We start from the raw sequence: 44653 nt of genomic DNA, 5'->3' as shown, positions 1-44653 counted from the left end.
AACTTCTTTGCTGTTGCGACTCCGGTATGTCCTTGCCGATAGTATGCGATGACTTCTCTCTTAAAGTCCAGATCGTAACGCATAAAAATACCCCATAAGTTGTGTCCAACTTATGGGGGTCAGTTCACGGTTGGGGCTTTTTGACGAAAGCGACTATAGAGGCTTTCTAGGTAGTAAGACCGCCTGACTAAGCTTTTTGCCGTCTTTTTAGCCACCGTGGTACGCGAGTTGTGCTGCCATTTAGTACCGCATTTAATAACGCGGCTAACAAAATTAACACCACGCCCAAATATTGAATCAACGACAGGGATTGATGTAGTAGTAGGATGGCAAGGGCAATCGCGGTCAACGGCTCAAATATAGTAAACACCGATGCGCGAGTGGCAGGGAGCTTTTCTAACGCTTTCATATAGAGTGCAAAGGGCACGACGGTGCCAACCAAAGACAGTCCCAAGGCGTAGCCCCACGTGTGCAATGGTAAAGTTAATAACTGCCCATAAGTATGATAGGTTTCTGGTAGTAATAACAACACGCTGGCACTGATGATAATAGAGGTAAAAAACACCAAAGGTGCGGGGTGTGCGTAGTGCATGGCGCGCTTGCCCAGAACCCCGTATAAGGAGTAGCACATACCGGATAGTAGCCCCAATATAATCCCCCAGTTTATCTGCGCCTCATCGCCTAACATCGTCAAGCCGACACCAGAGACTGCCATGAGTGCCAATAATGCTGACTGCCGCGTAATGGTTTCATTGAGTAAAAAGGCTGAAAACAATAAGCTAAAAACTGGGGCAGTATACAGCAAGGCAACGGCAGGGCCAGCGCCGACGTAGATCACGGCAAAGAAATAGCATACCGACATACTCAGGACACCTATCAAAGATTGAAGCGCCAGCCCAAGCCATTGTTTTGGTCGGAGTTTGACAAGATGTGGCCACAGCTTGGGTAGCATAACTAAAACAAGCAACGCTGCAGTGATGATGCGTAAGATGGTGATTTGCCAGCCACTAAAGCCGATCTGGTTGAGGTAAGTCGAAAAGATACCTAAAGTACCCCAGCAGATTGCTGCTGTAATGATCTGAATGGTGCCTATCCATGACTGCCGCGCTGCCGTTGCGCTGTGGGAGTTTGCCATATCCTGTCTCTTGTTTTTATCTGAGTGTCGCAATGCTCCACGATCTTATAAACGGTTCAGTCCTCTAAGACACGACTGAAGACCACACTAAAATAAGAAAAAAGACAACCCGGTTGAGGGCTGCCTTTTACACGTTTTTTCAGTGTCTCATTAAAGCGTTAATCAATTCCTAACGCAAGTCCGTTTGGTCTAAAATCTGCGTATCATGTTTTGAATGGCAGTCTGCTCTTTATTGCCCTTTAACATCACGTTTTAAAATTTGAATGTCTCGCTTTATACCTGCAATAAAAAATTACTTAGCAAACGCTTAGCGCCTTCGGTGGCAAAAGACTCTGGGTGAAACTGTACGCCTTGAATCGGGTAGTCTTTGTGCGCCAGTCCCATTATTTCATCACCAGCCAATGCCGACTCAGCCAAGCTTAGCTCTGTATGCGCATCATTGGCGACGACGGCAGTGACGGTTAGGCAGTCCGGTAGCGTGTCCGCTTGTACCATTAAAGAATGATAGCGCATGATTTCAACCTCTTGTGGCAATCCTTGATAGATGCCTTCACCATTATGGCGAATCGCTGAAACCTTGCCATGCATCGGCACACTGGCACGTACCACGTCGCCGCCAAACACGTGCGCAATACCCTGCATACCTAAGCAAACGCCCAATATGGGTGTCGTTTTACCCAGTGTTTCAATCACGTCTGCACAAATACCAAAATAAGCGGGATCATCAGGTGCGCCAGGGCCAGGTGAGATGATGATACGATCAAGATTCATCGCCTGTACCTCTGCTAAAGTCACCTCGTTATTGCGTTTAACGATGACGTTGGCAGCTTTACTCCCGTCCATTGTCTGTAAAATCTCACCGATATATTGGTAAAGATTAAAGGTAAACGAGTCGTAGTTATCGATAATTAAAACATTCATGGGTTATAAACTCTTTAATAAAATATAGTCAATTTACGGATGCATAAAACTGTCTAATACCACTTTCATCGCCGACAGTTTACGCTGAATCTCTACATATTCATCCGCTGGATTGGAGTCATAAACATTGCCACCGCAGGTTTGCGCGTAAGCTGACTCGCCGCTGATAAACAAGCTGCGGATGGGAATGGCAAAGATACAATCCCCATTAAAATTAAAGGAGCCGAGTGCCCCGCCATAAGCGCCGCGACCATCTGGTTCTAACTCATTGATGACTTTGATGGCTTCCACCTTGGGCGCGCCTGACAGGGTGCCGGCGGGGAAGTTGCTCGCGAGGGCGCTAAACATATCTTCGTTAGGGTGTAAGATGCCAACGATTTCAGAGGAGATATGCTGTACGTGTGAGAAGCGTTTGATGTCCATTAAGCTACGTACTTTTACGGTGCCAAACTGTGCCACACGGCCAATATCGTTGCGATGCAGGTCGACCAACATATTGTGCTCAGCAATCTCTTTAGCATCATTAAGTAAGGCGCGGGCGAGCTTACGATCTTCGACTACATCAGCGCCGCGCTTGGCGGTGCCAGCTAGGGGATAGGTTTCCATCTCACCTTGACGCAAGCGAAAAAGCAGCTCAGGAGAGGCACCGATGATGCATTGCTGGGCAAATTTCATAAAGTACATATGCGGTGATGGGTTCACCGTTCGCAGTTTGTCATAAATGGGCATCTTGTCACCAGTAATACGATATTTAGATTTAAAACCCACCTCGCATTGAAATATACGTCCAGAGATAATATCTTCTTTTACTTGCATGACGGCCCGGGCATGCTCCTCTTGACTCATGCCATCACCCAAAAATTCAACCTTGGGTGGCTCATAGTTTGGTGTTGGCGCATCAAGTAAGGCTTTGATTTGCTCGATACGGTTGTCTTGCTGAGCGGTGGGATAATAAAAATAGAAAATCTCACCGGTCATCTTATCAAGCGTTAAGCCATCCAAATACACACCAAATTTAAATGGCTCAAAGTCATCGCTGGCTTTGGCATTGAGACTCGGCTCAAAAAAATTCACACTGTCGTAACCCAAATAACCGACCAGACCGCCACTTTGGTCACGAGCAATGACGTGCTGCGGCGTAATCTTGCGCAGTAATTGATAAGGATTGTCGGTTTGATAGTGGCGTGTTTCAGCCGTTTTATTGTCAGTGATGGCAAGGGTGGTGCGATCTAGAGCGGCAACGGTCATGACAGGATCAAAACCAATGGCGTGGTGACGTGATATATGACTCTCTTCGCCTAGTGATTCGAGCAAATAACACGTCTCAAAAGCCCGCTCAATACGTTTAAACAAAGCAAAAAAATCAATATCTTGCGTGAGTTTAATGCGCTTCGGTTTGCTGGGAATATCAATAGGCGCAGGTTGGCTGTGCTGGGGCGTCGTAGAAATCATAACAAAATCCGAAATCATGTAAATGGGTGTCAGCTAAAAAGAAGAAAAATGTAGACAGAGTGCTTGCGTGCTTCAAGAGCCTTGCCTATGGGTCGCGAGCAAGGCACTGACGTCATGACTTTGCATGGCTTTAGCGCCTCGCGAGACCGTGGCAATACCGACGCCTAACTGCTCAGCTATATCACGCTGGGTTGCACCGCACTCTAACAAGTCAAAAATACGGATACGATTGGCAATCTCGTGTTGCTCTTTGTCCGTCAATAGCGCCCTGAATAGCACTTCGATATCGGTGCTGTCATGACAATTTGCTAAATGTTTTAATAAACTGTGATAGGGGTTAGTACTCATAATAGGTGTTCTTCATAAAAGAAAAAAATAGAGCGCTAGTCATTAGCTTGTTTCAGTATTCTAGTACAATAGTACATAAAAAACAAGTCATGAAAAAGGACACTCGTAATCTACCATAATAAAACCGTTTATTCCTCTCAAATGATTGCCACTCTACAGTTTCAAAAAAAACATCACGCCTCTAACGCTAACTAGCTGTCTATACCTGTGCTTCTGTCCTTATCTTCTCAAGAGTTAAGTAAGACAAGATAGGAAATTTCTCACATTAATTATTGCCATATTGTTAATACTTCGTTATTATGCCTCTCATTATTGAATGCTAACAATTATCATTAACATTGCTATTTGTATGCAAAGTTTGGTTGTTATCAAGACGCCAAACTGTCTAAAAGACAGTTCTCAAAAATAAACAGACCTCAAAAATTCTAATCCTGATAATAAAGCGAGTGTGTGATGCGTGAAGTAAAGCTAGCTAATCAATTGACGGTATTGTCCATGGGCGTGGCAGCGGTACTATGGTCACAAGCAGCCAGTGCCGCCACGGTAGAAAACCTACCAAATACGACCTTACAGACCATCACAGTGACTGCCAATAGCTCGGTACGTGACAATGTGCAAGAGGGCTCTGTTTATATAGATGATTACACTCCAGCTGCTCAAGCAAGCCATTTGAGTGATTTTTTAGAGGTAGTGCCAGGCGTTAGTGTCGGTGGCACGTCGTCGGTTAACCAGCGTATACGGGTGCGCGGACTTGATGACACCAATCTAAAAGTAACGATTGATGGCGCTCGTCAAGAGGGTGCTTTGTTTTATCATATGGGCGACGTCACGATTGATCCAGATTTGTTAAAACAAGCCGAGGTCGCGGTTGGTAATAACTCAGTGACACTTGGTAACGATGCCATCGGTGGTGCCGTGGCTTTTGAGACAGTGGATGCCGCAGACTTGCTTAAGCCGGGTCAAAAAATTGGCGCCAAATTGCACGCAGGCTATGGCAGTAACAATGATGAGCTATTGACCTCTGCCACCGTCTATGGCGCACCAGCAGAGAACGTCGATTTACTCGCGTATTATGGTAAGCGTGATGCCGAGGCGGGCGAAGACGGTGAAGGTCGCAAGATTCAAACCGAAGATAGTGAAGGCGAAAACATCCTATTAAAAGCTGGTGCTCATATTGCCAATGATCATCGTGTTGGTGCTAGCTTTAGCCGTACTGAGAATAAAGGAAAGTTCCCCCTACGTCCTGATTTTCCTGCCGGTGGTTGGAACCCCATTATTCCGCAAGAAGTCAAGCGTGATACTTATGCACTCGATTATAACTATAACCCAAGTAATCGCTTAATCGACGTTGATACCAATGTGTATCAGTCAAAGACTCAGATTTTACGTGATTCTGATTATCTGAAAAATCCTGGCTTTGAGTTTGATGCACAGGTAAAAACCACAGGCGCTAAGGTACAAAACACCAGTGTGATAGACAGCAGTATTATTGATGGTATCACTGGTACACATAAGCTGATTGCTGGTATCGAGCATTATAAAAAAGAGTCTGACTATAATAGTGTCCAGCGTGGTACTACCATACCTGTCAATGGTACGGATGAAGCAAAAAACACCTCCGTTTATTTAGAAGATCAATGGCAGGTGGGCAAACTGAGCCTAACGCCGGGCGTGCGTTATGACCGCTATGAGTCACCAGAGTTTGTCTCTGGCGGTAAGACTTATGACAATGTCGTCGGCGCGCTCGCTGCCAGTTACGAAATTGCGCCCCGTACACAAGTTTTTGCCAGCTATACCGAGCTGTTTAATGGCCCAGACTTAAGCCAAGCTATTTTTAACTCAAATGGTGCTGGCACCTATGTCAACAGTGACCTAAAAGCAGAAGAAGGCGCTAACGCGGAAGTGGGTATTACCACGACGCTACGCGACTTGACCATCGCTGATGACGCACTCCAACTAAGTGCTAAGTACTTTGAGACCGATATTGAAAATTATATTGAGTTTGTCCGCGCAGGGGACGGGAGAGTTGGTTTAGATTGTACGACAGGACAATTAAACGGTAGCTGCCAAGGCGTCATCAATAAAGATGAAGATTATAAGATTAAGGGCGTAGAGCTTGCTGCTGATTATAGAACGAATAATTTTAGCATGGGTCTAAGCTATGAACGTGCCCGTAGTGAAGGTGAAGATACTGGTTATAGCATCTCCTCAGTAAGCGGTAGCAGCTCTGAGTCAGGTGACAAATACATGGTCAACCTTGGTTATGCGCCAACAGACACGACAGAGCTTGGCTGGCGCAGTACCTATGTTGCTTCATTGACGCCTAACACTGGTGGTGATGATATCAAAAAACCCAACTATGATGTGCATGACATTTTTATGAGTTATTCACCAAAACAAGTTGAGGGCTTAAAAGCGACGGTTGGGGTGTATAACCTCTTTGATGAAACCTATGCCAGCCATGCATCACGCATCGTTAAGCCTCGGGAAGATGGTGCTTTAAGAACTGACTTTGAGATGGGTCGTAACATCAAAACCTCTTTAACGTATCAGTTTTAGTACTACGGTAACCTAATGGTAGTTAAAAAGTCAGCTGTCTTTATAGGAGAGCTGGCTTTTTTATTGCCAGTGAGTTTTTAACGAGGGGATAGCCGTTATAAAAACCATTTTTAACAGGCCATTAAAATAATCACTTAATAAAGAACCAAGATCAATGATTTCATTTCATATGCGCCAAAGCTGCCTTTGGATTCATCGTTATACCGGGCTTGCTATGGCAGCCTTTTTAATTGTCACTGGTATCACAGGTACGCTCTTGGCATTTCATGACGAGCTGGATGAGGTGTTTAATCATAAGCTTGCTCACATCGAAGCGCAGCCAAAGCCGCTGCTACCGATAGCTGTACTGCATGATGGTGTGATCAGCGCCTATCCAGACTATAAGTTTTCTAGCATGCCAACCTCACTATCGACCACCCAATCAGCAGTGTTTTCGGTAGATAGGATGCGAGGGCAGGCCGCCAAAAACACTGCTAAAGCGCCATTTCAGGAAGTGTATGTCAATCCTTACGACGGCCATATCATTGGTACACGTAATAAGGATGAGTGGGCATGGCAAAACACCATGTGGAAAGTGTTTTGGTTGCATCGGGATTTATTGCTTGGCGATATTGGCAAATTGGTACTGGGTATTGTGGCACTGGTTTGGACAATTAACTGTTTTATCGGCTTTTATCTCACCTTTCCAAGAGCGGTTAAATCACATAAGTCCAAGCAAGATGCGCGTCAGACTTTATCTGGCAAAAAGCGTGCTTCTTTACTGAAGCGCTGGCTGCCTGCATGGAAAATCCGGCGTAAGACCAATACCTTTAAGCTAAATTATGATTTGCATCATGCGTTTGGTTTGTGGCTGTGGCTCATGCTATTTGTCATCGCTTGGTCAAGCGTTGGTTTTAACTTAAAGTCGGTGTATCAGCCAGTCATGCAAGCAGTGGTAGGACTAGAGGGGAGAGAAGGGAGAGCACCCCAACCAAGCGCCCCCGTACCAACAGTCAAGTCGCCCAGCAGTGCAACGGTCGCTGGTACGAATGTGGTGAGCAAGGCCGATAGTATCGCGTATCTCAGTGCCCAGGCTGAGATTGCCGCTCACCGTCATGGGGCCCGCGTACAAGAACTACTGGGTATACGCTGGATGGAAGAAGACAACCAGTGGCAGATGCGTTTTAAAACGGATAAAGACATCGGTACGCACGGCGGGGCCTCATCAATTACGGTGAATGCAGCAACCGGTAAGGTTGAGCGCGTTCATTTTGGTAATCAAAGCGCATTTGGCAATAAAGTAGACCAATGGTTAGGGGCGCTGCACATGGGCCACATTGGTCAAGGGTGGGGACACCGATTGTATCAAGTGTTTTTAGCGATGATAGGTTTGGCCGTGACGGTGTTATCAGGTACTGGGGTTTATCTGTGGTGGAAAGGTCGACAGCAACGGGCAAAAGCGTTGCAAAAGGTGACGAGATAAATGCAAACAGGGCTGGTGCCAGATACGCCAGTCCTTACACGGTATCGACAATCACCGGACGATCTTGATGACTCAATACAGTCACATCGACGTTATACAGCGCTTTCATGGTTTCTTTGGTCAGGACATCGGCGGGCTTACCAACCGCCATCACTTGACCGTCTTTCATAGTAACGACGGTATCCGCGAACTGCGCGGCTTGATTGATATCATGTAGGACAATCACGACAGTTTTTTGTTGACTGTGGCTCAACTCACGTAGCTCACGCATCAGACGGCCAGCATGGTACATGTCCAAGTTATTGAGCGGTTCATCGAGCAATAGATAAGGCGTGTCTTGACAGACAATCATCGCAATCAATACCCGTTGGCGTTGACCACCCGACAAAGTCGATAAAAACCGCTCGGCTAGGGGCTCAAGCTCAAAGCGTGCGATCACTTCCTGTACTTTTTGCTGATCCTCACTTGTTGGTTGTCCTTGATGATAAGGATAGCGCCCAAACATCAATAGCTCATGCACCCGCAAGCGCCCTTGTACTTGATTGTCTTGTCCGAGCATGGCGACGGTTTTAGCCAACACTCTTGCATGACAGCTTGCAATATCATGCTCACCGAAACTCACTTGTCCCGTCTGTAGTGGTTGCAAGCGTGACATGACTGAAAACAAGGTAGATTTGCCCGCCCCATTGGGGCCGATTAGGGCAATGATTTGGGCACTTGGTAAAGACAACGTCACGTCATGTAGGATTTGCTGTTTACCAATGTGGTGCGAGATATTATCTATTTTAATCATAGCGTTTCTTGTGTTTATCGAATGGTAAATGGTCTTATTTTTAAGGCAGTCATGAAGTATGAGCGGCACTGTTTATTAACGACGCTGTTTATTAACGACGCTGTTTATTAATGACGCTGGGTCATAAAAATCAATAATAAAAATACTATCCCGCCTGCTAACTCAATGACGACCGATAGTACCCCGGCCATGCCCAGTACTTGCTCAAATACAGTCTGACCGAGCACTAAGCATATCATTGCCACCAAGCTGACCAATATCAGGCGCTCACTATGATACATATGGCGAGCGATACGGTTGGTCAACGCGCAGACTAATAAACCAAAAAAGGTTACAGGCCCGACCAGTGCGGTGGCAGTGGCGACCAACACCGCGATGACGGTTAGTAGCCCAAATGCTAAGCGTTGATAGTTGATGCCAAGGTTGGTGGCTTGTGCTTTACCTAACATCAATACATCGCACTGATAGCGCCAACGCCAAATAAACCACCCGCTAATGAGGCAAATAAATAAGCTGATACCAAGCAGTTGTGGATTCACCGTATTAAATTGGGCGTAACTGGCAGACTGTACCACGACGAAATCATCGGGATTAATCAGCCTTGCAATCAAGGCCGATAAGCTGCGAAATAACACCCCAAAGATCACGCCTACCAATATCAATCGGGTCAAATCTTGACTGCTTTTTGAAAATAGCAATTGGAATAACAACAAGGACGCGCCAAACATAAGGACAATTTCAAGCGTAAATTTGGCAATGGGATTGATACTAGTAAAGCTAATTGCACCCAAAAAGAAAACCAACAAGCTTTGCAGCAACACATACAGCGAGTCAAAACCCAATAAAGAGGGGGTTAAGATAGGATTGTGCGTCAAGGTTTGAAACAGTAATGTTGAGACGCCAATCGCATAGCCGACCACCATCAAGGCCAGTAGTTTTTTTCCTCGAAGCGGCAGAGCAAAATCCCAATGCCCATTGACATTGAGCGTTAAAAATAGCGTCATTGAGACAAGCAGTATAACGGCTGCAATTGATTTTGGATGGTTGGCGATAAATGCCCAAAATTGGGTTAAGTGACTTTGTCCCGTAGCCGATGAGTATTGATCATTTATCGCTGGGCTGGTATGGGTAGAGTCAGACTTTGTAGAGCTAGGCCTAGACGGTGAAAGCATGTTAAATCCTATGGTGCCAAGCTTATCTAATCAAACAAAATAACGATAAAATAAAAAAACATAATAAGCGGTAATAAGTGCTTATCGTTCAGAGGGGGCGCGCAGCAATAGCCATAAGAACAGCACCGTACCGACCACACCAAAAACAGTGGCGACAGGCACTTCAAATGGATAGCGAATAGTACGCCCAATAATATCGCACAATAAGACTGCCGATGCCCCTAACAGCGCAACTGCTGGCAGGCTACGGCGTAATTTATCCCCCATCACGCGGCTAACAATATTGGGAACGACCAAGCCAATAAAAGGGATCATACCAACCGTCACGACCACCACAGCGCTCATCATTGCCACCATGCCGACCCCAAGCCACGTGACCTGTCGTTTGCTAATGCCTAAGTTTAGCGCGATATTATCACCCAGACCGACGATGGTCAGCTTGTCAGCAATAATGTAAGCTAGGATACACAGTCCGCCCGTCAGCCACAAAAGCTCGTAACGCCCTGCCAAGACCCCAGAAAAATCACCAAATTGCCAAACACTGAGCATCTGTAACGACTCGGTTTGATAAGCGATAAACGTGGTCACCGCCTCAATGATACCGCCAAAGACAATACCAATCAGTGGGATCATCAAAAAATCAGTCGGTGGAATACGGTGAATCAGCAGCATAAATAACATCATGCCAAACACGGCCGCGATGGTGGCCACGCCCATTTTTATAATGAGTGCGCTGGCTGGAAACAGCAAACTGACCACCAACAGTCCAAGTGCCGCGCTTTGGGTCGCACCGACCATCGATGGTTCAACGAAGCGGTTTTTTAGTACCACTTGAATGATCATGCCTGCCACTGCCATAGCAATACCAGTCAAGATAATGGCAATGGTCCGTGGCATGCGGCTGACAAGCATCAGTGAGCTATCAGAGTTTGCACTATGGCTGATAACGCTTTGCAAAATACCTGCCCACGAAAAATCCGCCACACCAATAGACAAACTTAATAACACCAAAAGCCCCATAATAATGAGGCTCCCCGTGTTCATTAACCACGGCGGTATCGCGGCACGTCGATGTGTAAGGCTCAGGCCGTTACTCGCTCTTTTTTGCCAACTTGATGAGGCTGTTGCCAAAGAAGAGCTCTCTTTAACGCTGGTATGAGCACGATGTGAAAATAACGACATAGTGGCTACTGGCTTAGAAAGTGAAATTTATAACGGAAGTTCAGAGCAGTGGCTCGAACAGTGACAGTCTTTATTTAGAGCCAGCAAACGCGTTCTTAATAGTGGTCAAATCTTGTATCCACTGATAATAGCCACCGAATGCTAGGTAAGAGTCTGGGCTAAGGTATACCACTTGATCTTTACTCCAAGCATTGGTTTGTGCCACCAGTGGATTGTCTAACACCGCTTTGGCACCGACGCCATCTTCGCCAATCGCCGCACTACGATCGAGGACAAATAACCAGTCTGGATTGGTCTTTTGTATATACTCAAAAGAGACAGGTTGGCCGTGGCGGGCGTCTTTAATTTGATCATCGGTCATGGGTACACCAAGGACAGAATGGATAAAGCCATAGCGTGATTTATCACCATAGGCAGACATTTTATTGCCATTGACCATAATGACCAAACCTGTACCTTTGTTTTTGGTCACGGTTTTAGTGTCGTCAATAAGGGTATCAATATTCCCTTGCAGTTTTGCCGCTTGATCACTTTTACCAAATAACGCCCCCAAATCATGTAAGCGCTGCTTGCTTGATTCATAAATGTTTGCTGTATCAATCGTCATATCTAGCGTTGGCGCGATATTCGATAACTCATCATATTTTTCTGCCATACGTGAGCCGATCAAGATAGCTTGTGGCTGCATCGCGTTTAACGCTTCAAGATCTGGCTCAAACACGGTGCCGACGCCTTTTGGTTCAGGCTGAGTTTTTGCATGTAAGTTATCTAACACCAGATTGCTTGGGGCGCCATCGACAGCCACATCAAGTGCGGCCAAATCTTGCATCAAAGTCATGTCATAAACGACTAGCGGCGAGGGATTGATTGCTAAATCAACATCCCCTTTCACCGTATTGACCGCGATGGTTTCAGCAGAGACGGCGTCATTATTGGCAACATTTGAGGCGGCGTCAGCGGTTTGGTTTTCAGCTTTGCTTTCTGCTGGCTCAGAGTCGTTCGACTCAGGTGAGCTACAGCCTGTCACACTAATGGTGGCCACAAGCGCTGTCATGATTGCAGTCAAGAGCGGGCGTTTAAAGAGAGGGGCAGTAGAGCGATTAGAAAATAAAGTCGTAGACATAAATAACTCGGTACATTAGATAATTAGGAGAGATGTGAATAAAACAGTGGCCATGTAAAATAAAAAGCGTTTGCTTGGTGCAGCTGTCCACACCATGGAGAGCTTGTCGATATAGTATTAAAAACTATCCACTTTTATGACTTGGTTTTTTGTACTTATGTTTTTGGCGCTTGTGTTTTTATCATCGTAAGAATTTTTAACATTATAAGATGAGTATCCAAGAGGCGTTTATGATAAATTAATTGAGACTCATTATCAATACAAATGATAATGATTTTTATTAACGCTGTTAATATTGAATCTAAAGTGAGCCAATACAAAAAAGCTGCGCGCACTTGTATCAGCAGTCATTAGCTTTATGACACTGGGGCAGCAAAATTTTTATAATTTATTATTGATAATAATTATCGTTTGCATTATTATCTACGCCATTCTATTTTAGTTAATTAATATTAGGGTGTTATGAGTTCAACGGATTTAGGGGCGCCACCACTTAGACTGATACTTACGGCTATTGTTATAGTTGTGGGGTTGCACTTATTGACGGCAATAGCACTAGTGGCGATCAAAACACCTGAACTAAAAATTGAGTCAGAAAAGAGCCCGTCGCCTATCGAGATAGAGCTGGTCACGTTGCCTACTAAAGAGGCCACCTCTGAGGTGGAGGTGAAAGAGGTAACTCCTATAGAGGAACCCGCCCCTCAGGTTATAGAGCCAAAACCAAAGACCGTACCAGAAGTAAAGCCCCAACCAAAAAAACCAGTCGTGCCAGTAGTAAAAGAAGAGAAAGTTAAGCCTAAAACAACACCGGTAGTGCCAGTAAAAAAACCAAAGGCTGAAGAGCGGCCAAAAGAAACCCTGGTAGAACCCAAAGCTGATGCGAATGAACAACGTAAAATCATAGCGGCCCAGGCTAAAGCGGCGCAAGAAGCGCAAGCTAGGGCAGCACAAGAAGCCCAAGCGAGAGCCGCTCAAGAAGCCCAAGCGAAAGCAGCACAAGAAGCGGCAGCCAAAGCGGCTCGTGATGCTCAAGCCGCAGCTGATGCCAAAGCAGCAAGAGAAGCCGCCGAGTCGGCTGCTCGAGCCAAAGCAGCAAAAGAGGCCCAAGCGGCTGCTCAAGCAAAAGCCCAAGCGGCTGCCGCTGCCAGTAATACGCCTGTGAATTTTACAGCGAGCGCCGCGAATTGGGCCTCTGCGCCAAACTTTAGCTTTCCGGATCGCGCTGCCCGTAGAGCCCGATCAGGCGATGTGTTAGAGGTGGTGTTGGTGTTAAGAGTGAATAAGCAGGGCGGTATTGATAGCGTACGTGTGGCTCAATCCTCAGGCAATACTCTGTTAGACAAAGAAGCCCAGCGTCAGGTCCGTTCTGGTACATTTAGACCCTTTACAAAAAATGGTGCACCCGTTGTGGGCAATGTCACCTTACCTATCGCTTATAAGGTGCCGTAATATATAGCTGCATTACTTTAAGTAATGCCACTTTAAATAACGCCACCGCGATAGACAATCAAGTAACAGCAATGAAATAACAACTCAAGGAGTCTGACATGGACTTTACAGCGTATTGGCAATACAGCGACATGGTGACCAAAAGCCTGTTCTTTGTACTTTTGGCCCTATCCGTCATTTCATGGGTAACTGGCATCATTCGTGTGTTGCAAAGCCGCAAATTGGCAGCCAATGTTGCAGACGATTTGAGTCAGCAGATTCAGCCAAAACAAGCCGAGCTCACAGAGTCGGATGCTGCTACGCGGCGTTTGGTCACTGAGCAGATCTTGCTCAAGCACATTGGTCGCTACCGTTTTGCCAGTGAGCGCGGGCTGCCTATCCTTGGTACGACAGCAGCGATTGCGCCATTTATTGGTTTGTTTGGCACGGTGTGGGGGATTTTTCATGCACTGCACAATATTGGTATGAGTGGACAGGCAGGATTGGGGCAGGTGGCAGCACCAGTAGGTGAGGCACTTATTATGACTGGTCTTGGTATCGCGGTCGCTATTCCAGCTGTGGTGTTTTACAACCTTGCGGTACGCATCAACCGCCGTGTGATGTACCACGCCAACGACAGAGCGCACGATCTATTAGCAAACTCTGCAAAATTGGCCGCTAGCCCCCAGTCTCGAGCAAACAGTACGCCCATCGCCACTCAAGCTCAGTCAGCCAAAGGTCAGCATATAATGGCAGAGGCAGAGGGAGTCCAGCAAGCCGGACATTATAGTCGCTCAGCTTCATCATAATCATGGCAAGAAGCGATTGATAAGGTTGTCAGTCAAGAGAGAAAACAGATAGCAGTATTGTGAATAACGAATTGTATTGAGAGTAACTATGGCATTTCAATTGGGTGATGATGACGTACAAAGTATGAATGAGATGAACCTCATTCCGCTTATCGATATCATGCTGGTATTGATGATTATATTTCTACTGACTGCGACCGTACTAAATCCGACGGTGCCATTAGACTTGCCGAAGACCAGTGCGGCGGTGAATGAGACCCCACCAGAAGCCATTCAAATTAGTATTGATAAAGACGCAGGAATATTTTGGGACAGCGATCCGATTAGTATGGAGGAGTTAGAAGTACGGCTACAAGAGCAAAGTGTGGCTGGTAAAGACCCCTCTGTACAACTGCGCGCTGACAAAGAGAGTAAATATGATACCGTCGCTCAGGTGTTGGCAGCCACCAGCCAAGCTGGACTTACCAAAGTAGCCTTTGTCAACGAGTAGCTGTCATACGTAAGCTGTGTAGGCAACTACATGACAACGGTTTTATAGCAACGGTCTAATAGTGACAGTCAGACCTTCTATATCAGTAAGCTGGCTAACAAAATCAGTAAGCTGATGAAGAGAAAAATCAATAAAACAATAAGAAGAATCATTAAAATAATAAATTTCTCCTTCAACCTCGTTTGGGTAACCTTGCGAGGTTTCCTTTGTTTTTAAGGTGTTTCTGGTTTTTAGAGACAGCCGGTAGTCCCAGTGCGTCCATGTCTAGAGTCTAGCATTTACCAGCCGAAGCCAAATGGATGGTAGCCGTAACCAAAACGCCCAGGCCCATAGCCAAATGGGTAGGGTGAACGTAAATAATCGAGATCGCGCTGGCGGATATAATAGTAGCGTCCTTGAGCGTAAGCCTCTTCTAGCTTTTCGATCCCCTCGAGTGGGCAAACAGGCTGCCAATCATATCCTTCACGTCCGAGCTTATAAGCATTGAGTTCGGTACAGTATTTCTTGAGGCCCTGCAGGCGACCTTGCTCCCATTGTATGCGGTTGGGCATGACGCCGCCGACACGCGCACAGCGATCAGCATAGTGTCCAAAGTAAGCTCCTGAGCGCCCCTGTAGGCCGTCCGCATAGCCCACTTCTTGCCAGTTGCTGTCCTGACACTGCTCAGGGGTTAGGCTTTGGGTCGTGGCACAGCCTGATAAGGTCAGCAATGCCGCGCTTATTAAGGGTATGGTCATACCAGTTAGGCTGATGGATTTATTGGCCAATTTACTAGAAAAATCAGCGATTGATGAGTTCAGCTCAATAAGATAATTCATAATAAACCTGCGCGCGTTTAAAATTATGGTTTATCATAGCACTTTTTTATACTGACAATTTTTTATATCTTGTTATTATGTTGGTATTTAGTGGTGCTAAGTGTTTGATATATAGTTATAAATAGCAGCGGTGGCGTGGGCTGAGTGAGTGATGTTTTGAGGATTAGACAGGCACTGTGCTTGATTTTTAATGGTTCATGCTCATTATAAGTCCCTATATACCAGCGACTTCTCTTATAGACAGATGGTCAAATAATGGCAGTTGTGTGGTTAGCGTTACTTTAATTTAGTCAAAAGGTCAGACTATCATGGGAATATTGATTGGCGTTGTCATTGTACTATTCGTATTAGGGAGTATGATGGCGCTCAAACCTAACGGTATCGATCAGCGTTTGGATAAGCTGCGTATGACCGCGCGTCGACTACAGCTAAATCCAAAGCTCGTTGCGTGTCCTGACTGGATAAAAGGGCGAGACAATGAGTATGGTCGCGGCATGATGGGGCAATATTGTTTGGTTCTAGAAAATACACAGCTGCCGCACACACGTTATCAAGTAATCGATGGACAATGGCGACCAGACAGCAGTTTTGTCGATACCACTAAAGAGGATGTCAGGCTCAATATCCCAAGTGCTATTCGTTCGACTCAAGGCCATACCAATACGGCAGTCAAGAAGACCAATTTTAGTCTGGACAAAACACCGCTGGATTTACCAGTCAGTGTTGAGCCGTTCGTCAAGGGCTTACTGACTAAGGCAAATAGCATCATTATTTATTGGGAAGATATTGCCTACGTGCGGCCCTCAACCAACCCCGCTTATCAGCAAAAATTGATTGAAGCAGACTTGTTGGTGCTGAAGCAAAACCTTGAAAATTGGGCGCTACAGATGCAGAAAAAGACTGCGGAGTAATAAAGTGTTTTTAATCTCCAATAATAAGCAATATGCAAGCACTTTTGGCAAACGCCCAGTCATTTACAGTTGACAGTTTAACGCTTAGCAGTGTAACGTCTTTATAACTCACTCTTTAACTTATGGTTATTGTTTGTTTTTTAACCGTTTTTATGAGTCACTATTATTACAATAATTCGCTGAGCTGTTATAACTAACGATTATAAATTGCCATGCTGCTGAATTTATCCTTACTTTTAATCTACTTATATTATGGTGTCGTCACATATGGCAAAAACCACAACCAAAAAAAGTCCAGCCACGGCTGCTGACAGCCCAAAGGGTAGGTCTTTGGTGATTGTAGAATCACCGGCCAAGGCAAAAACGATCAACAAATACCTTGGTGATGACTTTATCGTACGTTCCAGTATCGGCCATGTCCGTGATTTACCGGTCAGTGCCAGTAAAAGCGCTAAAAAAACAGCCACTACTAAAAAAGATGACAGTCTGAGCAAAGAAGAAAAAGCACAGCAAGCATTGGTGCGGCGCATGGGGATAGACCCAGAGCATGATTGGGCGGCCGTCTATGAAGTACTGCCAAACAAAACCAAAGTCATCAAAGAGCTCAAAGCCTTAGCCAAAGACGCTGACAAGATATATCTCGCAACGGATATGGACAGAGAAGGGGAAGCGATTGCTTGGCATCTAAAAGAAGTCATTGGTGGCCCTGACAGCAAGTATCAACGTGTGGTCTTCAATGAGATTACCAAATCAGCGATTCAAAATGCCTTTAAGCAGCCATCAAAGCTCGATATCGACCGTGTCAACGCACAGCAAGCGCGGCGTTTTTTAGATCGAGTGGTTGGCTTTATGGTCTCGCCACTCTTATGGCAAAAAATCGCTCGTGGTCTGTCGGCAGGCCGTGTACAGTCGGTTGCCATGCGTTTGGTGGTTGAGCGTGAGCATGAGATTCGCGCCTTTATTCCAGAAGAGTATTGGCAGATTCATGCCGATACCCATATTGCTGATAGCAAAGCCAAAAACACCAAAGACGCTGAGCAAATCGGTATTCGTTTGGAGGCGACCAAGCAAGGTGGTAAAACGCTTAAGCTCGTTAATAAAGAGCAAACCGATAAAGTATTAGCAGTGCTTAAAGCAAGCGACTTTATCGTCAAAGAACGCGAAGAGAAACCAACGCAGTCACGGCCAAGCGCGCCGTTTATCACCTCGACTTTGCAGCAAGCCGCCAGTACACGATTGGGTTTTTCTGTTAAAAAGACTATGATTTTGGCTCAGCGTCTATACGAAGCGGGTCATATCACCTACATGCGTACCGACTCGACTTTTTTGTCTGGAGATGCGCTAGCGGCCGTGCGTGGTCATATCGAGGACAGCTATGGCGCTAAGTATGTGCCAGAAAAGCCTAACTTTTATGGCAATAAACAAGGGGCCCAAGAGGCGCATGAAGCCATTCGCCCCTCTAATGTCAATATGAAGTCAACCCAGCTTAAAGGGGTTGAGCGTGACGCCATACGTTTGTATGAGCTGATATGGCGTCAGTTTGTCGCCTGTCAGATGCTACCTGCAAAATACCTATCAGTGAATTTATTTGTGGCCGCAGACGATGTTGAGCTAAAAGCGCGCGGTCGTACCATGGTATTTGATGGCTACACAAGAGTCATGCCACCAGCCAAGACCGACGATACCTTATTACCTGATGTCAAAAAAGGCGATAAATTAACGTTAGATAAGCTCGATCCGAGCCAGCACTTTACCAAGCCGCCACCGCGTTACACTGAGGCAAGCTTGGTAAAAGAGCTTGAGAAAAAAGGCATTGGCCGTCCATCGACCTATGCTTCTATCATCTCGACCATTCAAGATCGCGGTTATGTGAAGCTTGAAAATAAGCGCCTGTTTGCCGAAAAAATGGGTGATATCGTCACCGATAGACTGACGGCCAGCTTCCCAGACTTGATGGATTATACCTTTACGGCCGCATTAGAGGATAAGCTCGATCACGTGGCAGAAGGTGATAAAGACTGGAAAGATGTGCTTGATAGCTTCTATGGCGAGTTCAAAACCACGCTTGAGCATGCCAAAGAAAAAGACGGCATGCGTCCGAATGATCCAACCGATGTGCCAGATGTCCATTGCGATATTTGCGACCGTCCGATGCAGCTGCGTACGGGCTCAACGGGAGTGTTTTTAGGGTGTACGGGCTATAACCTACCGCCAAAAGAGCGCTGTAAAGGCACCAAGAATTTGATGCCAGTCGAGGCTTTTGCCAATCTTGATGAAGGCGACGCGGCCGATGAGACTGCCGAAGTCAAAGACTTGATGGAGAAAAAGCGCTGTCCGAAATGTGGAACGGCGATGAATGGTTATATCGTCGATGGTGGTCTCAAGTTGCACGTCTGTGGTAACAATCCTGATTGCGACGGTTATATCTTAGAAGAAGGTAAGTTCGAAGTGCCGGGCTCAGACGCGCCGACCATCGACTGTAACAAATGTGATGGACAGATGGAGCTAAAGACGGGACGGTTTGGTCCTTATTTTGCTTGTCAGAAGTGTGATAACACTCGTAAAGTTCTCAAAACAGGCGAAGCTGCGCCGCCGCGTATGGATCCCATTCATATGCCGGAGCTAAAGTCGACCAAGCATGATGATTACTTCATTTTGCGGGAAGGGGCGGCTGGTATGTTTTTAGCGGCATCCAAGTTTCCAAAAGTCAGAGAAACACGTGCGCCAAAGCTTGCTGAGCTGAGAGAAATTAAAGATAAGATGGAAGATAAGTTCCAGTATCTGTTTGAAGGCCCAGATGAAGATCCGGAGGGAAATCCAACGATACTGCGCTGGTCGCGTAAGAAAAAAGAGCAGTATATTGGCTCTGAGAAAAACGGCAAGGCCACCCGTTGGGGTGTGTATTGGCGTAAAGGTGAATGGGTAGAGGAGTAATTCTCCTTTATCTTTCGGCTTCATATCAAATGTACAGCCTGCCACATTGTTTGAACCATAAAAAAACCTCTTAGGATTCTAAGAGGTTTTTTGATTAAAGTAGCAAGTAAATATACAAATTTTGCTTAATCTTAAATCACTGTGCTTAATCTTAAGTCACGATCTCTTAAGCCACTGTGAGAATTAGGTTTTTTCGATGATACCACAAGCGACGCGTTCACCAGCGTTACCAGATGGCTGGCTCTGATAGTCGTCAGCGTTAGCGTGGACGATAAGTGCCAAGCGATTGACGCTGTATTTGCCTACTTCAGCAGCAGAGATTTTTTTATTCACATAATTAATCGTAGCAATGCCATCTTCATTGGCCGTTAAGTTTGGCAAGTCGCCAGCATGTCCATTCATATCATCTGGATGGGCGTGTGGGTTGTTATCTGGGTTAAAGTGGCCACCTGCCGCTTTGCCCATATTGGCACAGCTACCCGTTTCATGAATGTGTAGGGCAACTGTTTTGCCCGGTTGTAAGTTCATAAGTTTGCCGTACACTTGGACACCGCCATCAACTGGGCGTAAAAATACTTGACCAACTTCATTTTTATTACCATCAACTGCTTTGATCGTTGACTTTAACACAGGCTGGCTCAAAGGATTGCCAGTTTGCATTTGATTCTCCACTGTTTGGCAACCAGTCATCGCTAAGGCTGAACCACATAGTAAGGCACTTGCAAGCATTGTCTTATTCATTGTTATCTCCATTTATCGTTAATCATTATGACGAATATATTTAGCTATAATTTTATTTAAAATGTTCGAACATTCCTTATTGTCACGGATTAGTATAGCCAAGCGCTCGCTATAGTTATTCATCAAATGCGCAACAGTCGGTTAATAAATGTAAGTAACGTATGGGTTTGAAAATTGTTTTAGAAAAGAGGTATCAGCATCACCTACTCATATTACGACCACCATTTTTATTTAGTATCGTAAACTCTCTTTGGTAGTTCTTGGTTTTGCCAGACTAAGGTTTCACCTGATTCCATCGTTTGCAATAAATTATAGCTAGGCATGTCTGTTTGGTTTTTTGATGATGTTGATATTTCCTCTGAGGATTGCAGACTTAAGCTAAGCTGGCTACTGCTATCACGCATTAGATTAAAAAGAGCAGTTTCAATGCGATTGCCTGTCTCACCGCAGCCCATCATCGTGCTGATAATCATGCCAATTTTTAGCGTATTATCGTCCAGTAGAAAATAAGGGGCACCAGAGCCGTTACAGCCAGAATTAAATGATACGTATGTTTGGTCAGAATCGTCTCTAAAGGTAACAGAAATAGGCCAGTCAGAATGATAGAAATTACCTATAGGTTTTCTAGAAACAAGCTGCCCTTTGTCATCGTAATGATTATCGACAGCACTGACCAAATGCCAGTCATAGCGCTTTAATAGTTCAGCATTTATCGGTAAACTCGTAGGTGCAGGTAGCGTTTTTGCCATCCCTGTAAAGACAAGTTGATTGCCGTTTTCCATGATAAGTGCAAGGCGCTTTGGCGCAGCAAACGTATTACCTTGTGAGGTTGATGGTACTGTAGGTAGCAACTTAATCCCAAAAAGATACGTGCCGTAGTCCTGAAACAGCGTGCGGATATTGTGGTCATCAGGCCTACTTGTCGTGCAGGTCGCTGGTAACTGTACAATATAGCTGGCATAACTGTATGGAGGCGCGCCAGTAAATAGATCGATTTTATCGTGATTGCAACCTTGATAAAAATGCAGGCTACCTGGGTCAATAGCCAAACGGATAGGATCTGTACCGTGGATAGTGATGGGCTGACCGTCATATCGCGTTACCTCTGACAGTTGCCAGTTGTAGCCACTGCTCCATTGCATCACTTTATTCTCTGGAATCTCGACTGTATCGGTTTGTGCAATACTGTCTGACATAGATAATGATGTGTTACTCATCGATTGGCAACCTGATAGTGCAAGCAATGTACTACAAAACATTACGCTGGCAAGTATTACTTTTTTCATTATAGAATCCTTTTTATTTTTCTTAATGATCTATCCATTATTTAGAGGTATTTTTCCAAATGAGTGTCTCGCCAGAATCTAGCTGTTGAGTCAATAAGTAGCTTGGCTCTGATTGCTCAGTAGCACTAGTTGGTGCATTATCTGCGTGCGTTAAGATCAGTTGACTCGTGCTATGGGTCATCATACGTCGAAGCCGTGATTCGATATCATCAAGAGTATCGCCACAGCTCATCATGGTGGAAGGAGAGCTGCCAGTAAGTAAACTTTGATTGACAGAGAGGGCATAAGGCCCACCAACGCCGTTGCAGCCCACAGACACACCAAAGCTTTGACCATATATACCTGACTCAAAGCCATTTTGTTTGTCACTTTCATCGCCACTATAGTTATTCAAACCATAGGAAAGTATAATAGGCTTTTCTGTTTGCGTAAATTCGCTCATGACTGCGCCTGCTTTGTTCGTCACTTGTACCAGCTGCCAGCGATAGCTCTCTAATAATTCATTGGTGAGTGGTATGCCAGCTCCCAAGTGTTTAGGTTTTGGTGTGCCCGTAAAGACAAGGGTTTTGCCCTTATCCGTCTTCAAAGCAAGCTGTTTTTCTACGGTTTTGGTAGCACGTACTGACTGAGGCCGCGCGGGGTCAAATGTAAAATCTGTTCCTGCATAGGGCTTAAAAATCGTGTTTAACAGATGTGCTGTATCGCTAAGGATGATTTTATTACCGCGCCAGTCTTGGGTGGTTGCTTGATATATCGCAGTGCAGTCAGCAGCCGTGACTGGTGATTTGGCCATATCTTGTATTGATGCCTGTGTATAAGGGTAAGGTAGAGGCAGCCACATATCAAAGGACACAAGGTATCGGTAACAGCCATCATCAAAGGTTAATAGGTCTGGGCGAACGTCCATCGTTAGGGGTGGCTGAAGGTTGGCGCGTATGAGCTTGTCTTTATCGTTACTGACGTGGGTCAATTGCCAGTTATAGCTTGTGATGTTCTGAAACAGCCTAGGCTTTAGGGTAGCGGCTGACCAGTTTTTATTGTCAATGACGGTACCGGTTTGTGCTGAATTATTAACACTATTGGACTGACAACCCAATAAAGCGATTGGTAGTAATGTGCTTATTACAACTAGAGACGCCCTTAAACGGTTTAACATTATATATTCCTACTTAATGGACATTTGTTTGAAATATATCATAATATTTTAAGGACATTGTTTTTTATTATTGCCAAAAAAAATCCGCCCACCATAACAGTGAGCGGACTTTTACTTTTAAGACTTAACTAATGGCTCATCAATTAGTTGTGTAGCGCTTTGCCAGAGGTTTTATCAACGGTTACTTTGGCTGGCTTAAGTGGAATTGGCATACTGACCAAGGCCACTTTTAATATCTCATCAATCGTCGCCACTGGTTGAATGGTCAAACCTGCTTTGACATTGTCAGGGATATCAGCCAAGTCACGCTCATTAGATGCTGGAATCAAGACGTGTTTGATACCGCCCCGATGGGCCGCGAGTAACTTCTCTTTGAGACCGCCGATGCGCAGGATTTTACCGCGTAAGGTGATCTCACCTGTCATGGCAATGTCTGGACGAATGGCGATACCCGTCAAGGCAGAGACCAGTGCGGTTGTCAGAGCGCCACCGGCAGATGGACCATCTTTTGGTGTTGCACCTTCTGGCATGTGTACGTGGACGTCAGTTGTTTTGACCGTTTCATAGTCAATGCCTAGGCTGTCACCGCGGGCACGCACCACACTCATGGCAGCGCGAATAGACTCTTTCATCACATCGCCAAGTGAGCCCGTAAAGCTAAGCTCACCTTTGCCTTTCATCGCAACTGCTTCGATGGTTAAGAGCTCACCACCGACTTGTGTCCATGCAAGCCCCGTAATACGACCAATCTCAGGCTCTTCTTCTGCCAGACCATAGTCATACTGATGCACCCCTAGATAGTCATCGATGTTTTTGTCATCGACCACGACCAGTTCGCGTTCTGCTTTTTTCGGAGCGCGAGCACCATGCGTCTCAACCGAACCGCGTACCACTTTACGGCAGATTTTATTGACTTCACGTTCAAGGTTACGCACACCGGCTTCACGCGTGTAGCTGCGTACGATGCTGTGTAGCGCCGCTTCGACGATCTCGATTTCGCCTTCTTTGAGGCCATTTTGCTTAATGGCTTTGGGCACCAGATACTTCTGTGCGATATTGACTTTCTCTTCTTCGGTATAGCCCGGCAGACGAATGACTTCCATACGGTCAAGCAGGGCGGGCGGGATGTCCATGCTGTTGGCCGTACAGATAAACATCACTTGTGATAAGTCTAGGTCCATATCTAAATAATGGTCATTAAACGTATCATTCTGTGATGGATCTAACACTTCAAGCAAGGCTGACGCTGGGTCACCGCGGAAGTCTTGCGCCATCTTATCGATTTCATCCAACAAGAACAGCGGGTTTTTGACTTCAGCTTTTGCCAGTGATTGCACGATTTTACCTGGCATGGCACCGATATAAGTACGGCGATGACCACGAATCTCTGCTTCATCACGTACGCCGCCCAATGCCATACGCACAAACTTACGGCCTGTTGCGCGAGCGATCGACTCGCCCAGTGAGGTTTTACCCACCCCTGGCGGCCCAACGAGACAAAGAATAGGACCACGCAGTTTTTTCACGCGTGACTGAACGGCGAGATACTCTAAGATACGATCTTTCACATCTTGCAAGCCGTAATGGTCTTCATCTAAGACGGTTTTGGCTTTGTCTAGATTGATAGACACTTTGGTCGTCGCGTTCCACGGCGTATCCAAAATCCATTCAATGTAGTTGCGTACCACTGAGGATTCACTCGAAGCAGGCGGCATCATTTTGAGTTTTTTAAACTCTTGCTCGGCTTTTTTGCGCACATCATCTGGCAAGTCCGCTTCTTCTAGACGCTGCTCAAGCTCGGCCACATCATCTTCACCATCGAACGCGCCGTCATTCATATCTGACAGCTCATTTTTAATGGCTTTCATCTTCTCATTTAAGAAGTATTCGCGCTGATTGTCTTCCATTTGCTGACGCACGGCATCTTGGATATCTTGTTCGATGTTTTGTTCAGCACTTTGCTTAACCAAGTACTCAGTCAAGGTGTTGATATGCGTTTTGATGTCGTCTTGTTCTAAGAAAGACTGCTTTACGTCAAGGTCCATGGAGACACGGGTTGAGATGAAATAAACCAGCTCAAGTAAGTCGTCAATACGCTTTGCCACACGCGTCAACTCACGCGCATTACGCAGACGCGCATCTGCATAGCTTTCAAACAGTGTGGTCAAAGCTTGGATGGTATTTTTTTGTTGGCTTTCATCCATGCTGACATCAAGATCAGCCCGCTCAAAGCTCGCCATTAACAAATCGTCGTGATTTTCAATATTATCGACGCGTGCACGGTACTGACCTTCGATCAATACTTTGATGCAGCTCTCATCGCTATCATGCGGCATGGTACTGACGATGCGGCACACCGTACCATATTGATATAAGTTGTCTTGATCGATGTCTTCTGTTAAGGAGTCTTTTTGGGCCACGACCAGTACCTTGTTGCCGTACTCGGCTTGGGCCAATTCGACGGCTTTCACCGATGGCGCACGTCCCACAAATAGGGCAATTTGCATGTGTGGATAAACGACAACGTCTCGCAGTGCCAATAATGGTAAATAGTCTTCAGTACCATCGTTTTTAACCGTACTGTCATGACTATCATTGTCTGTAACAGTATTCGAGGTTGCATCTAACTCGTTATCAGACGAGCTTTCTAGCGTGCTGTCTTCTGCGGCAGTAGATGAAACGTCGATATCGATGTCGATATTGTCTTGGGCAATTTTATGTTCACTCATATATTCTTCCTCGTTCACCAGACTTGTAAAGTCAAGTTCGTGGTTCATGTTTAGATAAATGGTGCTCACAGATAAAATTGCAAGGCTTATTGGTCAAGTCACCTGCTTATATTCGTGAAATTGTTGTACGTGTCTAAATATTAAAATGAAGAACGTAATAAGTTGAATGCGTTACCGCACGTCCATTTTAAAATCGATACGCTGCGACTGGGATAAATTTTCCTTGCTTGCTGCTGTCACAGAGGCTACGAAAAATTCATCCCAGTCGCCTATAGCGATTAACGTATCGATTTTATTTGTAACTGACTATAGCATGCAGCTAATGCCTATTAGGTTCTATACATAGGTTTTATAGGCAAAATAAGGTAAACTGACGCGCGCCAATATTAGCGTCTCACTTTTATTTTATACCAACCATAGAAGTCGTTTGAGACGCTAAGGCCGTATTCACAGGTTTTAAGTTATTCATAGGTCGCAATCAGACCAAACAGAGCGATCAGACCGAACAAAGGACAACACATGGCAATCAATGCAGTACTGCTAGCAGTCATCATCATGCTGGGGCTGTCACTTTCGCGAGTGCACGTGGTGCTCAGTTTACTAATTGGGGCGCTGGCGGGCGGCCTGCTGGCGGGTCTTGGTATCACAGATACTTTAGAGGCCTTTCAAGAAGGTATTCGTAATGGTGCGCAAATCGCGCTCTCATATGCGTTACTTGGCGCCTTTGCGGTCGCGATTGCGCATTCGGGCTTGCCGCAGTCTTTGGCAGGGGCGGTCATCAAGCGCATTGACGCCGCTGGCACGAGTGGCATGATTAAGTACATGCTATTTGCCGGCTTAATCACCATGAGCTGCTTTAGTCAAAATTTAATTCCTATTCACATTGCGTTTATCCCGCTGCTTGTGCCGCCATTGTTGTTGGCGTTTAATCGGATGCACATTGATAGACGTCTGATTGCTTGTCTGATTACTTTCGGGCTGGTCACCACCTACATGTTTATTCCGTATGGCTTTGGTGATATTTATCTCAACCAAATCATGCTCAAAAACGTGGGTGAAGCGGGTATTGATGTTGCCAATATTTCTGTGGTGACAGCCATGGCCATTCCTGCATTGGGTATGCTGATTGGTTTGCTGATAGCGGTATTTATTAGTTATCGTAAGCCGCGAGAGTATCAGCAAGTGGCGATAGATAAAGAAGCACGCGACGCAGTGGTAGAGGGGGATGCGCTTAGTAAAACGGCCGCTGGTGCCCAGTCGCAGAGCAAGCTTAAAACGCTGGTTGCACTAGCTGCTATTGTCACCGCTTTTGTTGTCCAGCTTTACACGGACTCGCTATTACTGGGCTCAATGTTTGGTTTTGGTGTTTTTATGGCAACAGGTGTGGTGAAGTGGCGTGATGCTGATGGTGTCTTTAATGACGGTATCAAGCTGATGGCGATGATTGGCTTTATTATGATTACGGCGCAGGGTTTTGCTGAAGTCATGAAAGCCACTGAGCAGATTCAGCCACTCGTTGATGGTGCCGCGTCACTGTTCGGTGGTAACAAAGCCATGGCGGCATTTATCATGCTGCTGATTGGTCTGATTGTGACCATGGGTATTGGCTCATCATTCTCGACCATTCCTATTTTGGCTGCGATTTATGTACCGCTCTGCGTCTCTTTAGGGTTTTCGCCATTGGCGACTGTGGCGATTATCGGTACTGCTGGCGCGTTAGGTGATGCAGGATCGCCTGCATCAGACTCGACATTGGGGCCAACCTCTGGTCTAAATATCGATGGTCAGCATGACCACATCAAAGACAGTGTGGTACCGACATTTTTGCACTACAACATTCCGCTACTGGTGTTTGGCTGGATTGCGGCGATGGTACTTTAGCAAATGACTTGAATGGTTGGGTTTGATATAAAAGGCGGGTATAGCAACTATCATAAATAGTAACTACACTCGCTTTTTTAACTTTTATTCATTGCTTAATCGATGTATTTCTTAGTATTCATCATCAAAATCATTTATCTCATCATTTAAACTACTCAAAAAGTCATCACTTTGCGCGAGTAACTCATTTAAGCGTTCTTCATTGATGAGCCTTGTCATCTCCTCAGAGCTAAATGGTTGCTCTTGACTGTAGTAACGTTGCTCTCTAGCATCTTCATTACCTAACGTTTGCAAATATTCATCCACTCTGTCCGCACTGGAATCAGCAGCGCTAGCGTCTTTTTCAGACTTTTTATTATCCTTCATCAAAACCACCTTATCCCATTTGGGGTAATGAGGGCGTCTAACGGCACATCCCAAGGTTGCCGTTGCAAGGTGTCAACCACTTGAAAGTCATAACACCAGCCAATTTTAAGGGGTTTTTTAGCCCCTGACTGATAGATTTTACCAAGCGTGGTGTCATAAAAACCGCCACCCATGCCCATGCGATTGCCGTTTAAATCTACTGCCACTAGCGGACAGATAATGACATCTAACTCGCGTGCCCAAAGTAGCCTGCGATGATGGTTTTGCTTCATGCCCAAGCGGTGAATGCGAGTTGGTACGTTGACGAGTTTAGTATGATAAATGGGCACAAAGCGCAATCGTTTATCGTCATTACCCAAAGAACCCACCACAGGCAAATAAGGGGAATAGCCTAAGCGCTTGCACCAATCCAGTAGTGGCTGAGTGGGCAGCTCGCCAAAACCATCATAATATAGACCAATACGCGCATTGATTGGCAACCGCTGCTGTAATTTGGTTAAATGCAAGCTTGCGGACTGAGCATATTGTCTACGCTCACCATCACTTAACTGACGACGCTGACGCGTAAACAAACGTCTGGGTGGGTTACTGGCTTTAGACGCCTTCAATTCAGGTAACTTAGGATTGTTTGGTTCAGGAGGCATAGAGACACTATCCGATCATGTATTAAGTTGATGAGGGCTGGTGCTTTTAGACGCTAGCAAAGCTTATTTGTGAATATTCAACACGGCCTAGTCATGCTATCATAACGCCACTTTACATCGTATTCTTCTTTATGTGCAGCAGATGTTGCACTTTTTACGGCTCAGCCATACATCAAATCATCAAAGAGGGTAGTTATGTCGACACAGAATCAGGCAACTCGTACGGAAAAAGATACCATGGGCAACGTGGAAGTCCCAGCTGATGCTTATTGGGGCGCGCAAACTCAGCGTAGCCGCGAAAACTTCAAAATCGGTGGCGAGACATTGCCGCGTCCGATGATCGAAGCGATGGCAATGGTTAAAAAGGCGGCTGCGATTACCAACGCCAGTCTTGAGCGTATCGAAGGGGACAAGCGTGACTTAATCGTACAGGCTGCTGACGAAATCATCAACGGTGGTCTAACGGATCAGTTTCCCCTAGTCGTATGGCAGACGGGTTCTGGTACACAGTCAAACATGAACATGAATGAAGTACTTGCCAACCGTGCCAACGAAATCGCTGGTTCTGAGCGCGGCAGCTATACGCCAATTCACCCAAATGACCATGTAAACCACGCGCAATCTACCAATGACAGCTTCCCAACGGCGATTCGTGTGGCTGCGGCTCGTCAGATCAACAGCTTGTTGATTCCTGCGGTTACCGCACTACGTGATACGTTGGACAAAAAAGCCAAAGAATTCGATAGCATCGTAAAAATCGGTCGTACGCATTTGCAAGACGCCACGCCTTTGACATTGGGCCAAGAGTTCAGCGGCTATGTCAGCCAACTTGACCATTCATTGACTCGTATCGATAACGCGCTACAAGGTCTATATGAATTGCCACTAGGTGGTACTGCGGTTGGTACTGGTCTAAATGCCCATCCTGACTATGCCGTAAAAGCAGCTGAGCAATTAGCGACTTTGACTGGCTTGCCATTTGTCACGTCACCAAATAAATTTGAAGCACTTGCCGCTCGTGATGCCGAAGTATTTGCCTCAGGCGCCCTAAAGACATTGGCAGGTAGCTTAAATAAAATCGCGAACGACGTACGCTGGTTGGCATCTGGCCCTCGTTGCGGTCTGGGCGAGTTGACGATTCCAGAAAATGAGCCAGGCTCTTCTATCATGCCGGGCAAAGTAAACCCAACTCAGTCAGAAGCCATGACGATGGTTGTGGCGCAAGTCATGGGTAATGACACGACGATCAGCATGGCTGGCGCGTCAGGTAACTTTGAGCTAAACGTGTATAAGCCAGTAATCGCCTTTAACTTGTTGCAATCTATCAAGCTGCTTGGCGATGCATGCAACAGCTTTAACGAAAACTGTGCGGTGGGTATCGAGCCAGTAAAAGATAAAATCGATGACTTCTTGCATAACTCATTGATGCTAGTCACGGCATTAAACCGCCATGTTGGTTATGAAAACGCTGCTAAAATCGCTAAGACGGCTTATAAAGAAAACAAAACCTTGAAGCAAGTTGCGGTTGAGCTAGAGCTACTCACCGAAGCGCAGTTTGATGAGTGGGTAACGCCTGCGGATATGGTGCATCCTAAGTAAGTTATTTAATACTTTCTTAGCATAAAAAAAGACCTTGTCGTTTGGCAAGGTCTTTTTTGTTTGCAATTTTGAAACTGGCTCTGCTTTCTTACTATATCTATTGAGCTATGTGAAGCGAGTGCTACGATTTCTACTAGAACTAAGAAGATCCGCTAGTGATACTTATATTTGAAACAAAATACTAGTAAAAGTATTATAATAAATTAAATTTTTGCACATTATAAGGAATAAGAATGGAAAGTGCATTAATTGGATTGGCAGGAGTAGTAATAGGAGTCTTGCTTAGTGTTTTACTTGGAGAGTACTTCCATAGAAATAAAAGGATTGAGGTTTACTCTCAAAAAGTGTTTGATAAACGATTATCTGTGCATGAAGAACTATATACAATTTTTGTTGAAGGTGGTGAGATAGTATCAGAAGCAATGACAAACACGAATTTGAATGAAACAGAAAGAAAAAGCTTAGTTAGCTCTGTAATACATTCTCTTTGTACATTTATGGATAAGAATGCTTTCTATCTGAATGAGGATGTCATGGTTCAGGTCGCAACCGCATATGTGGGAGCTGAAGATGTACTGAACTGCGATGACGATCTCAATATCGCAACAGCGAAAGAAAAGGTTTATAAATCTTCTAGAGCCACAAAAGAAATAATACTTCAAGAGTCGGGAGTTACTGAAGTATTTAAACATTTCTCGAGAGTATCAAAGTCTAAGCCTGATTCTGCTGTAATTAGATACTTCAGAAGCATTAAAAAACTAAGAGGATAATAGGGCGTGTCATCAATTAAGCCAGACCACGCAAGAAACCAGATGAATCGCACTAAGGAAATGACTGGCTAACTTATCATAACGAGTGGCAATCGCACGGTACTGCTTGATCTTGGCAAAGAAGTTCTCGATCAGATGCCGTGCTTGATAGAGCTCTTTATCGAAGCCTCTTGGCTGCAGCCGATGACACTTAGATGGTATGACTGCATGGCCTTGTACTGCTTTAATCGGTTCAATAACACGGGCATCAGCATCATAAGCTTTATCGGCAAGCCAAGTTTGGCTAATACTGACATCTAATAGCTCATCTGAGCCACACAGGTCATGCGCTGCTCCACCCGTCAGATAAAAGCCAGTAGGATTGCCTAGCGCATCTGTACGAGTATGTATTTTAGTGGTCAATCCACCTTTGCTGCGGCCGATGGCTTGATCCCTTTTTTTCCAGCGCTGTGCTGATGGGCTTTAACAATAGTGGCGTCTAGCATGGCATATTCATCATCTGATTGTTCGGATAACTGATTAAAAACCTGCTCCCATATGCCTTTTTTTGACCAACGGCTAAAACGAGTATGAATCACTCTGAAGTCGCCAAAGCGTTCAGGTAGGTCACGCCAAGGGATGCCGGTCTTATAGCGGTAAAGAACTGCTTCTACGAATAAGCGGTTATTTTTTGCGGTAACACCAACGTCACCTGGTTGACCGGGCAGAAGGTCTTTAATCTTCTCCCATTGGTCATCACGCAGGGCATGTCGTCTTGTCATAATATTTGAGCTCAGTTTGCTATATATAGAATTAGTATAGCTTATTCTAAAATAACTGTTCTATTTGATGACACGCCCTAGTTTAATATTAAATATGTTTAAAATTTTTCTATTTAATCTGAAAGAGCAAAGTGCCTTATATACCAAAATGCATGTTACACACTGCTTTCAAGAGTTGCATATTCTATTGATGTGCTAGGAGCATCTTATACCTAACGTTATTAAATAAAAAAGACCTTACCACATTGCGCGGCAAGGTCTTTTTTATATCAAAAATCTAAACTCAACTAAAACTTATAAAGCAAACCAAGCGTCGTGGTCGCCTCAGTACGTGAGTCTACCATCGGGCTATCATATTGCTCATTCGACAAATAACTTAAGCTTTGATTGGCAAATCCTGCCCATTTATCATTGAAATCATAGTTGGCGCTGATATTAATATAAGGGTTCAAGCTTGAGTTAGATTTATAAGCGGCAACGCCAGTTTCTGCTGATTCTTGATCACTGACGCCATAATAGTATTCGTTGTAGTCAGCATCATGATATTCAAAGCCAAAGCTTGGATAGACCGTTAGCTTGTCCTTGCTATATCTGGAAAGGTAGGTCAAGCGCCCAGTGTTACCACCACTATTATCTAACACATCCGCCCCAAACTGAGCACGGAAACCGCCGATAGCCGTACGGCGCTGATAGCTGAGACCCGCCTCTACTGATGATTTACGTTTATCAAGACCTTGAAGGGCGCCATTGGCATCATCAGGCTCAAACTCAGAACCCGCAAGCTTGGCATAGGCGGACAGCTGATTGGCCCCATCATTGATCAGATATGCCCCAGCTTGGGCACCGCGGACATAGAACTTATTATTATCATAAAACGCCCCTGGCAGCACCCGCACCTCGGTACTGTCTTCTAGGTCATAGGCTGATTTGACCGCCATGACGTTTACCCCAACGCTCAAGACGGCATCTTGGTCAGCAGGGAGGTTTTTAAAAGGGGCGGCACTGGACATGCTAGCCATACTGCATAACGCAGTAGCCGTGAAGGCGCCCAGTAAGTTGCGCGTAGATAGGTGAGGTAGCGCTGCAAGTTTAAACATAATTGAGTCTCGTGTGTGGGCATGGTTGAGTAGAATAATCTGGTCGGCGTCATGGCGTAGGACAAGTGACGTGAGTACGCTGTTTTTATCAGCTATTTAGCCATGATAAATAAGTACCGTGGTTTACTCAATGGTTTTTAATACTTGTACTATTTGATAATGAATATCTTGCCACCACCAAACAAAGCCAATGCTGATCAATAACATCATTACCCATGGCAGCAGTGTCCAGATAAGCGAGGGTGTCGCAGGCGTTTTTTGTTCTGTCACACTGGTATGAGCCGTAGGGATATTGATATTTGAATCTATGCCAGTACGGTTATCAAACTCGGAATGGTGATTGGCCGAGTAAGTATCAAGGCTAGAGGACTGATCGATATAGCGGGCTTGATAGTCAGGTTGATAATGGCTCTGGTCGTTATTTTGATAAGGGCGATGAGCGACAGGCGTATTTTGCACCGTGACTGCCATACACTGACGGTAGGCAATCGCAAAAGCCAGTGCAATCACCAGTCCTGTGATCGCGCCGCCGATATGACCCGCATTATCGATACCGGGTACCGCGAACCCATACACAAGGTTGATACCCATGATAAATACCAAGCTTTTAAGGTTGAGCACCATGCCATTGACCGATATCTTAAACAGCGCCGCTATCAATAATGCCGCCCCGATACCCATGATACCACCAGACGCTCCCGCTGATAGCCCTGGTTGTCCTGTGCCCTCTAAGATACTCTGCCAAGTGACATGATTGTTAAGCAGGTTGCCGCCGATTGCCGCCAACAAAAACAACGCCAAAAACTTGGCTGAGCCAAACATGGGCTCGGCCACTTGTCCAAAAAAATACATGGCAAAGCCATTGAACAATAGGTGCATCAGGCCGATGTGCAAAAACGCACTGCTGACCAATCGCCATGGCTCATCACCCATCGTAAAAGGTAAGGCATTGGCGCCCCATTTGAGCAGCGCCTCAGTCGAGGGGTTGTTGGCGTCGACACCTGTCAGCACTTGCAGAATAAACAGCCCAATAAAGCTGATCAGTAGCAAAGTGGTGACGGGCGCAGTTTTTAATAATTGTTGAATGGTCATAAAAGCTAACTGTTACTAAAAGTTGGTCAGTAAAGTATACAGGGTATGGCCAGACCACGTCATCCATAAGCGTGCCGCCATTGTCTAAAGGGTGTCAGTGTTAAAAATGGCTAACTTTAAGATTCTCATAAGTCCCTTTTACTAAAATATCTTCTGTGACTTTATTGATGTCTGTATGACCACAGAACGCCATGGATACATCACACTCTTTATAAATCAGCTCCAGCGCACGGCGCACGCCATCCTCACCATACGCGCCCAGCCCATACAGAAAGGCGCGGCCGATCATCGTGCCTTTGGCACCCAAAGAGATGGCTTTTAACACATCTTGACCAGAGCGAATACCACTGTCGAGCCACACCTCGATATTGCTATTTTCGGCATGGACAGCCTGTACAATGTCTGTGAGGGCAGAGATAGAGGAGAGCGCACCATCTAATTGACGCCCACCATGGTTTGACACCACCAGCGCATCCGCTCCGCTCCGAGCAGCCATGATGGCATCTTCAGGCTCCATGATGCCTTTGATGATCAGCTTGCCGCCCCACATGTCTTTGATACGGGCGACGTCGTCCCAGCTGAGCGCAGGATCAAACTGTTCTGCCGTCCAAGCGGATAAGGATGAGAGATCCTCCACGTCTTTTGCATGACCGACGATATTGCCAAACGTGCGTCTTTTCGTACCGAGCATGTTCAGGCACCATTGCGGCTTGGTCATGAGATTGAGAATATTGGTCAATGTCGGTTTGGGCGGCGCGGATAACCCATTTTTAATATCTTTGTGGCGTTGGCCGAGCACCTGCAAGTCGGCTGTTAAGATAAGTGCAGAGCAATTTGCTTCCTTGGCACGGCGTATCAGATTGGCCATAAAGGCTTGATCGCGCATCACGTACAGCTGAAACCAAAACGGCTTGCTGGTATGGGCGGCGATGTCCTCGATAGAGCAGATACTCATGGTCGATAAAGAAAAGGGCACACCAAAGTTTTCTGCTGCTTTTGCCGCATGAATCTCTCCATCCGCCCACATCATACCCGTAAACCCAGTTGGCGCGATGGCGACTGGCATTTTGACTGGCTCACCCAGCATGTGCGTGGCCAGACTGCGATTGTCCATATTGACCAATACGCGCTGACGCAGCTTAATACGGTCAAAATCGCTTTCATTATTACGGTAAGTGGTCTCAGTCCATGAGCCTGAATCGACATAATCATAAAACATACGCGGTACTTTACGTTCGGCCACTCGCCGTAGATCTTCAATGTCTGTCACTTTTTCTAAATTCTTCATGATTTTCTCGCTGCAGAGAGGTGATTAATCGCTTAAGACTGTGGAGTGAGCAGTTGCTGTAAATCCATGACCGAAAACGGATAGTCTAAGCGTTTGGTGGGTGTCAAAATGACAGGAATGGTGGTCGCAAATGTCATCATCAGTGACTCATCCAAGTCAGCGATATCGACATGTTCGTAAGCAATGGGCTGTACCGCTTGAAACTGAGTGATGAGTTGGTCAGCGAGTTCACATAAATGACAGCCAGAGGTGCCAAGTAGCCACCATTTATCAAGGTTTTGCGCCGTACCAAGGTGAGGGATCTCCTCAATGATTCGTGCCCGTAATATGTCTACATTGTCATCGTTTATGTGGTTGTCGTGCATGTTTATTCCCTTGTCTTCACACGGTGCTCGTTTAGAGGTTTCATCAAAACTGTGAATATTGTTTGGCCTTTATGACATGATAAAGAAGTGGGGTAAATAATGACAGCGATTGTGAGATTAGGTAAGATGACCTGCTGTTTTTAATTAGTGCGTCATCGTTATTGGCTTCTCGTTTCTGACGAATAGCGTCTTACTTTATCTTATTATCTTTTCAATCACTTGGGTATCTCGCATGGCAAGTTTTAGCAAATTTATTAAACGACTATTATTAGCAATCATGTTGTTAGTGGTCGCATTCCATGTGTTGGTCGCAGGTCTGCTGTTAATTTGGAAAACGCAGCCTATTAATAACAGCATGTTTATGCTGACCCATCGTTTAACAGGTGGGGATGTCACGCAAACATGGACAGAGTACGATGCGATTGCAAAATCTGCCAAGCAAGCCGCGATAGTGAGTGAAGACTCGACGTTTAGCCAGCATAGTGGCTTTGATTTTAAAGGTATCGAGGCGGCCCGTAAGAAAAACGAAGAGACAGGTAAGATGTCAGCGGGTGGCTCAACGATTACGCAGCAGTTGGCAAAAAATTTGTTTTTGACCTCCCATCGCTCGTACGTTCGTAAAGCCGAAGAAGCAGTGATCACATTAATGATTGAGACGTTGTGGGATAAGACGCGTATCTTGACCGCTTATCTCAATGTGGCAGAGTTTGGCAATGGTATTTATGGTATCGAAGCGGCGGCGCAGCACTACTTTGATAAATCAGCGGCCAACCTGAATCGCGATGAATCAGCCTTGCTTATCGCTATGCTGACTAACCCAAAGTACTATGAAGACAACCAAGGTGATAGAAGCCTGCGCAATAAGCAGCGTATTATCAAAAAACGCATGAAAAATGCAGCGTTACCTCAATCAGCTTAAAGTACTATTTGTGTGAGATAGGAGTTGAGTAGCGGTAAGGTGTTTTTTCATCAATCGCTGTGCTAAATAAAGGTAGGACAAAACGGTTTTAACGATTAGTATAAAAAATGATGGCGTATCGATAAGGCGAAAGGAGTAGTGACGTGGTGGATGTGAATGATAAACAAGACAATGGTGGTGAGGTCAATCACGCCATTGATGTTGATAATATGGGTGTGAGTGTCAATGCCCAAACCAGCAGAGGCGATGAGAATCTGGCCGAGGTGGCATGGCAACGCTCAGAAGACGGCAGCTATTCACCCAGCAGTTATATCAATCGTGACTTGTCTTTATTACAGTTTCATCTACGTGTCTTAGCACAGGCCGCCAGTCCTCGGCACCCGCTACTTGAGCGTTTATTTTTCTTGATTATTTTTTCATCAAACATCGATGAGTTTTTTGAGATTCGTGTCGCCGGTATCATGCAAAAGCTCAATATTGGCGATGTATCGACCAGTGCGCATGGTATGCGTCCTAGTGAAGTACTTAACGAGATCTCGACAGTAACGCACGATGCGATCAATGAGCAATATCGTATTCTTAATGAAGATATCTTACCTGCCCTTGCCAAGGAAGACATTCGTTACCTAAAACGTGATGAGCTAAATGCTGAGCAATCTGCTTGGATGAAGCGCTATTTTACGGAGCAAGTATCCCCAGTATTGACGCCGATTAGCATTGATCCTGCCCATCCGTTTCCGCGTTTGGTCAATAAGAGCTTAAACTTTATTGCAACCTTAGAAGGCAAAGATGCCTTTGGTCGTGATATCAATTTGGCGATTGTGCCAGCGCCGCGCAGTTTGCCGCGTGTGATTCGTCTGCCTGATGAGTTAACTGGTGGTAAAGAGCATCACGTCATGCTATCTGCCATCATTCATGAGCATATCGGTGAGCTATTTCCTGGGATGAATGTGACGGGTTGTCATCAGTTCAGACTCACACGCAATGCTGATTTAGACTTGGCTGATGATGTCGAGGATATTGCCAAAGCGCTGGAAGGCGAGCTGGAAAACCGCCGTTTTGGTGATAAAGTACGTCTTGAGGTCACCACCGACTGTCCAACACACATCAGTGAGTATTTACTCAATGAGTTTGAGCTGCACGACAATCAGTTGTACCGTGTCAATGGCCCCGTCAATTTAACGCGTCTGCTGTTTGATTTTAATATCCCAGCACTGCGTTATCAGCCTTTTACGCAGGTGATACCAAAAGAGTTTCGCCGTGAGATGGATAAACTGGACAAAGCGACCAGTATGTTCGCAGCGATGCGCAAAAGTGATGTGCTGGTACACCATCCTTTTCATGCGTTCTCGCCTATTGTTAGCCTATTGTGGCAGGCTGCGAGCGACCCAAAAGTGCTAGCGATCAAGCAAACCTTATACCGCTCAGGCACCAATTCAGAGATCGTCAAGGCGCTTGCCGCTGCTGCCCGTAATGGCAAAGAAGTGACGGCCGTCATTGAGCTACGTGCCCGCTTTGATGAAGCCTCTAATATTGCGGTTGCCAACTACTTACAAGAAGCTGGCGCGGTCGTGGTCTATGGTATCGTCGGTTACAAAACCCACGCCAAGCTGATGCTAATCGTACGCCGTGAGGATGACCGGATTCGCCGCTATGTGCATTTAGGGACGGGTAATTATCATGCGGCCAACGCCAAAGTTTATACGGATTATGGCTTATTTAGCGCAGATCCTCATATTTCAGAAGACGTGCATAATATCTTTCAAGAGCTGACAGGGATGGGTAAGCCTGCCAACCTCAAAAAGCTTTTGCATGCACCATTTACCTTGCATGATAAATTGATGAGCTTTATCGATGATGAAATCGCTCATGCAAAAGCAGGAAAACACGCTCACATTATTGTTAAGGTCAACGCCCTAACTGAACGTCGCCTGATCGGTAAATTGTATGATGCGTCGCAAGCTGGGGTCAAAATTGAGCTGATTTTACGCTCTATGTGCTGCCTGCGTCCACAAGTAAAAGGATTGTCTGAAAACATCACCGTGCGCTCTGTTATTGGTCGTTTTTTGGAGCACACGCGTGTTTATTATTTTTATAATAACGGTGATGAGCGCTTGTATTGCGGTAGTGCTGACTGGATGGATCGTAACTTGTTCCATCGCGTGGAAGTGGCATTTCCAATTGAAGACAAAAAGTTATTTAAGCAAGTTTATCAAGATGGCTTACTCAATTATCTAAAAGACAATACGCAAGCATGGACGTTGGATGGTAATGGCGTCTGGCAACAGCTTCAGCCAGTAGACAGCGAAACCCCGCACAGCGCCCAAGAATACTTGCTAAAAGTCATTAATAACGTATAAGACGCCGTTTCGTCTACTCAAAGAGACCATGTAGTGTTAAAAGGGTAGCTAACCCTGTGGTTAAAGGAATGTGGTGAAGGGAGCGTAGTTAAGAGACGCCGAGAACCAAGCACTGATGCACCTCAGTGCTTGGTTTTTTTGTGCTGGTTATTCCAAAGGCTATCCCAAAGTTACAAACTGTCTTGTAACCTCACATTTATTCACATATTGATACGGCAGTACACTGGTAGCTTTTGCAACATGCTCCTTATACTTAAAGGTAGTGATGACACGTCTATAGCAGTGATTACCACTTTCGAATCTAGAATGTGCACTTATAAGAAAATAGATAGCTGTTATACAATCCTATAAACATATAGACCTATAAAAAATAAGTAATTAACCGACTATAAAAACAGGAACTTGCCATGAGTAATACAAATAATGATACCTCCGATGTGAAAAAAGCCGCTGAACAAGCGGATAAGCAACAAATTGAAAAAAACCTTGAAGAGAGCAAAAAAGTAGATGCGCCTGAACAGCTAGATGGAACAGAGCAAACGCCTTTTATCGAAGACGACTTGCGTACAGATAAGTAATTTTATCTACGCTTGTCTGAGCAGAAGTAACCGCAGTCTTTTAACTGACTTTTCTAACCACCACGGTGAGGTGTCCATTATGTCAAATCCTATCCCCCCAAAGAATACGCAACCCAATGACGAGGAAGCCGTCCCTATCCAAGATCCTGCTACAGGGCAACCGGCCAATCCAAAAAACAGTTATGAAGGCCGAAAACACGAACCGGATATAGATGGGCCTCAGCAAGCCTCAGAAGAGACGGATGAAGTCTACGTGGATCCGCGTAAAGAAGAAAATCTGCCAGCAGGCGGCAAAAACGTTGCAAGCTTAAACGCTCATGATTTAAGCCAAGATGGCAATGAGTAGCTACTAGTCACTGTTAATAGTGCTTTAGCTGTCTAAAAGAGACACATTATAATTATAAGGAACCAATTATGGAAACCAAAGATCCAGCTTTGAGTAAAACTCGAATCACAGAAACCGATACCCATCAAACATTGGGCGAGGCGCAGACGATGAACATGCGTCCCGATAATCATGATGAACTAGAAGAGAACATCACTGAAAATAAAGGGACGGATACTTTTGAAGAAGGGATAGTCGACTCAGAACACGTCAATGATGATGATAATCCAGCACGCCAGCCTGATCGCCGCGATCAAAAAGGCAACGGCTTTGACGATAATATTAATGAAAAAACCGTGGGTAGCGAGTCGCCTGATAGCCAAAAGATCAATGATATGAATCGCTATGCCAATATAGATAATGCTCAGACCCGCGTGCTGAATCCTGACGAGAAGGACAGTATCCGATAGATGAAATGGGTATTTTGAAAAAGACGTATCAACAAGGAATATATCCTAAGGAATAAAAATGAGCATACCAGATGACAAACAAATTATTAATGAAGATCGCAAGCTAAAAGACGCGGATGACAATAATGGTATCGTGCCTGATGATGCACTACAAAAGGCCAATCCCGCTGCTGCAGAAAGAGTAACTGATGATCATGACCCGCATAACATTGTCAAAGATAAGAAACAGTATGATAGTCCACTAATGGAAAATGATAAGTAATATGTCTATGGCATTGTCCAAATTTTTTACGCTGCAAAAGTTAATACAAGAGAAGCCAGTTTTACGCCTCTGTCAAGAAGAGAGATGGAGGGGCAAGCACTTGCTCAGTGCTTGCCTCTTTTTTTATATGTATAAGATTTTTGTAAGTGTAAGAAAGGGGACAACAAGCTGATATTAAGCAGGAGTGCCGCTGTGAAAGCGCAACTCAGTATCTGGACTGGAAATCAACTCGGCTTCTACTGCTTTAAAAAATACCACTCTCTCATCAATATTGTCTTCAGACAGTGATTGCGCTAGTGCTAAATAGTCCTCAAAATGGCGGCTCTCTGACTTCAATAAATAGCGATAGTATTTTGCCAAGCGCGCATCGTTGATAACTTCTGCTAATGCCGCAAACCGCTCGCAAGAACGCGCTTCAATAAATGCCCCAATGATCAGTACATCTACCATCGCTGCCGGCTCGTAAGTGCGCTTGTGTTTTAACATACCTTTGGCATAACGGCCTGCACTTAAGTATTGCCAGTCCTGTCCACGATTATTCATGATACCCAGCACTTGCTCATAATGGAGCATCTCCTCACGTATTAGCTGCGCCAATTTACGCTGCAAATCATAAGAAAACTCATAACGAAATATCAAATTCATGGCGGTACCGGCCGCTTTTTTTTCGCAGTTGGCGTGGTCTTGAATAATAGTAGGCAAGTTTGCCATCGCTGCATTGACCCAAGACTCTGTGGTTCTAGCTCCCAAAAAATTATAAACAGGGGAGAGGTCTACTTTTATAGGCGTTCGCAATTGGGCGATGTCGACGCTATCTTCTGCCATATTGTTGTCGTCAGTACCGTGATCACTCATGTTGTCACTAATAATGCTGTCGCTCATACTGTCGTTTCCTATATAGGTAGTGTCTTTATTCATAGATTCTTTATTCATAGATTCTTTATATATGGTTTCTTTATTCATAGATTCTTTATGCATCGTTTCTGTCATGGTCGAGTGTTTAAGACGTTTTGATCGCACATAAAAAGTTAAATAGATAACGCTTACGTATCAATCACTGTGCTAATGATTACTTATCGTTTGTCTGTATGATCCTTCTGTGTCATTAGTGAGAGGTATGAAAGTGCTATAACACTGATGGCGTATAGGTTATCATTATTAGACAACCCCAATATTTATTTAGTAAATGAGGTTTTCTTGTTTATTTCTTTATTTGATAGTAGGATGAGATTTTGCTTAAGCGGCTTTTTGTCTTACTATTAAATATCGCTTGATGGTAAATGGCAAGCATATAGCAACTGCTGATACGAAATAAACCAGCAGTCATCTAGCTACCGTCTCTTCAAAACCGTTTAATTAGTATGGCCGAGCATATTTTATGACAAGGTAGAACGAGCATAAATGTTTTGGCTGTTTAAACGCTTGAGTCGCTATTCACGGTTAGCTTATATGATAACTTAATCAGTAAGTTTGCTTAATAGGTCATTTAAATTGGGAATAGATGCCTAAGCCTACGAACGACAGTGTCCAATCACTGCGGTAGCAACTTCGTCTTTACACACCTCACGAACAGATAAGGATAACAATATGAGCCAGTCTTCTAACGCCAATCGTATTCAAAAGGGCATTCTTGCCATCGATAAGCAGATGTTCGATTTTATTGAAAACGAAGTGCTGCCGAAAGTCGGTGTTGATTCAGACAGCTATTGGTCAGGTTTTGAAAAGGTTATTAAAGAATTTACGCCGCGTAATAAAGCGCTGCTCGCGACCCGTGCCAAAATTCAGCAGCAAATTGACCAGTGGCATCTCGACAATCCTGCCAAAAATGGCGATATTGATTACCCAGCTTATAAAGCGTTTTTACAAGAAATCGGCTACTTACTACCAGAAGGCGATGATTTCAAAGTCAGCACTCAAAACGTCGATGACGAGATTGCCCATATCGCAGGCCCGCAGTTGGTGGTACCAGTCCGTAACGCCCGCTATGCATTGAACGCAACTAACGCGCGTTGGGGCAGCTTGTACGACGCCTTGTACGGCACAGATGTCATCAGCGATGAAAATGGTCAAGAAGCCAAAGGTGGCTATAACCCAACTCGCGGCGCCGCTGTCGTCGCCTATGCCAAAAAATTCTTAGATGAAAGCTTTGCATTAGCATCAGGCTCATACACTGATGCTACTGGCTTTAAAGTTGTCGATGGCAAGCTTGAAGTCGTACAAGGCGATAGCAGTACTGAATTAAAAGATGCCGCTCAGTTTGCAGGCTTTGTCGGCGAGGCTGAAAGCCCAACTGGTATTTTGTTAAAAAACAACAACCTACATGCTGAAATCCAAATCGATGGCAGCCATCCAGTGGGTAAAGACGACCCAGCTAACATTAAAGACGTATTACTTGAATCTGCTATCACGGCGATTCAAGATTGCGAAGACTCAATCGCTGCCGTTGATGCCGAAGAAAAAGTAGAAGTGTATCGTAACTGGTTTGGTTTGATGAATGGCGACTTGCAAGAAACCTTTGAAAAAGGCGGCAAAACTCGTACGCGTAAACAAAACCCAGACCGCGAATACACCACGCCAGATGGCGGCGCACTTATCTTACCAGGTCGCTCGCTACTATTGATTCGTAACGTTGGTCACTTAATGCAAAACCCGGCTATCTTGGTTGATTTGGGTAACGGTCAAGAAGAGATTTTTGAAGGCTTAATGGATGGTTTGATTACTCCGCTATTGTCTTTAAATGATTTAAAAGGTAAAAACGAGCTATCAAACTCGCGCAAGGGCTCGATGTATATCGTTAAGCCAAAAATGCACAGCCCTGAAGAAGTCAAAATGGCGAACGATTTGTTTAACGCCGCCGAAGACTTATTAGGTTTAGAGCGTAATACCATTAAAATCGGTGTGATGGATGAAGAGCGCCGTATGACGGTTAACTTAAAAGAAGCTATTCGCCAAGCAAAAGAGCGCGTTATCTTTATCAATACGGGCTTCTTAGACCGTACGGGTGATGAGATGCACACCAGTATGAACGCCGGACCCTTTGTCCGTAAAGGCGATATGAAATCGCAAGCATGGCAGCCAGCTTATGAGCAGTGGAACGTCGATATCGGTTTAGAGACCGGTCTACAAGGCCACGCTCAAATTGGTAAAGGCATGTGGGCCAAACCTGATGAAATGAAAGAGATGATGGAAAGCAAAATCACCCATCCACAAGCAGGCGCTAGCACAGCTTGGGTTCCATCCCCAACGGGCGCTACTTTGCACAGCATGCATTACCATGAGGTCAATGTTGCCGATGTACAAGATAGCCTAAAATCCCGTGAGCGTGCCAGCTTAGATGATATCTTGACCATTCCATTGGCCAAAGATACCAACTGGACAGAAGAAGAAAAGCAGCAAGAACTTGATAATAACGCTCAAGGTATCCTAGGTTATGTCGTACGCTGGGTAAACCAAGGCGTTGGCTGTTCTAAAGTACCAGATATCAATGATGTAGGTCTAATGGAAGACCGTGCAACCTTGCGTATCTCAAGTCAGCACATTGCCAACTGGCTGCACCATGATGTGGTTAGCGAACAGCAAGTCATGGATACCATGAAGCGCATGGCAAAAGTCGTCGATGAGCAAAATGCGGGCGATAATGGCTATCAGCCAATGGCCAATAACTTTGATAATTCTTACGCCTTTAAAGCTGCTTGCGATCTAGTCTTTAAAGGTCGTGAGCAGCCAAGTGGTTACACTGAGCCATTATTGCATCAAGCGCGTTTAGACTTAAAAGCCAATACGCATTGCTAGTTCGTTATTTTTAAACGTTATTTTGGGGCTACTTACCCATGGTTGAGTAGTCCTTTAATACTTAGTATTGCTCAAGCATACTTAAAGCGATATTTTTACGTCGATTATTTATAGAAGTTACCCCTATTTGCCAATGGCAAGTAGGGGTATTTTTTTGTTTTTATCTGAACAATCGTTAAACCTTAGATTAAATATGGGTTTTAGAATTTTTCGTCATCAAAGACTTAAAAATATGTTGCAAATTATGTCAAAGTTGTTATGCTTGTACTCGAAGTATGAGTTTGGTAACGGATGTTACGCAACAGAGCGATAAAGACCAACGTTTACATGGCAGTTACGATTTCGATCCCAGTTATGTAAGTCATGGTTTTTTTCATCTTACGGTAATAGAACTTCGCCACACTTGTTTCTGACTAATCTCGGTAGCCAGTTACACATTATATCTTTGAGGATTTGTGACGATACCATTTTGGGCACCGGCTAATAATAGCTCGCTCATTACTAAAATTACCCCACTCTCAACTTGAAATAAGCAATTCAAACTGAAGAGGCGGGTTACCAAGTTTTTTGTTGAGTACAAAGCACAGATTGTGTGAAAGAATCTTACGAATCAATCGATGAGACAAATGCCATAA

37 protein-coding genes and 2 pseudogenes are annotated in these 44653 nt (G+C 45.1%); 17 read left to right on the top strand and 22 right to left on the bottom strand.

What is annotated here, in order from left to right; translation table 11 throughout:
- Positions 1-187 precede the first annotated feature (187 nt).
- From DVY93_RS10965 to DVY93_RS10950, 4 genes are all read right to left on the bottom strand, one after another.
- Entirely contained in the window at positions 188-1135 is a 948-nt protein-coding gene (locus tag DVY93_RS10965) for a DMT family transporter (RefSeq protein WP_230710790.1), read from the bottom strand.
- Between the two features lie 273 nt (positions 1136-1408).
- Positions 1409-2056 (bottom strand): anthranilate synthase component II, encoded by a 648-nt coding sequence (locus tag DVY93_RS10960; RefSeq protein ID WP_193005411.1) that lies wholly within the window; start codon positions 2054-2056, stop codon positions 1409-1411.
- Positions 2057-2089: 33 nt separating this feature from the next.
- Positions 2090-3508 (bottom strand): anthranilate synthase component I family protein, encoded by a 1419-nt coding sequence (locus DVY93_RS10955; protein WP_230710788.1) that lies wholly within the window; start codon positions 3506-3508, stop codon positions 2090-2092.
- A gap of 72 nt (positions 3509-3580) precedes the next feature.
- Complete coding sequence (locus tag DVY93_RS10950; RefSeq protein WP_198333957.1) at positions 3581-3856, bottom strand: Trp family transcriptional regulator; 276 nt, start codon at positions 3854-3856, stop codon at positions 3581-3583.
- A 453-nt stretch (positions 3857-4309) separates the two neighbouring features.
- On the opposite strand from DVY93_RS10950, the gene DVY93_RS10945 reads away from it, so the two are divergent.
- Together DVY93_RS10945 and DVY93_RS10940 are read left to right on the top strand one after the other, a co-directional pair.
- Positions 4310-6415: a TonB-dependent receptor domain-containing protein gene (locus tag DVY93_RS10945; RefSeq protein ID WP_230710786.1), complete on the top strand. Its 2106-nt coding sequence runs from the start codon at positions 4310-4312 to the stop codon at positions 6413-6415.
- A gap of 169 nt (positions 6416-6584) precedes the next feature.
- A complete protein-coding gene (locus DVY93_RS10940; protein WP_230710784.1) occupies positions 6585-7877 on the top strand; it encodes a PepSY-associated TM helix domain-containing protein in 1293 nt (430 codons plus the stop codon).
- Between the two features lie 34 nt (positions 7878-7911).
- Here the strand turns inward: DVY93_RS10940 and DVY93_RS10935 are convergent, their stop codons facing one another.
- The 4 genes from DVY93_RS10935 to DVY93_RS10920 form a co-directional block, all read right to left on the bottom strand.
- A complete protein-coding gene (locus DVY93_RS10935) occupies positions 7912-8670 on the bottom strand; it encodes an iron ABC transporter ATP-binding protein (protein WP_193005406.1) in 759 nt (252 codons plus the stop codon).
- 107 nt (positions 8671-8777) lie between these two features.
- Complete coding sequence (locus DVY93_RS10930) at positions 8778-9842, bottom strand: iron chelate uptake ABC transporter family permease subunit (RefSeq protein WP_230710782.1); 1065 nt, start codon at positions 9840-9842, stop codon at positions 8778-8780.
- A gap of 81 nt (positions 9843-9923) precedes the next feature.
- Positions 9924-10886: an ABC transporter permease gene (locus DVY93_RS10925; protein ID WP_404815015.1), complete on the bottom strand. Its 963-nt coding sequence runs from the start codon at positions 10884-10886 to the stop codon at positions 9924-9926.
- 208 nt (positions 10887-11094) lie between these two features.
- Positions 11095-12147: a siderophore ABC transporter substrate-binding protein gene (locus DVY93_RS10920; protein WP_230710780.1), complete on the bottom strand. Its 1053-nt coding sequence runs from the start codon at positions 12145-12147 to the stop codon at positions 11095-11097.
- 462 nt (positions 12148-12609) lie between these two features.
- On the opposite strand from DVY93_RS10920, the gene DVY93_RS10915 reads away from it, so the two are divergent.
- The 3 genes from DVY93_RS10915 (at position 12610) to DVY93_RS10905 (ending at position 14874) form a co-directional block, all read left to right on the top strand.
- Complete coding sequence (locus tag DVY93_RS10915) at positions 12610-13596, top strand: energy transducer TonB (protein ID WP_193005402.1); 987 nt, start codon at positions 12610-12612, stop codon at positions 13594-13596.
- 98 nt (positions 13597-13694) lie between these two features.
- Entirely contained in the window at positions 13695-14384 is a 690-nt protein-coding gene (locus DVY93_RS10910) for a MotA/TolQ/ExbB proton channel family protein (protein WP_230710777.1), read from the top strand.
- An 88-nt stretch (positions 14385-14472) separates the two neighbouring features.
- On the top strand, positions 14473-14874 hold the full coding sequence (locus DVY93_RS10905; RefSeq protein WP_230710775.1) for an ExbD/TolR family protein: 402 nt from the start codon (positions 14473-14475) through the stop codon (positions 14872-14874).
- A 278-nt stretch (positions 14875-15152) separates the two neighbouring features.
- Here the strand turns inward: DVY93_RS10905 and DVY93_RS10900 are convergent, their stop codons facing one another.
- The gene (locus DVY93_RS10900) at positions 15153-15692 is read right to left on the bottom strand and encodes a DUF2799 domain-containing protein (protein WP_230710774.1); all 540 of its coding nucleotides are present in this window, start codon (positions 15690-15692) and stop codon (positions 15153-15155) included.
- 308 nt (positions 15693-16000) lie between these two features.
- On the opposite strand from DVY93_RS10900, the gene DVY93_RS10895 reads away from it, so the two are divergent.
- Together DVY93_RS10895 and topA are read left to right on the top strand one after the other, a co-directional pair.
- A complete protein-coding gene (locus DVY93_RS10895; protein ID WP_230710771.1) occupies positions 16001-16603 on the top strand; it encodes a hypothetical protein in 603 nt (200 codons plus the stop codon).
- 267 nt (positions 16604-16870) lie between these two features.
- Positions 16871-19537 carry a type I DNA topoisomerase gene (topA, locus tag DVY93_RS10890; protein ID WP_230710769.1) on the top strand — a complete coding sequence of 889 codons (2667 nt, stop codon included), beginning with the start codon at positions 16871-16873 and terminating at the stop codon, positions 19535-19537.
- Between the two features lie 183 nt (positions 19538-19720).
- Here topA and DVY93_RS10885 read toward each other — a convergent pair whose 3' ends face one another.
- From DVY93_RS10885 to lon, 4 genes are all read right to left on the bottom strand, one after another.
- Positions 19721-20278, bottom strand: a complete 558-nt coding sequence (locus DVY93_RS10885) for a superoxide dismutase family protein (protein ID WP_230710767.1) — start codon at positions 20276-20278, stop codon at positions 19721-19723.
- A 227-nt stretch (positions 20279-20505) separates the two neighbouring features.
- A complete protein-coding gene (locus DVY93_RS10880; protein ID WP_230710765.1) occupies positions 20506-21564 on the bottom strand; it encodes an META domain-containing protein in 1059 nt (352 codons plus the stop codon).
- Positions 21565-21601: 37 nt separating this feature from the next.
- A complete protein-coding gene (locus DVY93_RS10875; RefSeq protein ID WP_230710763.1) occupies positions 21602-22720 on the bottom strand; it encodes an META domain-containing protein in 1119 nt (372 codons plus the stop codon).
- Between the two features lie 143 nt (positions 22721-22863).
- Positions 22864-25449 (bottom strand): endopeptidase La, encoded by a 2586-nt coding sequence (gene lon, locus DVY93_RS10870; RefSeq protein WP_230710761.1) that lies wholly within the window; start codon positions 25447-25449, stop codon positions 22864-22866.
- 519 nt (positions 25450-25968) lie between these two features.
- Between lon and DVY93_RS10865 the strand changes: the two genes are divergently transcribed.
- Positions 25969-27330 carry a Na+/H+ antiporter family protein gene (locus tag DVY93_RS10865; RefSeq protein WP_230710758.1) on the top strand — a complete coding sequence of 454 codons (1362 nt, stop codon included), beginning with the start codon at positions 25969-25971 and terminating at the stop codon, positions 27328-27330.
- A gap of 111 nt (positions 27331-27441) precedes the next feature.
- On the opposite strand, the gene DVY93_RS10860 is transcribed toward DVY93_RS10865, so the two are convergent.
- A complete protein-coding gene (locus DVY93_RS10860) occupies positions 27442-27696 on the bottom strand; it encodes a hypothetical protein (protein ID WP_198333973.1) in 255 nt (84 codons plus the stop codon).
- Positions 27696-28340 carry a 5-formyltetrahydrofolate cyclo-ligase gene (locus tag DVY93_RS10855; protein WP_230710756.1) on the bottom strand — a complete coding sequence of 215 codons (645 nt, stop codon included), beginning with the start codon at positions 28338-28340 and terminating at the stop codon, positions 27696-27698. Before DVY93_RS10855 ends, DVY93_RS10860 begins: the two co-directional genes overlap by 1 nt.
- A 195-nt stretch (positions 28341-28535) precedes the next feature.
- Here DVY93_RS10855 and fumC point away from each other — a divergent pair, with 195 nt between their 5' ends.
- Together fumC and DVY93_RS10845 are read left to right on the top strand one after the other, a co-directional pair.
- Positions 28536-29939, top strand: a complete 1404-nt coding sequence (gene fumC / locus DVY93_RS10850) for a class II fumarate hydratase (RefSeq protein WP_193005393.1) — start codon at positions 28536-28538, stop codon at positions 29937-29939.
- 233 nt (positions 29940-30172) lie between these two features.
- Positions 30173-30709, top strand: coding sequence for a hypothetical protein (locus DVY93_RS10845; RefSeq protein ID WP_230710754.1), 537 nt, complete (start codon positions 30173-30175; stop codon positions 30707-30709).
- 12 nt (positions 30710-30721) lie between these two features.
- Here DVY93_RS10845 and DVY93_RS10840 read toward each other — a convergent pair.
- From DVY93_RS10840 to DVY93_RS10820, 5 genes and pseudogenes are all read right to left on the bottom strand, one after another.
- Positions 30722-31470 (bottom strand): annotated as a pseudogene (locus DVY93_RS10840) (IS5 family transposase).
- Positions 31471-31757: 287 nt separating this feature from the next.
- Positions 31758-32567: a MipA/OmpV family protein gene (locus tag DVY93_RS10835; RefSeq protein ID WP_230710751.1), complete on the bottom strand. Its 810-nt coding sequence runs from the start codon at positions 32565-32567 to the stop codon at positions 31758-31760.
- A 123-nt stretch (positions 32568-32690) separates the two neighbouring features.
- Positions 32691-33659 (bottom strand): rhomboid family intramembrane serine protease, encoded by a 969-nt coding sequence (locus DVY93_RS10830; RefSeq protein ID WP_230710749.1) that lies wholly within the window; start codon positions 33657-33659, stop codon positions 32691-32693.
- Between the two features lie 100 nt (positions 33660-33759).
- On the bottom strand, positions 33760-34947 hold the full coding sequence (locus DVY93_RS10825) for an alpha-hydroxy acid oxidase (RefSeq protein WP_230710748.1): 1188 nt from the start codon (positions 34945-34947) through the stop codon (positions 33760-33762).
- Positions 34948-34979: 32 nt separating this feature from the next.
- Entirely contained in the window at positions 34980-35312 is a 333-nt protein-coding gene (locus tag DVY93_RS10820; RefSeq protein WP_198333980.1) for a glutaredoxin family protein, read from the bottom strand.
- Positions 35313-35544: 232 nt separating this feature from the next.
- On the opposite strand from DVY93_RS10820, the gene mtgA reads away from it, so the two are divergent.
- The 6 genes from mtgA to DVY93_RS10790 all read left to right on the top strand — a co-directional run bounded on the left by mtgA (position 35545) and on the right by DVY93_RS10790 (position 40226).
- A complete protein-coding gene (mtgA, locus tag DVY93_RS10815) occupies positions 35545-36231 on the top strand; it encodes a monofunctional biosynthetic peptidoglycan transglycosylase (RefSeq protein WP_193006095.1) in 687 nt (228 codons plus the stop codon).
- 209 nt (positions 36232-36440) lie between these two features.
- A complete protein-coding gene (gene ppk1 / locus DVY93_RS10810) occupies positions 36441-38591 on the top strand; it encodes a polyphosphate kinase 1 (RefSeq protein ID WP_230710794.1) in 2151 nt (716 codons plus the stop codon).
- Positions 38592-38998: 407 nt separating this feature from the next.
- Entirely contained in the window at positions 38999-39169 is a 171-nt protein-coding gene (locus DVY93_RS10805) for a hypothetical protein (protein WP_193006096.1), read from the top strand.
- A gap of 79 nt (positions 39170-39248) precedes the next feature.
- On the top strand, positions 39249-39515 hold the full coding sequence (locus DVY93_RS10800) for a hypothetical protein (protein ID WP_193006097.1): 267 nt from the start codon (positions 39249-39251) through the stop codon (positions 39513-39515).
- A 68-nt stretch (positions 39516-39583) separates the two neighbouring features.
- Positions 39584-39964 carry a hypothetical protein gene (locus DVY93_RS10795; RefSeq protein WP_230710746.1) on the top strand — a complete coding sequence of 127 codons (381 nt, stop codon included), beginning with the start codon at positions 39584-39586 and terminating at the stop codon, positions 39962-39964.
- A gap of 58 nt (positions 39965-40022) precedes the next feature.
- Positions 40023-40226 (top strand): hypothetical protein, encoded by a 204-nt coding sequence (locus tag DVY93_RS10790; RefSeq protein ID WP_230710743.1) that lies wholly within the window; start codon positions 40023-40025, stop codon positions 40224-40226.
- Between the two features lie 174 nt (positions 40227-40400).
- On the opposite strand, the gene DVY93_RS10785 is transcribed toward DVY93_RS10790, so the two are convergent.
- Positions 40401-41051, bottom strand: coding sequence for a tRNA-(ms[2]io[6]A)-hydroxylase (locus tag DVY93_RS10785; RefSeq protein WP_230710792.1), 651 nt, complete (start codon positions 41049-41051; stop codon positions 40401-40403).
- 762 nt (positions 41052-41813) lie between these two features.
- Here DVY93_RS10785 and DVY93_RS10780 point away from each other — a divergent pair.
- On the top strand, positions 41814-44018 hold the full coding sequence (locus DVY93_RS10780; protein ID WP_230710742.1) for a malate synthase G: 2205 nt from the start codon (positions 41814-41816) through the stop codon (positions 44016-44018).
- 518 nt (positions 44019-44536) lie between these two features.
- On the opposite strand, the pseudogene DVY93_RS10775 reads toward DVY93_RS10780, so the two are convergent.
- Positions 44537-44653 (bottom strand): annotated as a pseudogene (locus DVY93_RS10775) (IS982 family transposase); the annotation flags it as partial.

The organism is Psychrobacter sp. CCUG 69069, from assembly GCF_021023115.1.
GTDB classification, from domain to species: domain Bacteria; phylum Pseudomonadota; class Gammaproteobacteria; order Pseudomonadales; family Moraxellaceae; genus Psychrobacter; species Psychrobacter namhaensis.
The sequence above is the reverse complement of the archived record's forward strand: the minus strand, read 5'-3'. Positions and strand labels throughout refer to the sequence as shown.

Bases quoted from the DNA above. Each gene is read 5' to 3' on its own strand.
- DVY93_RS10875 (WP_230710763.1), bottom strand. From the start codon at position 22,720: ATGTTAAACCGTTTAAGGGCGTCTCTAGTTGTAATAAGCACATTACTA.
- DVY93_RS10780 (WP_230710742.1), top strand. From the start codon at position 41,814: ATGAGCCAGTCTTCTAACGCCAATCGTATTCAAAAGGGCATTCTTGCC.
- DVY93_RS10910 (WP_230710777.1), top strand. From the start codon at position 13,695: ATGGACTTTACAGCGTATTGGCAATACAGCGACATGGTGACCAAAAGC.
- DVY93_RS10860 (WP_198333973.1), bottom strand. From the start codon at position 27,696: ATGAAGGATAATAAAAAGTCTGAAAAAGACGCTAGCGCTGCTGATTCC.
- DVY93_RS10885 (WP_230710767.1), bottom strand. From the start codon at position 20,278: ATGAATAAGACAATGCTTGCAAGTGCCTTACTATGTGGTTCAGCCTTA.
- DVY93_RS10925 (WP_404815015.1), bottom strand. From the start codon at position 10,886: ATGAACACGGGGAGCCTCATTATTATGGGGCTTTTGGTGTTATTAAGT.
- DVY93_RS10930 (WP_230710782.1), bottom strand. From the start codon at position 9,842: ATGCTTTCACCGTCTAGGCCTAGCTCTACAAAGTCTGACTCTACCCAT.
- mtgA (WP_193006095.1), top strand. From the start codon at position 35,545: ATGGCAAGTTTTAGCAAATTTATTAAACGACTATTATTAGCAATCATG.
- DVY93_RS10905 (WP_230710775.1), top strand. From the start codon at position 14,473: ATGGCATTTCAATTGGGTGATGATGACGTACAAAGTATGAATGAGATG.
- DVY93_RS10825 (WP_230710748.1), bottom strand. From the start codon at position 34,947: ATGAAGAATTTAGAAAAAGTGACAGACATTGAAGATCTACGGCGAGTG.
- DVY93_RS10965 (WP_230710790.1), bottom strand. From the start codon at position 1,135: ATGGCAAACTCCCACAGCGCAACGGCAGCGCGGCAGTCATGGATAGGC.
- DVY93_RS10865 (WP_230710758.1), top strand. From the start codon at position 25,969: ATGGCAATCAATGCAGTACTGCTAGCAGTCATCATCATGCTGGGGCTG.
- DVY93_RS10795 (WP_230710746.1), top strand. From the start codon at position 39,584: ATGGAAACCAAAGATCCAGCTTTGAGTAAAACTCGAATCACAGAAACC.
- DVY93_RS10950 (WP_198333957.1), bottom strand. From the start codon at position 3,856: ATGAGTACTAACCCCTATCACAGTTTATTAAAACATTTAGCAAATTGT.
- DVY93_RS10785 (WP_230710792.1), bottom strand. From the start codon at position 41,051: ATGGCAGAAGATAGCGTCGACATCGCCCAATTGCGAACGCCTATAAAA.
- DVY93_RS10915 (WP_193005402.1), top strand. From the start codon at position 12,610: ATGAGTTCAACGGATTTAGGGGCGCCACCACTTAGACTGATACTTACG.
- DVY93_RS10900 (WP_230710774.1), bottom strand. From the start codon at position 15,692: ATGAATTATCTTATTGAGCTGAACTCATCAATCGCTGATTTTTCTAGT.
- DVY93_RS10805 (WP_193006096.1), top strand. From the start codon at position 38,999: ATGAGTAATACAAATAATGATACCTCCGATGTGAAAAAAGCCGCTGAA.
- DVY93_RS10945 (WP_230710786.1), top strand. From the start codon at position 4,310: ATGCGTGAAGTAAAGCTAGCTAATCAATTGACGGTATTGTCCATGGGC.
- DVY93_RS10835 (WP_230710751.1), bottom strand. From the start codon at position 32,567: ATGTTTAAACTTGCAGCGCTACCTCACCTATCTACGCGCAACTTACTG.
- DVY93_RS10940 (WP_230710784.1), top strand. From the start codon at position 6,585: ATGCGCCAAAGCTGCCTTTGGATTCATCGTTATACCGGGCTTGCTATG.
- ppk1 (WP_230710794.1), top strand. From the start codon at position 36,441: ATGGGTGTGAGTGTCAATGCCCAAACCAGCAGAGGCGATGAGAATCTG.
- DVY93_RS10790 (WP_230710743.1), top strand. From the start codon at position 40,023: ATGAGCATACCAGATGACAAACAAATTATTAATGAAGATCGCAAGCTA.
- DVY93_RS10830 (WP_230710749.1), bottom strand. From the start codon at position 33,659: ATGACCATTCAACAATTATTAAAAACTGCGCCCGTCACCACTTTGCTA.
- DVY93_RS10960 (WP_193005411.1), bottom strand. From the start codon at position 2,056: ATGAATGTTTTAATTATCGATAACTACGACTCGTTTACCTTTAATCTT.
- DVY93_RS10920 (WP_230710780.1), bottom strand. From the start codon at position 12,147: ATGTCTACGACTTTATTTTCTAATCGCTCTACTGCCCCTCTCTTTAAA.
- DVY93_RS10855 (WP_230710756.1), bottom strand. From the start codon at position 28,340: ATGCCTCCTGAACCAAACAATCCTAAGTTACCTGAATTGAAGGCGTCT.
- DVY93_RS10955 (WP_230710788.1), bottom strand. From the start codon at position 3,508: ATGATTTCTACGACGCCCCAGCACAGCCAACCTGCGCCTATTGATATT.
- DVY93_RS10800 (WP_193006097.1), top strand. From the start codon at position 39,249: ATGTCAAATCCTATCCCCCCAAAGAATACGCAACCCAATGACGAGGAA.
- topA (WP_230710769.1), top strand. From the start codon at position 16,871: ATGGCAAAAACCACAACCAAAAAAAGTCCAGCCACGGCTGCTGACAGC.
- DVY93_RS10820 (WP_198333980.1), bottom strand. From the start codon at position 35,312: ATGCACGACAACCACATAAACGATGACAATGTAGACATATTACGGGCA.
- DVY93_RS10935 (WP_193005406.1), bottom strand. From the start codon at position 8,670: ATGATTAAAATAGATAATATCTCGCACCACATTGGTAAACAGCAAATC.
- lon (WP_230710761.1), bottom strand. From the start codon at position 25,449: ATGAGTGAACATAAAATTGCCCAAGACAATATCGACATCGATATCGAC.
- DVY93_RS10895 (WP_230710771.1), top strand. From the start codon at position 16,001: ATGGGAATATTGATTGGCGTTGTCATTGTACTATTCGTATTAGGGAGT.
- DVY93_RS10845 (WP_230710754.1), top strand. From the start codon at position 30,173: ATGGAAAGTGCATTAATTGGATTGGCAGGAGTAGTAATAGGAGTCTTG.
- fumC (WP_193005393.1), top strand. From the start codon at position 28,536: ATGTCGACACAGAATCAGGCAACTCGTACGGAAAAAGATACCATGGGC.
- DVY93_RS10880 (WP_230710765.1), bottom strand. From the start codon at position 21,564: ATGAAAAAAGTAATACTTGCCAGCGTAATGTTTTGTAGTACATTGCTT.